The organism is Streptomyces sp. NBC_00726, assembly GCF_045161735.1.
GTDB lineage: Bacteria > Actinomycetota > Actinomycetes > Streptomycetales > Streptomycetaceae > Streptomyces.
The window spans coordinates 6,170,712-6,228,382 of sequence record NZ_CP108983.1; the positions used below are offsets into that span (position 1 = coordinate 6,170,712).

45 protein-coding genes, 1 tRNA gene and 3 riboswitches (2 of these 49 cut by a window edge) are annotated in these 57,671 nt (G+C 71.2%); of the genes, 24 read left to right on the forward strand and 22 right to left on the reverse strand.

Annotated features, from left to right (window positions below; all coding sequences use genetic code 11):
• Both OG338_RS27445 and OG338_RS27450 read left to right on the forward strand, forming a co-directional pair.
• Window positions 1-334, forward strand: the end of a protein-coding gene (locus OG338_RS27445; RefSeq protein WP_405939902.1) for an NAD(P)/FAD-dependent oxidoreductase. 1,109 nt of this gene lie to the left of the window's left edge; the window shows 334 of its 1,443 coding nt (coding positions 1,110-1,443); its start codon lies off the left edge, out of view; the stop codon is at window positions 332-334.
• Window positions 331-1,542: an FAD-dependent oxidoreductase gene (locus OG338_RS27450; RefSeq protein WP_405939903.1), complete on the forward strand. Its 1,212-nt coding sequence runs from the start codon at window positions 331-333 to the stop codon at window positions 1,540-1,542. Before OG338_RS27445 ends, OG338_RS27450 begins: the two co-directional genes overlap by 4 nt.
• Before the next feature lie 12 nt (window positions 1,543-1,554).
• Here OG338_RS27450 and OG338_RS27455 read toward each other — a convergent pair whose 3' ends face one another.
• On the reverse strand, window positions 1,555-1,962 hold the full coding sequence (locus OG338_RS27455) for a hypothetical protein (protein WP_405939904.1): 408 nt from the start codon (window positions 1,960-1,962) through the stop codon (window positions 1,555-1,557).
• A gap of 108 nt (window positions 1,963-2,070) precedes the next feature.
• Complete coding sequence (locus OG338_RS27460) at window positions 2,071-2,565, reverse strand: DUF309 domain-containing protein (protein ID WP_405939905.1); 495 nt, start codon at window positions 2,563-2,565, stop codon at window positions 2,071-2,073.
• Window positions 2,566-2,675: 110 nt separating this feature from the next.
• Between OG338_RS27460 and OG338_RS27465 the strand changes: the two genes are divergently transcribed.
• Both OG338_RS27465 and OG338_RS27470 read left to right on the forward strand, forming a co-directional pair.
• Window positions 2,676-5,309, forward strand: coding sequence for an ATP-binding protein (locus OG338_RS27465; RefSeq protein ID WP_405939906.1), 2,634 nt, complete (start codon window positions 2,676-2,678; stop codon window positions 5,307-5,309).
• Between the two features lie 50 nt (window positions 5,310-5,359).
• Window positions 5,360-5,433: transfer RNA gene (locus OG338_RS27470), tRNA-Pro, on the forward strand.
• Between the two features lie 96 nt (window positions 5,434-5,529).
• Here OG338_RS27470 and OG338_RS27475 read toward each other — a convergent pair.
• Window positions 5,530-6,786 carry a tyrosine-type recombinase/integrase gene (locus tag OG338_RS27475; protein ID WP_405939907.1) on the reverse strand — a complete coding sequence of 419 codons (1,257 nt, stop codon included), beginning with the start codon at window positions 6,784-6,786 and terminating at the stop codon, window positions 5,530-5,532.
• A gap of 1 nt (window position 6,787) precedes the next feature.
• Entirely contained in the window at window positions 6,788-6,970 is a 183-nt protein-coding gene (locus OG338_RS27480) for a hypothetical protein (RefSeq protein ID WP_405939908.1), read from the reverse strand.
• Here OG338_RS27480 and OG338_RS27485 point away from each other — a divergent pair.
• The 3 genes from OG338_RS27485 to OG338_RS27495 all read left to right on the forward strand — a co-directional run bounded on the left by OG338_RS27485 (window position 6,929) and on the right by OG338_RS27495 (window position 9,894).
• Window positions 6,929-8,377: a primase C-terminal domain-containing protein gene (locus tag OG338_RS27485; protein WP_405939909.1), complete on the forward strand. Its 1,449-nt coding sequence runs from the start codon at window positions 6,929-6,931 to the stop codon at window positions 8,375-8,377. The genes OG338_RS27480 and OG338_RS27485 overlap by 42 nt on opposite strands.
• A 288-nt stretch (window positions 8,378-8,665) precedes the next feature.
• Window positions 8,666-9,328 (forward strand): HGGxSTG domain-containing protein, encoded by a 663-nt coding sequence (locus OG338_RS27490; protein ID WP_405939910.1) that lies wholly within the window; start codon window positions 8,666-8,668, stop codon window positions 9,326-9,328.
• A 113-nt stretch (window positions 9,329-9,441) separates the two neighbouring features.
• A complete protein-coding gene (locus OG338_RS27495; protein ID WP_405939911.1) occupies window positions 9,442-9,894 on the forward strand; it encodes a hypothetical protein in 453 nt (150 codons plus the stop codon).
• Between the two features lie 35 nt (window positions 9,895-9,929).
• On the opposite strand, the gene OG338_RS27500 is transcribed toward OG338_RS27495, so the two are convergent.
• Window positions 9,930-11,180, reverse strand: coding sequence for a helix-turn-helix domain-containing protein (locus OG338_RS27500; protein ID WP_405939912.1), 1,251 nt, complete (start codon window positions 11,178-11,180; stop codon window positions 9,930-9,932).
• A 151-nt stretch (window positions 11,181-11,331) separates the two neighbouring features.
• Between OG338_RS27500 and OG338_RS27505 the strand changes: the two genes are divergently transcribed.
• Together OG338_RS27505 and OG338_RS27510 are read left to right on the forward strand one after the other, a co-directional pair.
• Window positions 11,332-11,748: an ATP-binding protein gene (locus tag OG338_RS27505; protein WP_031176764.1), complete on the forward strand. Its 417-nt coding sequence runs from the start codon at window positions 11,332-11,334 to the stop codon at window positions 11,746-11,748.
• Window positions 11,745-11,906 carry a hypothetical protein gene (locus tag OG338_RS27510; RefSeq protein ID WP_405939913.1) on the forward strand — a complete coding sequence of 54 codons (162 nt, stop codon included), beginning with the start codon at window positions 11,745-11,747 and terminating at the stop codon, window positions 11,904-11,906. Before OG338_RS27505 ends, OG338_RS27510 begins: the two co-directional genes overlap by 4 nt.
• 272 nt (window positions 11,907-12,178) lie before the next feature.
• Here OG338_RS27510 and OG338_RS27515 read toward each other — a convergent pair whose 3' ends face one another.
• Genes OG338_RS27515 through OG338_RS27530 form a run of 4 tightly spaced genes read right to left on the reverse strand, consistent with a single transcriptional unit; the run spans window position 12,179 to window position 20,877 of the window.
• Window positions 12,179-14,932, reverse strand: coding sequence for a pPIWI_RE module domain-containing protein (locus OG338_RS27515; protein WP_405939914.1), 2,754 nt, complete (start codon window positions 14,930-14,932; stop codon window positions 12,179-12,181).
• Window positions 14,920-18,339: a hypothetical protein gene (locus OG338_RS27520; protein ID WP_405939915.1), complete on the reverse strand. Its 3,420-nt coding sequence runs from the start codon at window positions 18,337-18,339 to the stop codon at window positions 14,920-14,922. Before OG338_RS27520 ends, OG338_RS27515 begins: the two co-directional genes overlap by 13 nt.
• Entirely contained in the window at window positions 18,332-19,375 is a 1,044-nt protein-coding gene (locus OG338_RS27525; protein ID WP_405939916.1) for a hypothetical protein, read from the reverse strand. The genes OG338_RS27520 and OG338_RS27525 overlap by 8 nt, the downstream gene beginning before the upstream one ends.
• Complete coding sequence (locus OG338_RS27530; protein WP_405939917.1) at window positions 19,372-20,877, reverse strand: PD-(D/E)XK nuclease family protein; 1,506 nt, start codon at window positions 20,875-20,877, stop codon at window positions 19,372-19,374. The genes OG338_RS27525 and OG338_RS27530 overlap by 4 nt, the downstream gene beginning before the upstream one ends.
• A gap of 116 nt (window positions 20,878-20,993) precedes the next feature.
• On the opposite strand from OG338_RS27530, the gene OG338_RS27535 reads away from it, so the two are divergent.
• Entirely contained in the window at window positions 20,994-21,884 is an 891-nt protein-coding gene (locus OG338_RS27535) for a serine/threonine-protein kinase (protein ID WP_405939918.1), read from the forward strand.
• Window positions 21,885-21,899: 15 nt separating this feature from the next.
• Here the strand turns inward: OG338_RS27535 and OG338_RS27540 are convergent, their stop codons facing one another.
• Complete coding sequence (locus tag OG338_RS27540) at window positions 21,900-24,608, reverse strand: ATP-binding protein (protein WP_405939919.1); 2,709 nt, start codon at window positions 24,606-24,608, stop codon at window positions 21,900-21,902.
• A gap of 870 nt (window positions 24,609-25,478) precedes the next feature.
• On the opposite strand from OG338_RS27540, the gene OG338_RS27545 reads away from it, so the two are divergent.
• Window positions 25,479-26,393, forward strand: a complete 915-nt coding sequence (locus OG338_RS27545; protein ID WP_405939920.1) for a helix-turn-helix domain-containing protein — start codon at window positions 25,479-25,481, stop codon at window positions 26,391-26,393.
• 60 nt (window positions 26,394-26,453) lie between these two features.
• On the opposite strand, the gene OG338_RS27550 is transcribed toward OG338_RS27545, so the two are convergent.
• The 6 genes from OG338_RS27550 to OG338_RS27575 form a co-directional block, all read right to left on the reverse strand.
• Window positions 26,454-27,836, reverse strand: coding sequence for a purine-cytosine permease family protein (locus tag OG338_RS27550; protein ID WP_405939921.1), 1,383 nt, complete (start codon window positions 27,834-27,836; stop codon window positions 26,454-26,456).
• A riboswitch (TPP riboswitch) is annotated at window positions 27,827-27,920 on the reverse strand. (Overlaps the previous gene by 10 nt.)
• Window positions 27,921-27,963: 43 nt before the next feature.
• Window positions 27,964-28,458, reverse strand: a complete 495-nt coding sequence (locus OG338_RS27555; protein WP_405939922.1) for an FBP domain-containing protein — start codon at window positions 28,456-28,458, stop codon at window positions 27,964-27,966.
• Between the two features lie 50 nt (window positions 28,459-28,508).
• Window positions 28,509-29,015: an NUDIX hydrolase gene (locus OG338_RS27560; protein ID WP_405939923.1), complete on the reverse strand. Its 507-nt coding sequence runs from the start codon at window positions 29,013-29,015 to the stop codon at window positions 28,509-28,511.
• Window positions 29,016-29,071: 56 nt separating this feature from the next.
• Complete coding sequence (locus OG338_RS27565) at window positions 29,072-29,971, reverse strand: hypothetical protein (protein WP_405939924.1); 900 nt, start codon at window positions 29,969-29,971, stop codon at window positions 29,072-29,074.
• Window positions 29,968-30,975, reverse strand: a complete 1,008-nt coding sequence (locus tag OG338_RS27570; RefSeq protein WP_405939925.1) for an SPFH domain-containing protein — start codon at window positions 30,973-30,975, stop codon at window positions 29,968-29,970. The genes OG338_RS27565 and OG338_RS27570 overlap by 4 nt, the downstream gene beginning before the upstream one ends.
• A gap of 205 nt (window positions 30,976-31,180) precedes the next feature.
• Complete coding sequence (locus OG338_RS27575; protein WP_405939926.1) at window positions 31,181-31,810, reverse strand: TetR/AcrR family transcriptional regulator; 630 nt, start codon at window positions 31,808-31,810, stop codon at window positions 31,181-31,183.
• A 148-nt stretch (window positions 31,811-31,958) separates the two neighbouring features.
• Between OG338_RS27575 and OG338_RS27580 the strand changes: the two genes are divergently transcribed.
• Both OG338_RS27580 and OG338_RS27585 read left to right on the forward strand, forming a co-directional pair.
• Entirely contained in the window at window positions 31,959-32,774 is an 816-nt protein-coding gene (locus OG338_RS27580; RefSeq protein ID WP_405939927.1) for a phosphatase PAP2 family protein, read from the forward strand.
• Window positions 32,771-33,706, forward strand: a complete 936-nt coding sequence (locus OG338_RS27585; RefSeq protein WP_405939928.1) for a hypothetical protein — start codon at window positions 32,771-32,773, stop codon at window positions 33,704-33,706. Before OG338_RS27580 ends, OG338_RS27585 begins: the two co-directional genes overlap by 4 nt.
• 31 nt (window positions 33,707-33,737) lie before the next feature.
• On the opposite strand, the gene OG338_RS27590 is transcribed toward OG338_RS27585, so the two are convergent.
• Together OG338_RS27590 and OG338_RS27595 are read right to left on the reverse strand one after the other, a co-directional pair.
• Complete coding sequence (locus OG338_RS27590) at window positions 33,738-34,274, reverse strand: PadR family transcriptional regulator (protein ID WP_405939929.1); 537 nt, start codon at window positions 34,272-34,274, stop codon at window positions 33,738-33,740.
• Between the two features lie 43 nt (window positions 34,275-34,317).
• A complete protein-coding gene (locus tag OG338_RS27595; RefSeq protein ID WP_405939930.1) occupies window positions 34,318-36,333 on the reverse strand; it encodes an FAD-dependent oxidoreductase in 2,016 nt (671 codons plus the stop codon).
• Between the two features lie 236 nt (window positions 36,334-36,569).
• Between OG338_RS27595 and OG338_RS27600 the strand changes: the two genes are divergently transcribed.
• Window positions 36,570-37,094, forward strand: coding sequence for a DoxX family protein (locus OG338_RS27600; RefSeq protein WP_405939931.1), 525 nt, complete (start codon window positions 36,570-36,572; stop codon window positions 37,092-37,094).
• 10 nt (window positions 37,095-37,104) lie between these two features.
• Here OG338_RS27600 and OG338_RS27605 read toward each other — a convergent pair whose 3' ends face one another.
• Window positions 37,105-38,739: an FAD-dependent oxidoreductase gene (locus tag OG338_RS27605; RefSeq protein WP_405939932.1), complete on the reverse strand. Its 1,635-nt coding sequence runs from the start codon at window positions 38,737-38,739 to the stop codon at window positions 37,105-37,107.
• A gap of 21 nt (window positions 38,740-38,760) precedes the next feature.
• On the reverse strand, window positions 38,761-39,675 hold the full coding sequence (locus OG338_RS27610) for a diiron oxygenase (RefSeq protein WP_405939933.1): 915 nt from the start codon (window positions 39,673-39,675) through the stop codon (window positions 38,761-38,763).
• Window positions 39,676-39,998: 323 nt separating this feature from the next.
• Here OG338_RS27610 and OG338_RS27615 point away from each other — a divergent pair, with 323 nt between their 5' ends.
• The 6 genes from OG338_RS27615 (at window position 39,999) to OG338_RS27640 (ending at window position 48,229) form a co-directional block, all read left to right on the forward strand.
• Complete coding sequence (locus OG338_RS27615) at window positions 39,999-40,424, forward strand: DUF3592 domain-containing protein (RefSeq protein WP_405939934.1); 426 nt, start codon at window positions 39,999-40,001, stop codon at window positions 40,422-40,424.
• A 167-nt stretch (window positions 40,425-40,591) separates the two neighbouring features.
• On the forward strand, window positions 40,592-42,151 hold the full coding sequence (locus tag OG338_RS27620; RefSeq protein WP_405939935.1) for a polysaccharide lyase family 1 protein: 1,560 nt from the start codon (window positions 40,592-40,594) through the stop codon (window positions 42,149-42,151).
• 127 nt (window positions 42,152-42,278) lie between these two features.
• The gene (locus OG338_RS27625) at window positions 42,279-42,524 is read left to right on the forward strand and encodes a DUF6480 family protein (RefSeq protein ID WP_405939936.1); all 246 of its coding nucleotides are present in this window, start codon (window positions 42,279-42,281) and stop codon (window positions 42,522-42,524) included.
• A 159-nt stretch (window positions 42,525-42,683) separates the two neighbouring features.
• Complete coding sequence (locus tag OG338_RS27630) at window positions 42,684-44,342, forward strand: catalase (RefSeq protein WP_405939937.1); 1,659 nt, start codon at window positions 42,684-42,686, stop codon at window positions 44,340-44,342.
• 258 nt (window positions 44,343-44,600) lie between these two features.
• Window positions 44,601-46,067 (forward strand): endo-1,4-beta-xylanase, encoded by a 1,467-nt coding sequence (locus OG338_RS27635; RefSeq protein ID WP_405939938.1) that lies wholly within the window; start codon window positions 44,601-44,603, stop codon window positions 46,065-46,067.
• Between the two features lie 89 nt (window positions 46,068-46,156).
• Window positions 46,157-48,229, forward strand: a complete 2,073-nt coding sequence (locus tag OG338_RS27640) for an alpha-galactosidase (protein ID WP_405939939.1) — start codon at window positions 46,157-46,159, stop codon at window positions 48,227-48,229.
• 7 nt (window positions 48,230-48,236) lie between these two features.
• On the opposite strand, the gene OG338_RS27645 is transcribed toward OG338_RS27640, so the two are convergent.
• Window positions 48,237-49,751: a PucR family transcriptional regulator gene (locus OG338_RS27645; protein ID WP_405939940.1), complete on the reverse strand. Its 1,515-nt coding sequence runs from the start codon at window positions 49,749-49,751 to the stop codon at window positions 48,237-48,239.
• Window positions 49,752-49,975: 224 nt separating this feature from the next.
• Here OG338_RS27645 and OG338_RS27650 point away from each other — a divergent pair, with 224 nt between their 5' ends.
• From OG338_RS27650 to OG338_RS27660, 3 genes are all read left to right on the forward strand, one after another.
• A complete protein-coding gene (locus OG338_RS27650) occupies window positions 49,976-50,812 on the forward strand; it encodes an FAD binding domain-containing protein (RefSeq protein WP_405939941.1) in 837 nt (278 codons plus the stop codon).
• Complete coding sequence (locus OG338_RS27655) at window positions 50,809-53,592, forward strand: molybdopterin-dependent oxidoreductase (RefSeq protein WP_405939942.1); 2,784 nt, start codon at window positions 50,809-50,811, stop codon at window positions 53,590-53,592. The genes OG338_RS27650 and OG338_RS27655 overlap by 4 nt, the downstream gene beginning before the upstream one ends.
• A 147-nt stretch (window positions 53,593-53,739) precedes the next feature.
• Window positions 53,740-54,234 (forward strand): molybdopterin-dependent oxidoreductase, encoded by a 495-nt coding sequence (locus tag OG338_RS27660; protein WP_405939943.1) that lies wholly within the window; start codon window positions 53,740-53,742, stop codon window positions 54,232-54,234.
• 21 nt (window positions 54,235-54,255) lie between these two features.
• On the opposite strand, the gene OG338_RS27665 is transcribed toward OG338_RS27660, so the two are convergent.
• Complete coding sequence (locus OG338_RS27665; protein ID WP_405939944.1) at window positions 54,256-55,668, reverse strand: hypothetical protein; 1,413 nt, start codon at window positions 55,666-55,668, stop codon at window positions 54,256-54,258.
• 122 nt (window positions 55,669-55,790) lie between these two features.
• Window positions 55,791-55,864, reverse strand: a riboswitch (cobalamin riboswitch).
• Between the two features lie 101 nt (window positions 55,865-55,965).
• A riboswitch (cobalamin riboswitch) is annotated at window positions 55,966-56,097 on the forward strand.
• Window positions 56,098-56,267: 170 nt separating this feature from the next.
• On the opposite strand from OG338_RS27665, the gene OG338_RS27670 reads away from it, so the two are divergent.
• A protein-coding gene (locus OG338_RS27670) for a prenyltransferase/squalene oxidase repeat-containing protein (protein WP_405939945.1) crosses the window boundary here: on the forward strand, window positions 56,268-57,671 show its 5' portion. Its footprint extends 1,344 nt past the window's final position; only the first 1,404 of its 2,748 coding nucleotides appear in the window; its start codon is at window positions 56,268-56,270; the stop codon falls past the right edge of the window.

Below are 57,671 nucleotides of genomic sequence, written 5' to 3' on the forward strand. Positions count from 1 at the left end.
CATCGCCGAGCACGTCGTATCCCTGCTCCCCGGCGCCGGACTCGACCCGGGGGAGCCCGCCGAACCGGCCCCCCTCACCCTGCTCGGTCTCGGTGAGACCTCCGACCGCCCCTACCTCGACGCCGGCCTGATCGCACGCGATCCCGCGTACGGCACGGTCGTCTGCCACTGCGAGCGCGTCACCGAGGGCGAGATCCGCGACGCCCTCGCCTCGGTGCTCCCGCCCCGCTCGGCCGCCGGGCTCGCCCGCAGGACCCGGGCCGGCAACGGCCGCTGCCAGGGCTTCCACTGCGGGGCCACGCTCCGCGCCCGGATCGAGGAGGCCCGCCCATGACCCGCCGCGAACGCCTCGTCGACGTGCTGATCGTCGGCGCCGGACCGGCCGGCCTCGCGGCGGCGGCCGGCCTCGCCGCCGCCGGGCTGCGGCGCGTCGAGGTGCTGGAGCGGGACCAGGCACCGGGCGGCATCCCCAGGCACTGCGCCCACGGCGGATTCGGTACGCGCGCGAGCGGCGATCTCACCGGTCCCGCGTACGCCCTGCGCTGCGCGGCCGAGGCCCGCACGGCCGGCGCCACGCTCCGCACCGGCGTCACGGTCACCGGCTGGGCCGGGCCCCGCACCCTCGACGCCACCGGCCCCGGCGGCCTGGAACGCATCACCGCCCGGGCCGTCGTTCTCGCCACCGGCGCCCGCGAACGCCCCCGCGCCGCCCGGCTCGTCCCCGGCACCCGCCCCGCCGGCGTCTACACCACCGGCGAACTCCAGCAGTCCGTCCACCTCCACCACCAGTCCATCGGCACCCGCGCCGTGGTCGTCGGCGACGAACCGGTCAGCCGCGCGGCCGCCGACACCCTGCGCACCGCCGGGGTCCGCCTCGTCGCCCGCGTCACGGAGCACTCGCCCCGCCCCTTCGCGGCCGTCCGCACGGGCGGTGGCGCGCCCCTGCTCACCCGCACCACCGTCACCGCCCTGACCGGCCGCCCCCGCCTCACCGGCGTCCGCGTGCGCCACACGGACGGGCGGACCGCCACCCTGGCCTGCGACACCGTGGTCTTCACCGCCGACTGGATCCCCGACCACGAACTCGCCCGGCGCGGCGGCCTTCCGCTCGACCCCGGCACCAGGGGACCCGCGTACGACCCCGCCCACCGCACCGGACGGCCGGGGGTCTTCGCCGTCGGGAACCTCCTGCACGGCGGGGAGAGCGCGGCCACCGCCGCCCGCGAGGGCCGGGCCGTCACCGGACCCGTGCTGGCCCACCTGGACACCGGCAGCTGGCCGGCGGGCGGGCCGCCCCTCGCCGTCGCCGCACCGCTGGAATGGGCCGCCCCCAACCTCACCGGGCCCGGCGGGCACCGGCTCCTGCTGCGGACCGGCCGGCGGCTGACCGTACCGCTGCTCGTCGTCGGCCAGGACGGGGCGCCGCTGCACCGTGAACGCCTGGCGCGGTCCGTCGCGCCGGGCCACTCCTTCTCCCTCACCGCCCACTGGCTGGGGCGCGTCGACCCGCAGGGCGGCCCGGTGCACATCCGGGTCGCGTGACCCTCGTAGAACTCAGGGAATCAGCAGCCAGTCCGAGCCGATCGCGGCGACCAGACCGACGGCCAGCAGCCAGCTGCCCAGCCGGGTACGCCCGTTCCGGCTCAGCTCGATCACGACCCCGCAGAGGATCAGCGCCAGCCCGTACACCCCGACCACCAGGACGGAGGCGCGGCTCGCGAGCCGCAGCCCGAGCACCACCGCCATCGCCACCATCCCGACCGAGGAGAGCACGATGCGCAGCCGTCTCGCCTGGCGCGGGGTCAGCCGGCGCGCGCCGGTGTCCTCACCCTCCGCGAGACCGCCCGCGAGGTCGTCCGCGAGGTCGTTGGTGACGTCCTCGGCCGGGTCCTCGGCGGTGGTTTCGGCGGTGTCCTCGGCTATCGGGGCGTCCACGGCTCGGTCCTGGTCAGAAGTGCTCATGACGCGGGATCGTAATGGCTCCGCCCCGGCCCGTTCGCCGTTGTCAACCAACACCGTCGAAACCCGGCCGAGTTGTGGTTCCCGGCCGATCCGCGCGCAGCCTCGGCTTCACTGTTGTTCCGCGCGCAGCCCAGGTGCCTCCGCCGCCGCGTCCACCGGCCCCGCGCCCGGACGCTCCACCCGGCCCGCCAGCTCCCGCGCCCAGCCGATGAGCCCCCCGAGCCCCATCCCATGCGCCTCACCCGTTCCGTACGCCTCCAGCGCCGCAGCGCCGCGCCGCAGCAGCCGTGCCCCGCCGGTCGCGTTGCCCCGGGCGGCGTGGGTCAGGCCCACGGCCAGCTGGGCGAGCCCGCGCCACAGCTCCCGCTCCGTCTCCGGGCCCGACTTCCAGGCGTCCTCGAAGACCTCGTGCGCATGGAACGGCATACCCGCGTCCAGCAGCCGCTGCGCCTCCCGGACGGTCTCACCGGCGGTGCGTTCGACCCCCTCCGGCTGCCGTTCCACCCCCGGCGTCCCGTACGGCAGCGGGCGCCCCAGCCCGTCACGGGGGCGCGCGTTCTGCGCCCGTCCCTCGGAATCCCGGTCCCTGCGTGTCTCGTTCACGCCCCCGATTGTGCCCCGCACCTGCGACGAACTGTCCGAACCACTGTCCGTGGGCCCGTGCGCGCGACTAGGCTCGACCACCATGGTCATCACTTTGGGGGAGGGTAGGCATGAAGCCGTCCCGGCCGCTTTATGAGCGCGAACCGGAACTCGCCACTGCCGCACAAGCCATCGACTCGCTCTGCGGGGCACAGGCCACCGGCGGGCTGCTGATCTACAGCGGCGAGGCAGGCATCGGCAAGACCGCGCTCCTGGACGAGATCCGGGCCATGGCGGCGGACCGGTGCACCATCTGGTCGGCACGCGGCGGTGAGACGGTCACCTCGGTGCCGTTCCACGTCGTACGACAGCTGCTCCAGCCCGCCCTTGGCCAGTTCCCGCCCGACGACGTACGGGCCCTGTTCGGCCCCTGGTTCGCCACCGCCGCGCCGGCCCTGGGGCTCGCCGAGCCCTCCGGCCCGCAGCCCGATCCACAGGGTGTCCGCGACGGCCTCGACTACGTCGTGAAACGGCTCGCCTCCCGGCTCAGCCACCGCCCGCTGCTCCTCATCATCGACGACGCCCACTGGGCGGACGGCGAATCCCTGGCCTGGCTCTCCTCGTTCACCGCCCGCCTCGGCGACCTGCGCGTGCTCGTCGTCCAGGCCCACCGCCCCGAGGAGCTGGCAGCCCGCGAGGCCGCGCGCAACGCCGCCGACGGCCACCCCGCGCAGATCCGGGTCGCCCTGCGCGCCCTCACCCCGGACGCCACCGCCGAGCTGGTCCGCGCCACCCTCGGCGAGCACGCCGACGACCCGTTCTGCCGCGAGGTCTGGGCCGTCACCGGCGGCAATCCCTACGAGGCGGTCGAGCTGGTCGCCAAGGTCCAGGACAAGGAGCTGGTCCCGCTGGAGGAGTCCGCCGGGCTCCTGCGCGAACTCGGCGCCTCCGCCCGGGGCAGCGGCCTCGTCGCCCGCCTCGAACGGCTCGGCACCAACGCCAACCGGTTCGCCTGGGCGGCCGCCGTCCTCGGCACCGACATCTCCCAGGACGTCGCCGCGTCCCTGGCCGGGATGAGCTCCGCCGAGGCCGCGGACTGCACGGCCCGGCTGCGTGAGGCCCGTATCGTCACCGGCTTCGACCCGCTGGAGTTCGTGCACCCGCTGATCGCCTCGGCCGTCTACCGCTCCATCCCGCCCGCCACCCGCACCGCCATGCACGGCCGGGCCGCCTGGGCCATCACCAACGCCGGGCACGGCCCCGCCGCGGCCTCCCGCCACCTGCTCGAAGTCCACCCGGACGACGACCAGGAACTCGTCGCACAGCTGCGGGCCGCCGCGAAACAGCACCTCGCCGTCGGCGCCCCCGAGGCCGCCAGGCGCTGCCTGGAACGCGCGCTCGAAGAGCCGCCGCGCCACGACGTACGCGCCACCCTGCTGTACGAGCTGGGCTGCGCGACGCTGCTCAGCTCCCCGGCCACCACCGTGCAGCACCTGCGCGCCGCCCTGGACATGCCCGGCCTCGTGGACGAGCTGCGGGTGGACGCCACGTTCCGGCTCGCCGCCGCGCTGTCCCACAACAACCAGCTCAAGGAGGCGGCCCTGGCCCTCGCGGCCGAGGCCGAACGCACGGCACCCGGCCCCGGCCTGATGCGGCTCCAGGCCGCCCACTTCCTCTGGGAGGGCATGCAGGCCACCGAGGAGGACGGCCCCGGCCGCTCGCGCCGGCTCGCCGCCAACGCCGACCACCTCAAGGGCCGGGACAACGCCGAACGCGCCCTGCTCACGCTCCGCGCCTTCGACGCCATGCTGCGCGGCGAGAACGCCGAGGTCATCGTCGACTTCTGCGAGCGCGCCCTGGTGAACGGCCACCCCGCGCGCGGGCTCGGCTGGACCGACTCGGAGTGGGGCTTCGAGCTCCCCGCCATGGTCGGGATCACCTACGCCTTCACGGACCGGCTCGACCGCGCCGAGGAGCTGTTCGGCGAGGCGGTCCGGGCCTTCGAGATCTCCGGCTGGAGCGGCGCCCACCTGGCCTTCGCGCACACCCTGCTCGGCCTGGTCCACCGCCGCCGGGGCCGCCTCGCCGAGGCGGAGGGCTTCCTCCGCGAGGGGCTGCGCCTCGCGGACCGCGTCGGCAGCGGGCTCCCGGTCCACTGGGACGCGGCCTGCCTGCTCATCGACACCCTGCTCGCCCGGGGCCGGGTCCCCGAGGCCCGCAAGATCGCCGACCAGTACGACTTCGGTCTGCCGTACCCGAGCGCCATGGTGCTCCCGGACGCGCCGTGCGTCCGGGGCCGCCTGCTGCTGGCCGAAGGCCGTACGAGGGAAGCGGTGACCGAGCTCGAAGCGGCCGGGCGCTCGCTGGAACCGCGCGGCAGGTTCAACGGCATCTGGGGCCCCTGGGCCGGCGACCTGGCCCGCGCCCTCGCCGACGAGGACCCCGGCCGCGCCGCCCAGCTCGCCAACACGGCCCGGGTCCACGCCGAGCGCTTCGGCACGGACACCGCCATCGGCGAGGCCCTGCGCTGCGTGGCCCTCTTCGCACGCCCCGAGGAGTCCGTCCACCTCCTCGGCGAGGCGGTCCGCCACCTGGAGGCGTCCCCCTCCGGTTACGAGTTCACCCAGGCACTCGTCGACTACGGCATCGCCACCCGCTCGCCCCGCGAGCTGGCCCGCGCCCACAAACTGGCCACCGCCTGCGGCGCGGAAGGACTGGCCGCCCGCGCCCAGCAGGCACGCGCGTCGATCCGGTCCACCGAGTGAGGTAATGTTTTCCCTGCAACCGCCACCCGGCCAAACCGGGCAAGCGGCAGCGGGACGTGGCGCAGCTTGGTAGCGCACTTGACTGGGGGTCAAGGGGTCGCAGGTTCAAATCCTGTCGTCCCGACGGTGAAGTACAGGGTCAGAGGGGTCCTTCGGGGCCCCTCTTGATCGTTTCCAGGGGCGCCGTCTCACAATTTCTCACAAACGTTGTTGATCAAGGTCAGCCGAGCAGTTCGGCCAGCTTCTCCGAACCCGCCCTGAGCGACTGCGGGTCGGGATGCACGTAGGTCCGCTTCGTGAACCCGAGGTCCGAGTGACCGGCCCACGCGGAGACCACTGTGTCCGGCACCCCGTTGTTCGCCATCCACGACAGGCAGGCGTGCCGCGCGTCGTACAGCCGCACCTTCCGTACGCCCGTGGTGGCCATCAGCTTGTGTGCCTCGCGCCGGAGCTTGTCCGTCTTCCACGGTCGCCCGAGGTCGTCCACGAGCACATAGCCGCTGTCCTCGTACGCTTCCCCGGCGGCCAGCTTCTCCGCCGCCTGAGCGGCGCGGAACGCCTTCAGCGCCCGCAGGACCGGCTTCGGTAGCGGCAGTGTGCGCTTCCCGGCTTCGGTCTTCGCCCCCTTCTCCACGACCTTGTTCCGCTGCCCCCTCTCCTGGGTGCGGTCGTAGACGATCGTCCGCGTGTTGGTGCCGACGGCGATCGTCCCGGCCGTCAGGTCCACGTCCGGGCTCCAGCGGGCGCCGCACACTTCCGCCGGACGCTCCGCGATCAGGGCGAGCAGCATGGGGGCGTAGGACCGGTGTCCCTGAATGCCCTCCAGGAACCGCTTCACCTCTTCCTCGTTCCACGGCTTGTGCGTGGCCGCGTTCTTCTGAGCCTTCTCCTTGGCCTGCTTCGAGATCGTCACGTGCTCCGCCACGTTGCGAACCACCAGGCCGCGCCGCACCGCGAGGTTCAGGGCGGAGCGCAGACGCCCCAGGGTGAGGCGCACCGACCGTATGCCGAGACCCGTTCCAGGCTTGCCGCCGCGCTGCCGCCCCTCGGACACCATCCAGTCGATGAACGCTTCCACGTCCTCTTCGCTCAACTCCTGGACGGGCTTGTGCCCGAGGTACTTCCGCACGGGCCGTAGGGCGTTGTCGTAGTTGCTGGCCGTGGCCTCTTCCACGTCGCGCGTGGCCGACTTCAGCCACAGGTCCAGCAGGGCGCTGACGGTCATCTTCGCGGGGGCCACGTACGTGCCCGCGCTGCGCTGGTGGCGGATGCGGGCCAGTTCGTCCTTCACCGCCGTCTTGGTGTCCTTCGTGATGGTGAGCTGCTTCCGCTTCATCTTCGGCCCGCCGGTAGCCGGGTCGGTGATCACTTCGCCGGTGGCCTTGTCCGTCTGCGGCTCGTAACCGATGTCGATCACGGCGCGATACCTGATCTGGCCCCTTCGGTTGGGCGGCAGCTTCTTGATCGGGTCGGGCACGTCAGTCCTCCAGGTTTTCGGTGTGGCCGCAGTCGTTGCAGGTGCGCGGACCGGGGCCTGTGATCTTGCGAGCGTCGTAGCTGTGGCCGTAGACGGCGCACGGATCGGCTTCGGGGGTGCCCGAGGAGAGCAGGGTCGTGGGATGGACGCCGAAGACGGCCGCGAGGGCTTCCAGGTCGTCCACGGTGATCCGCCGCCCGCCGCTGGCAGCGTGGTAGCTGGCCGGCCGTCGGGGTCTCAGCTCTCCGACCTGCTGTCTCTTCCGGCCGACGACCCGTTCCGCAGCTCGAACGACTGGGTGGCGGCCGTGGCTGGGCACTACGCGGGCGATGCCTGGAAGTTCTCGCCGCCGCGAGGCTTCACCTGGTACTCGGACATGGTGCGCGCCGCCAACGCCACGTCCGCCGAGCCGCACCCGGAAGACCGGCTGGCGAAGACCCTCCGGTCCGTGTGGGAGGCGGAGGCGGCCAAGCACCCGGAGGACGAGGCGGAAGCCGTGGAAGCCCTCGTGCAGAAGCGGCTGCTGGCCCTGCGTGCCGAGCAGGAAGCCCGGTACCGGTTCGCGCAGGAGCGGGAGCAGGCCACGGCCGTGGAGTCCGTGGCGGATGCCCTGGACGCCGTGCTGGCCGGTGAATGGGAGGTCCGGCCGACTGTCGGGGAGTTCGCGGACGCCGACCGGGGCCTGTTCTACGAGGGCTCCGTGAACGGCGTCTACGGCGACGGCTCCGCCGGTAAGTCCGTGCTGATGGTGAGCATCCAGGCGCGAACCCTGAACGCCGGGGGCCTGGTCATCCACTGGGAGTTCGACCAGAACGCGCAGCGGACGCTGGTCCAGCGCCTTCTGTGGGCAGGGGCCAAGCCGGACGCCATCCAGGACCGCTTCGTGGTGCTGCGCACCCGGCAGCAGGGCGAGCAGTTGGCGCCCGACCTGGTGTCGTCGGCGGCCCTGGTGACGTTGGACGCACTCACGCCGTCCATCGGCGCTCTCGGGCAGAAGGTGAACGACTCGGAGGGCGTGGACGCCGCGTTCGCCGCGTACTTCGCGCCGTTCACCGTGCACGGGGCGTGCGGGGTCTACATCGACCACGTAGGCCACGAGAACACCGAGCGGCAGGCCGGATCGAAGCGGAAGTTCCTCGCCACGCAGGGCGCGCTGTACGAGATCAAGTGCCGTACGAAGCTGTCCGTGGAGGAGACCGGCGTCTCCGAACTGTGGCTTCGGAAGGACAACCCGGCCGGTGCCGGGGCGGTCGGCACGGTGGCCGCCTACGTGACGTACGTGCCGCAGGGCGGCGGGAAGCCGGGCCCGGTGGCGACGGCCATTACGCGGGAGCCGAAGGACCCGGCGCTGAAGCTGAAGACGGCGACAGGTGCCACGGAGCGGCTGATCCTGGAGCACATGCAGTCCAACCCCGGGCCGTTCAGCCGGGGCGCGCTCGCCACGGCGCTGCGCAAGAAGCTCGCCACGGTGCGGTTGGCGGTACGGAACCTGCTGGAGTCCGGTGCGATCGCGGAGCTGGAGGGCACGGGGCGGAACCAGCCGAACCTGGTCCTCGCAGAAGGGCAGCAGGCGCTTCCGGAGGGGGCGTGACAGGGCGGTTCACTCCGTCCCGGTGACCAGGATCAGGGACGGGGTACGGGACGGGGTGAAACCGGCGAAGTGTGCAGGTCAGGGCGTTTCGGTGTTCACCCCGTCCCACCCCGTCCCGGACGGAATGGCACCTCCACCCCGTCCCCCCCCGTCCGGGGGGTACGTAGTGCCCCCCGGACGGGGGGGGTAGCCCGACCCCGGGGAACGGGGTCGAACCAGAGACTCGAAGGAGCAAGGACATGAGCGAGGCGAACAACCCCATGCGCGCGCCGTCAGGGCGCGGACCCCGTGCGCGCGTCCAAGTCGGCCACCGGCGGCGGGAACGGCCCGGAGACGCCCGAGGACGGCCGCTGTACGGCCCGTACGCGGTCCGGCGGCCGGTGCCGTGGCATGGCGGTCACCGGGGCGACCGTGTGCCGGATGCACGGTGGCGCAGCACCACAGGTGCGGGCTGCCGCGCAGCGCCGGGAGGCCACGGCCGAGTTCCTGCGCACCTACGGGGACGTGGACGGCCCGCAAGAAGACCCGGCGGTCGTCGTCTCCCGGCTCATCCGGCAGGCGGCGGCCCACGTGGCGTGGCTGCTGGAGCGGGTGCATGAGACCGAGGCGGACGCCCTGGTGTGGGGCATGACCTCCGAAGTGGAGCGCCAAGGCGGGGAGTTCCCCGGCGTGGACACCACGTACAGCGCAGCCATGAATGGCTGGGTGCGGCTGTACGGGGAGGAACGGGACCGGCTGCTGAAGATGTGCGACCTCGCGGCCCGCATGGGCGTGGAAGAGCGCCTGGTGACGCTGGCCGAGGTCCAGACGAAGATCATGTTCGAGGCAATGAACCGGGCGCTGGACGCCCTGGAGCTGACGGCAGCGCAGCGCGCCCGCGTCCCGGAGGTGATGGCCGGTCTCCTGCGGGGCATGGCCGCCGAGGGGCGGCCGGAACTCCCCGCCGCCTGAACACCAGGAAGCCGCAGCCCGTGAGCGCTGCGGCTTCCGCGTGTAAACGGTCAGCCCAGCCTGCTACCACCGATCCACCGTCCCACGCTGCGGGCCCTGGTTACGATCCCCCGATGGAATGGTGGAAAACGATCGCGCCCCTGGTCGGCGTAATCCTGGGCAGTGTTGGCACCTTGCTGGCTCAGAAGCTCTCGGACGGCCGCGCACTCAGACGTGACAAGTTCCTAGCCGAGCAAGAGGCTAAAGCCCGGTACCGCTCAGAGTGGGTGATGCTCCAACGTGAGACCTACATAGACCTTCAACGAGCGCTGGAGGTCTACGCCAACATTCGGCGTCTGCCAAGGGGTACCCGGCTGAGTGACGAGGCTCGCCAAGAAGGAATGACGTCCACGATTCAGATGCACGCTTTGCTCGCTCGGTTGGATGATCGGCAGTTGGCGTCTGATGCCCGGGACTGGCTGGACCGTACCTACGAGAACGAAGACGCCATGGCCGCTGCTCTGCGCTCAGTCCAGGAAAGGTTGGGCGACCGCTTGCGGGCGCTTTATGCGAACGTCCCGGGGTAACCGGACCAAGCGATCGCGGCACATACGATCGGGACCTACGCAAGCAGCAAGTGCCCGTAGTCGGTGAGCACTTTCCGGGCCTCGGGCACGTCCTCGTAATCCTTCAGCCGGTGGAGGACCGTCCGGGCCCGTTCCGCCGTGCGCTCCGAGGAAAGATCGCCGGACGTGTCGATGACGCGGCGGGCCTCTTCAGCAGCCTGCTCGGGCTCGTTCGCGTCCGCCAGCGCCACGGCCAACCATGAGCGGTACAGCGCGACCTCCCGGGCGTGGGTGGCGTCGTAGCGTCCCAGCACGTCCTGGAGTAGCGGCACCGCGCGCAGCGGGCGACGCAGCTCGGTGAACACCCGGGCGTCCATGACCTCCAGCTCCTCGCGGTTCACCCAATAGGCCCACGTCGGCGCGGGAGGGCCGTCCGTGGCATCCAGCGCGGCGTGGGCCTCCCCGAGCGCCCGCAGGGCCGGTTGCGCCTCCCCGGCACGCGTGTGCGCCCAAGCCACGCGGTCCAGGAACAGGGCGCGGGTTGTGGCCGGAGCGTCCGGCCCGGCCTCGGAGACCGCTGCCTTCGCCAGTTCCAGACCCTCCCGTTCCCGGCCGGTGTTCGTCAGGTGGTACGCGAGGCTGCCCGCGAGCTGGGCCACCAGCGGCGCGTCCCCGGCCTGGCGGGCGGCCGAGAGTCCGAGCCGGTAGGCGTGCTCCGCGTCCTCACCCCGACCGGCGTCCGAGGCGATCCATCCGGCGATCTGGCCCAACTCCCCAATCTGCACGAGCAGGCCGCGCCCCGTTTCCTCGGAGTGCTCGGACTCGCGGTACAGACGGACGGCGGCGCGCAGCTCACGGAAGGCGGGGGCGATCAGGTCACCGCCGGACAGCACATCGTCCGCGAGCCGCAGGCCGTGGACGCGAGCCGCCAGGCTGTCCACGGTGGTGGTGCCGATCCGACGGCCACAAGGGGTCGCCAGGGGTTTCAGCGAGTCCCCGTCGGGCAGCAGGTCCGCGAGGGTGGCCGCGACCCCGGGAAGGGTGGCCTGAGCATCCCCCCGCGCGTACGCGGCGGCCTGCTCCAGCTCACGCAGCGGCACGCCTAGCACCTGAGCGAAGGTGGGGAGCCACACGTCCGGGATGCGCTCCCCACGCTCCCACCGGGAGACCTCGTTCCGCGTGATCGACTGGGCGCCCGACACGGCGCACAGCACGGCGGCGAACTGCCGCTGCGAGCGGCCGGAGTGCCGCCGCAGACCGGCGAGGTAGGCGCCGAACTCGCGGCGTCGCTCGGTGGTGTCGCTCATGGTGGCCCCCTTCCGTATCTAGTGTGGCCCCTCCCTGGCCCCCTTGTTGGCTCCTCCGCATGATCACGCACCCCGGTTACCTGAACGCGAAGCGCCCCGGCGACCGCGCGAACGGCCCCGGGGCTGGCCGATCTGAAGGAAGCAGACCGACATGCCGCAACCTACAACCCGGGCCCGCCAGACCGGGCACCCCGGGTACAGCGAGACCCTGCCGAGGCAGCCCGAGAGCGCCGCCACCGCGCGGCGCCTGCTTCGTACCGCCTGTGCCGTCTGGGGGCTGGACGCATTGGCCGAGGACGGGGCGCTGATCGTCTCCGAGCTGGTGGCCAACGCCGTGCAGCACGCCCGGCGGGAATCCATCCGGGTCGTCATCGACCGTCCCGGCGCTGCGCGGGTACGTGTCGGCGTCGCGGATCTCTCCCGGGCGCGGCCGGTGCAGCGCGAAGCCGACGACAGTGAAGAAGGCGGGCGTGGTCTGCGCCTCGTGGCGGCGCTGGCCGCCGACTGGGGCACGGATGAGCGGCGCTGGGGCAAGATCGTGTGGGCGGACCTGGAGGGGCGCGGGTGACCACGGGAGAGACACCCGGCCGCAGCGCGGCGCGCGCCCATCTGTCGCAGTTGATCGAGCTGTTCGGCACGGACGGATGCCTGCGGATCAGTACGGTCCCGGCTGAACCCGAGCCGCCCACCGTCGGCGCAGAGGCCGAGGGCGACGAGCAGAACTGACCGCCCCATGGCGCGGCGAAGCCCCGGCCGGTGAACTCCACCGAACCGGGGCTTCGTCTTCTCACACAGATCTCACGGACTCCGTGGAACGAGCCGGAAAAGCTGGCCCTGACCTGGACGTTTGCGCACTCCCCGGAACTCACAGACCCCTGTGGACGGTGTTTCGTTCACTGGGGGTCAAGGGGTCGCAGGTTCAAATCCTGTCGTCCCGACTCATAGGAGTCGCAGGTCAAAGGCCGGTTTCGGAATCTTCCGAGACCGGCCTTTGAGTGCTATTGCGCCGGTGACGGGCTCCTGGTGTCGCTCTCGCCGCTGGGTGCCGTCGTGGTCTCCGGTGCTGCTTCCGCAAGGGGCAGGAGGTACTGCTCGGCCAGTTTCGCCAGGTGGAGTGGCAGTGGCCGGGACAACGGGTGGTACTCGTCGTGGAAGCGCAACTGGTGCACGGCAGCGGCAAGCAGCGCGGGCCGGTCCGGGAGCTGGTCGGTGCGCCGGGCCTGGGCCGGCACCCGGTCGGAGAGGCAGCCGAGCACAGTGAGTTCGAGTGCCTGGGGGTTCCAGGCAGTGGCGGCGGGGCCATGCGGCCAAGCCATGCTCGGGACGAGTTTCCGCAGGTCGGTGCGAGGGGATCCACCCGTCGGCGGCTTGCCTACAGTGCTGGTGAAGACCCGGTTGTCCGGCTCGGCCCCTTGTGGTGCCCACAGCCCGATGGACACCCCCGGGGTGTCGTCCGGCTGCGCTCCGGGGGCGTACCACTCGGCGGTTTCCTCGCGGCTGTTCGCGTCCCGGAGCAGCACGACGCGCAGGTCGGCCCCGAACAGTGAAATCCGGGCGGGTCGTTCTCCATGGAAGACCAGACTGTCTCTGACCAACTGCCCGTTCCGAAGACCGGGCCAGACCTTACGCAGGTTGCCGCTGTTGGCGAGCAGGAGGGTGGGTCGGTCCCGGACCTGGTACAGCAGTGACCTGATCTGCCGTTCGGCCTCGTGGGTATCCTCCGACGCCGCCGCTGAGGGGTCCGCCTCCTCCTGTGGCACCGGCGTGCCTCCGGAGGCTGCGATGGTGAGCAGCAGACGGGCGTAAGGCACCCAGCTCTTCTCGGCCTCATCCCAGCCCCGTACCGGGTGTACCGGGTCACGGGGGCGGATTCGGAGTGCCACGAGGCGCTGGCCGGGCTGACGGGTGGGGCCGCCGGCATGGTGACGTACGTGCCAGATCGCCAGGTACTGCATGTCGTCGGTCAAAGAGGCGTCCAGGTTCTGCTCCGGAGGGACCATCGCACCGAGTTGGCGCATCCCGTCCGCGATCGCGGAGGCAGCCCGTTGGGCCAGTGGGCCTTCAGCGTCCTCGGGGACGACGATGAACTGACTCACCCGTCCTGCCTCGGCGCATCCGAGACGTAGTGCCGCCTTGGGGTCGGTATCCGTGCGGGGGAATCGATCGCGGCCGAGGATTTCCACCCATGCCAATCCAGTCGCCTCCCGGCGCTCGCCGAGCTTGGCGGAGACTCGTGCCGCACGGTCCCGAACGGCCGTCGCCACCGACTCGGCTCGCGACCTGCCGGCATCTCCGACCCGGAGTGCGCTGCCCAGAGACTCCAGCGGACGGGTGCGGAGCACTACGTGGAGCCCGTCGTTGTGCCACTTGTACACACCATCGACGGGAGCGGCGGCAGACGGGAGGTCGAGCCACTCACGCAGTGCCGTGACGAGTTCGTCGCGGGTTTCCTCGGTCTGCCAGACCACATCCACGTACAACGGCTGTCCGTCCAGTACGGCGCGGATGGCGCCACGCCGGGCCTCGACGCGCCGCCGGGCACGTTCGGCCAGCTTCTTTGGGTCCTTGGTGTGAGAGCCGGCGATCAGCTTGGGGTTCGACCGGCGGTGAACCCGCTCAAGGGCCGGCACCCGACGGAGGAACGGTCGAACACCTTCCTCGACCCACCGGTCGAGGAGCATCCGCTCCAACGGCATCAGGCCGGCACCGACCCCGTGTTTACCGAAGGCGTTGTCATGCAGGATGCCGGCGGCCACCCCGCCCCGGCCGGCCAGCCAGTCGGCCGCCTCGGTGGTCAGCTCGGCGGGCTTGGGATACATGTGCTGGATGTCCAGCTCCGGCAAGAGGTCGAACAGGCTCTGCTTGCCCCACACCGGGGCACCGAGGGTTCGATCGAGAGCGACCGAGTTGACCACGAGGCGGTGACGCGGATCGGACGTGTCGCTCCAGGGCAGCGGTGCGTCGAGCAGGACGGTCGCCCCTCGGCCATTCTGGAGCTTCACCGGAGAGCCGGTGGCCCAGCGCCGTACGCCGTACGAAACGTGTACCCGGAAACGCTGCGCGAAGGGGACGGTCTGCACGGTGACCGTAACCAGCGCCGAGTAGTACCAGATGCGCTTGTACTTGGTGTAGGTGCGGGGTGGCCAGCTGACCAGTTCCACGCCTTGGTCTCGGGTGACCTGACGGAAGCGGAGCTCGACGCCGTTCATGAGGAGTGGCCGGGCGGCGAGCCGCTTGCCGACCAGCTCCGGCAGCAGATGGTAGAGCCGTTGATCGGGTTCGGCTGTGCCGCCTGCGGAGGTGTTCGCGGCGGTGAGGTCAATGGACTCATGACGCCAAGCGGGGGCCACTTCGTCGATCAGGGCGAGGGCCTGGTCGAGCTCGGCCTCATGGCCGGCGGCCCGGGCCGGGTCCTTGTCCGCGCTGGGAGGCAGGCTCGAAACCCAGGTAGCAAGGAGTGGTGCCACCAACTCGGCCGGCTGGTCCTCGGTGGCGTAGAACCATGGCACCGCGGAGCTGGATCCGGCTTGCCGGCCGGTTGCCACCACACCGGGCGCGGTGGCTCTCAGCAGAGCATTGAGTCTGCGGATCGGCAGACCCGGGAGGTTGTTTCCGCGGCGCCACCGGCGGTGATAGAGGCTGAGGAATTTGGCGCGCCACTCCTCGGGGAAATGCATCACCCGAAACTGCTCGGACCACGGCCCGTGCTCGGGATCGGGCTCGTAGGCGGTGTGGTGGATCAACGGGTACATGCGGAACCTCGTTCCTCGGTGCATTCGGTCAAACAGCGTTCGAGCGCGGTCCACAGTGGCCGATACAGGGCTTGGACGATGTGTCGCTCGGCCTTCGGCCTGCCGCCCTCCGGATGGAAGTACGGGGCAAGCACGGCGCGGATGCTGTACAGCAGGCTTGTCTTCGGAGTGTCCGTGGGGCCGGCCGGATCGGCCGCGGCGAGGCAGGGGGCGAATGCCGCATCGACGAAGGCGACCCGGGTGGGAACGGCGCCCCGGACGGATCGGCCGATGACCTGCCAGATCAGTACCAGCATGTCCCAGGTGACCTGGACGCGGTCGTCGTCGCCGAGGTGGCGCCAGGCCATGCTCCTGGCGAGGACGTGATACCACTTCGACCGGGCGGCATCGCGGAACCGACGCGCGCCCAGGCCGAGCGTGGGTGCACCACGCACCAGATCGGTGAACCCGGTGCCGTCCATGAGCCGGACGATCCAGTCGTTGATCGCGTGCACTGCCAGCCCGAGGTCGTCGGGGCGGGGGTTGGGCCGGGCCAGGAAATACACCGAGCCGATCGCAGCCTCTTTGCTGTCGATGGCGAGGATGTTGTGCCCGCGCTCCACCGCCAGCAGAGGCGCCACCAGGATCTCGGCCTCAGTGGCCGCAAGCGTCTCGACATCACCGCGACGCAGCACTGGGGCATGGTGCGCGTCGTCCAGGGGATGGGCCGCGGCATGCGGGTCGTCGTCGGACACCAGCCGCCATACCCTGCCGTGCCAGCGATCGTTGAGCGTGTGCAGGGTGTCCGCCACCAGGGCGGCCTCTTCGTAACTGCCCACCAGGAGGAGAATGTGCCGCCGAGGTTCCGGCAGCCGGTGCAGTTCACGCAGTAGTCGGCCTTGGCCGTGATCGTTGCGTCCCAGTGCGGTGGTCATTCGGCGCAACACGTCCTCGCGCTGGTCGAGGGGCATTCCGGACAGCCGCAGGGCCTCGCTCGGACTGTCGCAGGTGCATCGTGTCGGGCAGTCACAGGCTTCCCGGACGAACTCGAAACGGAACTCGCTCTGATCGGCGATGCGGTCCATTTCCACTGGATCGGGCTCGATCAGCGTGCCAATCCGGACCGGCACGTGGTAGCGGCTGGATTTGTCGGCCCAGCTGCTTCCTGACATCAGCAGTACGTTGGTTCCCGGTCGGCCGTCCACCTTCGGCAGGTTGGGCATCGCGCGCAGGAGTTCCCGTCCCAGCCCGCTGCAACGGAAGAAACGGAGCTCGCCGGTGCGGACGCCGCCCTCGTCCCGTCCCTGCAAGAGAAACTGAAACCCGATCACATTGCCCATGGGGGACTCGGGGACCATCGGTGCGTAGTCGAGGGGGCGACGGTACATCTCGTTGAAGCCGAGACTGAGTGAGTCGGCGACCCGCGGCCACATGGTGTTGATCAGCGCGAGCTTGGGCTCCAGAGCGCTGAGCAGGAGTGTGAACTCGAACCGGTCCAGCAGGTCCTCCTGCCAGCCGTCCGAGCCTGTGTGCGAGGCGAGGTCGAAGAGATCGCCCACCACGTCCCGCAGCCGGCCACGAGTGTGCTCGCGATAGTTGGTGTGGAGCAGCTCTCCGAGCAACCCGATCAGTGGCAAGACGCGGTCCTTGGGCGGCCGGCGGTCGCCGAACGGGTTGTCACGGAAGTCGTCCAGAAGCTCCATCAGGCGCTTCCGAGGCTCCTTGTATGGATCAACGGTCGGACCGGTCTGGACTTCATGGTCTTTCGGCAGAGGAAACCGCTCCTCCAGCAGCCGCAGTTGGAGCGTGCCGGCGCTGAAATATCCGGTCCGTACCCATTTCCTGAGGTCGAAGTCGCGAACCAGCATGGCCACCAGCCGGTCCGCCGCGGCCTGTGTGGTGTTCACCGCCGCCGACCAGTTCTCCACGTCCCGGTCCGAGAGTTGCACTCGCCCGGCGCTGGCCAGCTCCCGGATACGATGCTGATTGACCTCGTCGAGGAACGAGCGAGTGTCGGGTCCACCACCGAGCAGTGGGACGGCGGGGGCAAACATGCGGTCGAGCTGCATCTGCACCCGGTCCGCCTCGTCGACGATTACCAGGTCGCTTCGGCGGCAGGCGAGTTCGAGGTAGCGGATACGCTCCGCGTTCTGCGGGTGGGGAACACGGGAGTCGACCAGGCTGGGCGGTGTGGAGACCCAGACGGCCGCATCGACCAGGGACCGGGGCCCATGATGGCGCGGGCAGTGCGACCAGAACGGACATGCTCTCCGGTACGAGGCCCAGGGATCGTCCGGGTCCGTATCGCGGATCTTGGGTGGCTGGAGCTTGGTGCATGGTGCTTCACCGAAACCCAGGAGGTCGTCGGCGGGGTGGCCGTCGGCATGGCGCAGCGCGTTCAAAGCACAGGAGGTGCTCAGATACCGGAAGCCGGGATCCTGATGGGCGAGAAGATTGAGCTCACCCCGTCCCGCCGTCCTGCGGTGGAGCCGCTCGGCGTGCTGCTGGCGGCCCGTCGCGCCGAGCACGGGTGCGGCGCAACCCGGAACGTGAGTGTTGTAGAGCTCGACCAGCCGGAGCTGCTCCGCCACGTCACCGACAACCACTGTCACCGTCAGGCCCTGCCGGGCGAGGTGTACGGTCAGGACGTCGCGAAGCGTGCTCTTCCCGGCGCCCACGATGCCGAGCAGATGCTCGATGCCGGATACGGAGAAGGCGCGGGCCGGACGGAAGCCTCTGCGGCGGCACGTCGACAGCCGGATCGCCTTGAGCCGGGTGACCCAGCCGCCGGGTTTTCGGGCGTCCATGGCGGCTGCGGTGACCAACAGCTTTTTCCACTTGAAGGTCAACGGTCTGCCCGCGTGGGCCGGCAGCCGTCCTAGGTCGTGTCCTGGGGGAGCGGAGGCTTCGCGTTCCGGGAGGAGCACGGTGCTCAGGTGCCGTCCGATGGGGAACGCGTACCGTCCCGGCCCGGCAAAGGTGGCCGGCTCGCCGGTGAACGGCGGTGCCTGGCTCAACAGATGTTCGTACGACGCCCAACGGTCCTCCGCGACCGACAGCGATGGCCGGCGGCTGGCGGGGGCGTCCAGGTCCGGAACCTCGAAGGCGCGCAACTGCCGGTCCTGCTGTTTGTACTCCTTCAACGCCTCGGACCAGGCGAGCCTGCGCCCCCAGGCCCACAGGGCATAGCGAGCGGTCCGGCGGAGGTACTCCTGTTCCTCCGTGATCTCGTTGCGTTCGTGGGCGAACGGGTAGCCACTGAACAGGGTCCACGCGTCTGCGGCAGGTGCCCCGGGGGTGAGCTGTTCCTGGAGGAAAAGGCCGAGTTCGATCTCACATAGATCGACCAGTTTGCGACGCGGCAGTTTCGTCCCGGTGGAATGCAGCTCTTTCAGTACCTGATGCAGGGCTTTTGCAGTGCTACGCATGGGTTCTCCCGAGCGTGTCGTTCCGATACGAAGCCGTGTACTCGCTGACTGTTCTGAGCCGCACCCGGGCATCCGCGGGGAGGTGGCGGCCGAAGGCGTTGCGGTAGCCCGGTAGCCCGTCGATGGCGTCGGGCATCACCACGTCGAGGGGGGAGCCTTCGAGTGCGGCCAACTCGGCGGCCCTGAGTGCGGCCAGCGCCGGCTGTTCGCGGTCGAGCACCCGCAGTGCATCGCTCGTTCCGTCCCCCCGCACAAGCCGAAGGCCCCCCGTTCCTGTCGGAACCAATGGGGTTCCACCGGGCAGCTTCCCGCGCAGAAGGAGTTCGGTGCGGCCGGGGAGGGCGAGGAACAGCCGGACTGCGTGAGGAAGGGCGATTGGATGCTTCGGATCCTCGACCCTTTCGAGCCCGCGCTGAATGGTGCACCCACCCTCGCACCACGCCCCGTCGCCGGACGTGGGCTTGGCGAACAGCAGACACTCCGTGCACGTGAAGAGCGTGCGACCCGCTGTGAAGCGCTCGGGTGCCGGCTTGTACAAGTCCCGGACCACTCGCCAGGTACGGATGGTGGTTGGCCGCATGAGGCTGGAGGTGTCAGGGTTCGGGATGACGGGATGTGTGATCAGGAAGTCGCGGCATGAGGCGAACCGTTCGGGAGCGCCGCAGGCATCGGCGAGATCGGCCATTACGTCCGACGCAGATTGTTCCCAGGTGCCGAGCCGGCCGTACGAGGCGAGTTCGGCGCAGGTGCGGGTCGGCTCGGCCGAACTCTGACCGATCAGGCGTGCGTCGTCGGTCAGTAACCCGGGTGGGAGTGCCAGCGGCCAGGTGGTGAGGAGGTCCGTGCAGTGCGACATCAGGCCGGGAATACTCAGAGGCGGTGGCCGGTCCTGCTGAAGGTATGTCAGTACGAGGCGGTCGAAGGCGAGTTGAGTGCTTGCCGCATACGGGAGCCGGAGTGCCGCGGGACGGCTCATGCCGCTCAGGTCCAGCACTCCACGCGCTACAGCCGCCAGCAGCTCGAAGCCCGGGTTCATCGCGCCGCCTCCGGGGAGGGATTCCGCGGCGGGCGGGACGAGCACCAGCGTGCCATTTCGCAGTTGTTGCATTCCGCGCTGGGGACCGCCTCGAACAACTGCTCCCGGTGCCAGCCGGCGACCTGGTCGCGCAGCACCGCCTCGGCTGCCGCAGCGGTCTCCGGCGCGAAGGGGTCCAGGTACCGGAGTTCCACACCATCGGGACGCAGCAACTCGAGCTCCACCCGATCGGCGGCCAGCATGCCCATGGCTATGATCCGTACCGCGAGCGCCAGCTGGGGATAGGCCGTGAGCACATCACGCGGCATTCTCCTGCTTCGAGTGGTCTTGGTCTCACGCCACACCCAGGAGCCGCGCTCCCGGTACAGCAGATCGGGCTCCGTCAGTACCAGGAGATCGGCCGCCGGGTCATCGAACACGAGGAGGGGTTCCGGTGTTCTGCCGGACTCCGAATCGGCGATGCCGAGAGGGCACACCTCGGCGTGATGGCGCAGGAGACGGGCACCGAGAAGGCGTTCGGACGGCGGCAGCCGGTAGCCATCGGGGACCCAGTCGGCTGGTACGTCGGGGGCGCAGGGTGTCCTTTCCCCCTGAGCATGCCGGGCGGAGAGGAAGGCATGGACGGCGCGCCCGCGCTCGGCCGCGGCGCCGCGCTCGATGGAAGTGTCCACGGGAAGCCGCAGGCCACGGAGGTAGCCGCGCGCCGGGCACGAGCTGTGCCCGCGGCCTGTGGTCGGGGACCAGCTCCGGCGTGGCCGGGTGCGATCGGCGATCCCCAGCAACCCCGGGGCCCTCGGCAGTGCCGGGCACACAGGCGCCGCCCGGCAGGATGCGCAGGCCGACCCGGGCCGGTACTCCGGCCGGTCCAGGAGTGCTCGGATCGCGGGTGCGCCCTTCTCCCGGTACAGGGCCAGCGCTTCGCCCCGCGTACCGTTGAACAGCTCCTGAACCCGACCGTCCGTGAGCGCGAACTGCACCACCCGGACATGCTCGACCCGGTCGTCCGTGTCGCCCTCCGCCGCGACCAGTGCTGCTACCGCCCGTTCGGCATCCGTGCGCCCACGCAGGCGATTCACAGGAAGCCGCAGTTCCCGCAGCCGACCGTCCACCGATTCGAAGCATCGCGCCCAGGCGCTGATCCGGTACTCCGGGCTCACGACCTCATCACTTCGCGAGGCGCGGTGCCGGTAGCGCCAGTGCAGCGGAGCCGGTTGGAGTTCCGTGCTGTCGGCGAAAGCCATCTCGTACATCTGGAGGGCATGCCGGGTCCATCTGCTCACCCCCTCGTGTGCGGGTTTGCTGGACCGGCGTGGCTCCGCTCCGTCGGCCGGCAGCTCCAGCCGGTCCAGCGCGGCCATGAACGGTCCGTTCGTAAACGTCTCCAATGCCTCCGGCTTCCACGCGGCCCGCTGGGCCGGACGCATCCCCTGGGCTTTGAACGCATCCGATGCCGGGCACCGGTAGCGCTCCGGCCCGAACATTCCCAGCCGGATGTCGACCACGGAGGAACTCCCGATCATCCCTTCGGGGGGCTGACTTCCTGCCATACTGTGCCTCACCTGGTTTTCATTGTTCTGCGAACCGGACTACCCGGCAGATTCGTCTTGGAGCTTGCGCCTTGCGTCCTGGCACCCTTCTGAATAACCGATTTCGCATCCTGCGGGAACTCGGCCAAGGCGGGGAGGGTGAACTCTTTGTCGCTCGTGATGAATACGACTGCCGGGACGTTGCTGTCAAGGCGCAGTTTCGGCGCTTCGGTCAATCCCTGACCGAGTACGCCGAGGATGCCGGGCCTATCGATGAGGAACTGGAGCGCCTTCGGTACATGGACGCGGTCCCCGGAATTCCGCGCGTGCTCGATGAAGGCTGGCACAGCGGCTGGGGCAAGCGGCGATACATCGTGATGGAGCTGATCGACGGCTTCACCCTTCGGTACTGGATGGGGCGGCACCAACCAGTTCCGGCCACCCACGCCGCGTGCGTGGTGGCGCAACTCTGCGAGATCCTGACGCTGGTGCACGAACGCTACGTTCACCGGGACGTGACACCGAACAACGTGATGATCCAGCCTGACGGGCGCATTCGGCTTCTTGATGTGGGTAACTCCACGGATTTCTCGACGCCGAACTATGACCCCCGCGGGACACCGAACTACGCCGCACCCGAACAATATGTCCAGGGCTCCGAGTCCACTGCGAAGTCCGATGTTTTCGCCCTCGGCGTCTTGCTCTTCGAGATGATTACCTCGCAGCTGCCCTACAGCCACGTCGACGGCCCACCCAGCGAGGCGGAGCCCGCCTTCCCGAACGGACTTGAAGTACCCATGCCCGAACGGCTGCGGAGCCTGGGTCTCGCCATGGTTGCCGTCGAACCGCGGGAACGTCCCGGTGTTTCGGAGATCCGCGACTACCTCGAGTGCTGTGTGCCGAAGCCTGGATCCGACCGGGGACCGAAAGCCGTGCGCCCCGACCCGTCAGCCTGCTTCCGGCTGCGGGAGCGTGCCCGATGATCCCACGGCCGGACGTCACGAGAGTTGCCGCTGACGCTCCACTGCGGCATCGAGGTCCTTCTCACCGAGCCTCGCCAGAAGCGCACGGGCCTCATCGGTCGTCTGCTGGGCTTCTGCTGCACGGCCCAGTGCGGAGAGCGAGTCGGCCAACCGGACCAGCGCCCTGGCCTCTCGGCTGATGTACGCCATGGAGCGGTAGAGCGTCAGCGCGGTGCGGTAGGCCGCTACCCCGGCCTCGTGCTCGCCGATCGCGGCCTGGACGCGGCCCATCGTGAACAAAGCGTGAGCATGACCGTTGAGGTCCGCTGTGCCTCCCAACAGAGCCAACGACTTGGTGCAGTGGGTGAGGGCTGAGATGTGGTCACCGGCCCGGTGGTGGGCGTTGGCGATTCCGTCGAGCGCGGCCCCCTGCCCGAGTCGGTCGTCCTGGGCCTCGAAGCCGGCAAGCGCGGCACTGAGCTCAATCAGCGCCTCGTCGGTGTTGCCGAGTTCGTGCAGCATGATTCCCAGGCTGTAGCGGGCCAGGGTCGCACCCTTGAGATCACCGTGGTCCTGGCTCACGCGGACCGCGACGCGTAGTTCTGATACGGCCCGCGCATGGTCGCCCAGACCGCGGTGGGTTCCGGCAAGGAGGCGTCGGATCGTGGCCACGTCTCCCGGGCCGGCGCACCGTTCTGCTGCCGCGAGAGCGTTGGAGAGGTGACCGAGGGCGTCCAGATACCGATTGGATCGCCACTGGTAGGTCAGCACGGTGAGTGCCAGAAGCCAGGTGTACCGATCGAGCCGCAGGCTCTCGGCCAGTCGGAGAGCAGCGCTCAGGGTGGCGTACTCGGCATCGAACCAGGCCGTCGCGGCGGCATGGTTCGCGGGTGAAACCACAGCGAAGTCCGCGTTTGCGGTGATCGGCAGCCGACGATCCGGATCAAGCACCTGATCACAGGACCAGGCGTTCTGCAGGAGAAACTCACATACGCGGTATCGGCATTCGTCGCGATCCCCGGGCTTCTGCTGATCGGACAACTCTGCCGCGTAGATGCGGACGAGGTCGTGCATGGAGTAGCGCTCGAAGGCGGCCTCGGCCACCAGGTTCATGGCTGCGAGTTCGTTCAATGACTGTCCGACCGTGAGAGGGTCGTGCCCCAGGGCCTGGACCGCACGCCAACTGATCGTCGGGCCGGGATGCAGGGCAAGTTGCCACAGTAGGGTCGTGGCGGGGGCGGACAGGAGCCGGCAGGAGTTCTCAAGCATGGTGCTGAGGTTCAACTCATCGGTGCCCAGGTCGAGGAGGCGAAGCCCGGGACTTTCCTTGAGGAGCCTGCGGACAACGCGCGGCAGGTCCTGGGGCGGGCGGCGGGTGATCTGAGCGGACACGATACGCAGAGCCATCGGCAAACCCGAGCAGTAGCCGAGCAGGTCCTCGGCAAATGGGCGGGCCAAACCCGCATGCTCATGGCCCAGTGAAAAGTTCAGCAACTCGGCGGCCTCTGAGGGGCCGAGGGGAGTGAGGTTGATGGGTTTCGCCCCCTCTCTGACGATGAGTCCCTCCAGCCGCCGACGGCTGGTGACGATCGCGGCGCTTTGCCCCGGACCGGGCAGCAGCGGCCGGACCTGTGCCTCGTCCCGTGCGTTGTCCAGGACGACCAGTACACGTCGGCCCGCCAGTGCCGAGCGGTAGGCGGATACCAGGCCGTCGCGATTCACGGTGGCCGGGGTTGTCCGCAAGTCGTTCAGGAACCGGACCAGGACAGAGGCGACGTTCTCCGGTTCCAGGGCGGAGAACCCGCGCAGGTCGACGTAGAGGACGCCATCCGGGAAGTCCGGTTCAAGCTGCTGGGCTGCGGCCACCGCGAGGAAAGTCTTCCCGACGCCCGCTGGGCCCGAGACGACGGCGATGGCTCCTGATCCAGGTGCCCTGCTCAGCACCGTGTTGGTGAGGCGTTCGAGCTCCGAGCGCCGTCCGATGATCCGAGCCGGCCGGAGGGGCAATTGGCTCGGGACCAGGGGGCGGGGCGTGACGTCGTGGACGGTTGCGTGACCCGTGCCGGCCCTGGTGGCAAGAAGCAAGTGGGCGGTCGGCCGGTTGAACCTGCGCTCCCATTGAGCGAGCACCGGTTCGATCTCGTGATGGCGGCCCAGCGCGCTGAGCGCCCGGACCTTGAGGCCGAGCAGAGCGTCGCTGTCAGGCCATTCCTCCTGCGCATGGTCGACCCGTTGGAGCGCGTTGTGGAGTTCGGAGCAGTCCAAGTCGGCGCGCACACACTCGACGGTCGCGTCGTGCAGCTCGCGAAGGATCCGGGTCCGCTCCTGGGCGAAGGCTTCGCCCAGGAGAAGGCTCAAAGGGGTGGCACCGTGCCACTCGGCCAGCGAAGCCAAGAGTGCGGAGCGTCGACGCTGTGGGCTTTCCAGGCGGAGCGCAGCGGCGTACTGGCTTCGGAAGCGAAACAGGTCCACGCCGGCGGGGTCGGCCTGAATGTGGGAACAGCCACCGGTGTTTCCGACCTTCAGTTTCAGCGCATTGCGCACCTTCAGGCAGTACTGCCTGATGTACGCGGGCTTCACGTCCATGCCCGGCCAGAGGAATCGAAAAATAGTTCGATGTGGCACTGGTTCGCCGGGAGTCAGCAGGAGGAGGGCCAGTAGTTCGCAGGTCTTCCCTGAGGGGACATCGATCGATCGTCCCTCGTCGTCGAGTGCGGCCAGCCGCCCTAGTAAGCGGAACTCCATGCCGGTCTCCCCTTTCGAGGTGTGATGAGCCTTCTTGGTCTCGCCCTGGACAGGATCGCACGGCCTGTGGAGCGCCCTTTAACGTTTGGTTAACGCCTTGAAGTTGATGCTCCGCCGGAATGTCTGCCACGCTGCTGCGTCATCAGCCCCTGCCTTGCGATGGTTCGCCCAGTCGGCCATCGGGGCACGGGCCCTCCTGGCCGATGACCGGAAAGCCTTCGGTAATTCGGCCAGGAATCGTCGGCATCAACCAATCACTGGAGAGGCGACTATGACTTCGATTTCGCGTAAGCGCCGGCAGCGTAGTGCCCGACCGGCCGGCACCCGCCGGCCCAAGGCCACTGTTCCGCCCCGCCGGAAGCGCCGGCCCCGTCCGAAGCCGGTTTCGGCACCCCAGCAGGGTGCGGGCGCGGCGTACCACGGCTGGCTGAGGCCGGTCCGTCCGACGGCCCAGCGGGCCTACGAGGTTGAGCTGTTCGGCGACCTCGAGTAGAGGTGCACAGGGGCCGGGGCCCCGAGGGCGGAACACGCCGTCGAGGCGGCTGGGAAGTTCCAGCCGAATCGTCGGCGTGTCCGTTCCCCCGCGGACCACCTGGTCATTCCCTGGGCCGTTGCCCGAGGAGTGAGGGCGCCAATGGCCCGTGGAGACATTGGCATCGCGTGCACGGTTTCTTGGTAATCCGCGCAGACGTTCGCGGGCGCACGGAAGAACTCGGCGGCCGGCGGGACAGGCAGGGCTGTGTCCGCGCCGCGCCACGCGCTTGAGCGGCTTCGGAGCCGTCATGAACCCGATCTATTGTGTCCCTCGCGCCGCGTCGGTCCGGGGGAGGAAACGACGCGTGGGGCGCACATGACGAGGGGGGCTCTTGCATGTCGAACGCGAAGTCGGATCGGAAGAACCCGGCACCGGATGCCACGGACGCGGCCCGCGCACAACTGGGCGCGGAGATGCGGAGGATCAAGGAGGGGGCGCAGCTCAGCTTCGGCGGGCTGGCCGGACGTACGCACTACAGCCGCTCCTCGTGGGAGAGGTTTCTCAACGGCAAGCAGCTGCCGACCCCCGTGGCGGTCGAGCAGTTGGCGGCCGTGGCGGGCACCCCGCCGGAACCGCTGCTCGACCTGCTGGCCAGAGCCGGCGCCCCGGTCGCGGTCGGCCGGGACCGGGCCGCGGACGTGCACACCGCCGCCGGTGACCCGGCCGCCGAGGGGCGGATGCCGGGTGAGCGGCCCGGGGGCTCGTGGCGGCGGCGCTGCGCGGTGATCGGGTACATCGCGGCCGGTGCCCTGATGGGCTCGGTGGCGACCGGGCTGCTCTCGCCGTATCTCGCGGGAGCGGACCAGGGCCCGGACGCCGCCAGGACCCGCACCGAGAGCAGGAAGGCGAGCGGACAGGGCGCGGACCTCGTGCCCGGCGCGGGCGACATCAAGGTCAAGTGCACGTCGGACACCTGCTGGCGCAACGACCCCCAGGCCATGGAGTGCCAGTGGGACGCCAAGACCGCCAAGAGCACCTATCTGCGCGGCATGCAGATCGAGCTTCGCTACAGCGCCGCCTGCCAGGCGGTCTGGGGCCGGATCGAGGGCGGCGCCGTCGGCGACAAGGTGATCATCAAGGACGCCCGGGGGATGGAGCTGGACGCCTTCATCCGCTTCGAGCACGACTCGTACACCAAGATGCTCGGGGTCTCCGAGGACGCGCCGCTCGACTCCATGAGCGTGTGTGGGGAGATCCCCTCGGAGAAGCAGATGCAGTGCGCGCCGACGGGAACGGCCAGGATGCCCTGACGGCCGGGGCCGGCACCGTCGGTCCCGGCCCCGCCCCTCCCCGCCCCGGCGAAGGGTGAGTCAGCGCGCCCCGCGCAGCCGCAGCGGGGCGTACACCCCGAGCGCCACGAGGAACGCCACCCCGTACGCCAGGTCCGCCCCGTGCAGCGCCTCGGCCACCGGGCCCACGTACAGGCCGGTGCTCATGAACGGCACCGCCGCCGCGAAGGCCACGGCGAACGCGGCGAGCGAGGGCCACCACGGGCGCGGGCGGGCGTGTTCGGCCGCGAGGTCGACGGGGGCGCCGCGCCGGGACCGGGCGCGGGCCAGCCAGTCCACGGACACGATCGCCACGAAGCCGGGGATCCAGTAGCCGACGAGGAGCAGCACGTTCTGGAAGCGGGCGGTCGTGTCCGCCGCGTGCATCCACAGCACCAGCGGGAACCCCAGGGCGGCGGCGAGCGCCGCGGCCACCGGGCGCGGCACACGTACGCCCATGGTCTGCAACGCCAGCGAACCGCTGTAGTCGTTCATCGCGTTGCTGCACAGCGCGGCCAGCGCCACCGCGAGCAGCCCGAACGCGCCGAGCGCGCCCCCGCCGAGCAGCGAGTCGATGCCGCGCGCGGTCTGGTCCGTGAAGACCGACGCGCCCCACAGCCCGATCGTCTGGACCGCCACGAAGGAGGCGCTGATCCCGCCCAGCGTGCACCAGAACATGCGCGTCCGAGATGTCTCGCGCGGCAGATAGCGGCTGAAGTCGCTCGCGTACGGCGCCCAGGACAGTGCCAGGCTCAGGGCGATGGTGCAGGTCAGGACGAACGCGCCGGCCCGGTCCGCGCCGTGCACGGCCGAGGTGGTCACCGGGTCCACCCCGCGCAGGAGCTTCGCGGCGAGCACGGCGAATGCGGCGGCCAGGGCGAACGTCATCACGGTCTGGAGCCGGTGGATGACCTCGTAACCCAGCACCCCGAGCGCACCCTGTGCGGCCATCATGACCAGGACGCCCAGCCAGAACGGCCAGCCGCACAGCTGCGCCAGCGCGTCCCCGCCGAACAGGCCGATCAGGGCGTCCCAGGCGATGGACGACAGCCACTGCAAGGCGCCCGGCAGTACGACCCCCGGACCGAACGCCAGGCGGGCGAGCGGTAGTTGACCGGACCCGGTGCGGCTGCCCCAGGTGCCCAGATACGCGGTCGGCGCGGCGCCGACGAGGGTGCCGAGTACGACGGCGGCGAGCGCGGTCGCGAAGTCCAGGCCGAGCGCGATGCCGACGGTGCCGGTGAAGACGCCGGTCATGGTCAGGTTGGGCGCGAACCAGACGGTGAACAGCCGGCCCGCCCGGCCGTAGCGGCGGTCCTCGGGGACCGGGGCTATCCCGTTCGCCTCGATGCGCAGATCGCCGGGGGCGGTGGGCATGCGCCCGCCGAAGGCGGCGCGCTCGTCCCGGGCATACGGCAACGACATGAAGACATCCCTCCGCCAGTGCTAACTGGTTCAGGTTCGACGGGTGTGATCTCAGCCCCGTGCGGGGCACCCCGTGTCCGGTGTGGCGGCCAGAATAGCGCCGGCCCGTTCGATGGCGTCGCAGGGGTCAGCTGAAGAGCTTCGTCACGAACGCGTGGAGGTTGTCGACCGTGCGCGCGATCTGCTCCTCCGTGGTCAGGCTCTCCTTGAACCGGGCCCCGGAATCCACCTTCTTCCTGCCGCGCACGTACAGCGAGCAGGCCAGGTCGGTGCACATGTACAGGCCGACCGAATTGCCGTCACGCCCGGCGGGGCCGGTCTTGCGGGCGGTCATCAGGGAGACCCCGCTGCCCGGGTGCGTGGTCAGGCAGAGCGAGCACATGCTGCGGTGCAGGAAGCCGCGCTGCTGCGACGGGAAGCGCAGCGAGATCCCGGCGGTCCTGCCCTCGTGCTCGGTGACGATGTAGCTGCGTCCCGGCGCGGACAGGTCGCGCCAGCCGAGGAAGTCGAGGTCGTCCCACGGCAGTTCCTCGAAATCGCGGGGGAGCGGCAGACGCTTGGCCTCCCCCTTGGAGCAATTCACGAACGATGAGCGGATGTCCTGCTCGGTCAGGGCCTTCATGACCACGAAGCTAACCCTGCCTATGGGTCCTAGGCAAACCATTAATTCACTTAGGGGCCCACCTGGGGCTTCTCGGTCGCGAGGGGGAGCCGGTGCACGGGCGGATGCGGGATGCCGAGGTCCGGGCGCCAGGTCGCGAGGATCTGCGCCGACGGGTCGAAGAGCGGCGACGGGAGCGCGTCGAGCGGGGTCCACTCCCAGACGCTGATCAGATGCGGCTCGGTCACCCGGGCCGCGCCGGTGTCCACCCGCACCAGGGCGGCCATCGTCACACGGTTGATCCCGCCGAGGGCGTCGTGCAGCATCGCGAAGACGGTGACCTCGTCCTCGGGGACCGTCAGCCCGGTCTCCTCGCGCAGCTCCCGCACGGCGGCCGCCGCGACGGACTCCGGCACCGGGTCGACCTTGCCGCCGGGCAGCTCCCAGGTGCCGCTGTGGTGCCGGCCGAGCAGGATCCGGCCCTGCGCGTCCTGCACGATCACCCCGACCCCCAGCGCGGCCTGGGCCTTGGGCGGCCGGGTGTTACGGGACGGGGCGAGGGGGTTATCGGTGGTCATGGTGCTCCTTCGAAGGGGGTGCCGAGCCTACGGGGATGCCGCGTCCGCCCCCGCGTTCACACCGCCAGCCGCAGCGAGGTCTCCGAGACGCCGAGCCGTACGCTCTGCCCCCACGTCAGCTCCAGCGCGTCCGCCTCCATCCCGTCGCCGAACACCACCACCCGGTCCGACTCCACGGTGAGCCGCAGCCCCTGCCCGGGCCCCAGCTCGCCCGCGACGAACGACGTGCCGGTCGACGGCGAGGGCCACGCCTCCCGGACGAACCAGAGCAGCCGGGGGTCGGCGGGCCCGGGCAGCGGCAGGGTGCTGTGGCGCTCCTGCCAGAGCGAGCGCAGCCAGCCGGTCGCCCCGGTGCCGGTGCCGACCAGGACGCCGGAGGACGCCTGCGGCTCGGCGGGGGCGTCCGCCGTGTCGGGGCCCAGCCGGTAGCGGGCCGTCTGGTGGCCGGGCGGGCCCAGGTAGACCTCGTTCAGGGCGAGCAGCCGCTGGGTGTCGTCGGCCACCGCCTCCACCATCGTCAGCGCGTCGGCCCGGCCGCCCGGCGCCACGGCCGCCCGCATCAGCGCCGCCGCGTCGGCCGGCCGGTGGCGCACCAGGACGCCGGGGTTGCGGCCCGGATCGGTGTCGATGCCGATGACCGGCTGGCCGGAGAGGTACTTCGCGGCGTTGGCGACCAGGCCGTCCTGCCCGACGACCACCACCACGTCCTCGGGCGCGAACAGGAACCGGTCCAGGTCGGCCCGCTCCACCCGGCAGTGTCGCCAGGTGAGCGGAACGGCCGCCGCCACATCCGCCAGGGCCTGCCGGGTCCGCTCGTGCCGCCGGGCCACCTCATCGATGGACCGGCCCCGCGCGGCCAGGAGGAACGCGGCCTGGCCGTGCGTGCCGTGGCGGGCCAGCAGCTCCTCGTACTCCGTGGTGCGGTGGACGAGGACCGCCCGCGGGGCGAGGCTCATGCCCCGGCCGCCGGCCGGCCCAGCTTGCTGAGCAGGCCCGTGAGCACGTCGGGCGACAGGGTGAGGCTGTCGATGTGCGGCAGGTTCTCGGCGAGCCGGGTGGCCGCCAGCGCGTGCAGTGTCGCGGCCTCCACCTCGCCGTGTGCCCGCAGCCAGGCCGCCTGGGCCTCGGCGCGCGCCGCGCCCACCTGCCGGGCCGCCTCCGCCTCGGCCCCCGCGAGCCGCACCGTGCGGGCGGCCTCCGCCTCGGCGCGCACCCCGTCGGCGGCGGCGCTCTCCTCGGCCTCGCGGCGGGCGTTGGTGCCGCGCTGCTCGACCAGCTGTTCCTCGCGCCGGGCCAGCTCGATCTGACTGGCCAGCTCGTTCTCGGCGATGGTCCGCTCGCGCTCGACGGCCACGGCGCGCCGTTCGTACGTGGCCCGGTCGGCCTCCTGCTGGATCTGCTCGCGGGCGGGGGTGCGCAGGGCGCGCTCCACCTCGGCCTCGGGGCGGATGGCGACGACGCGGACGGCGACCACGTCGATGCCGGTGGCGGGGAGCCTCGGCTCGTCGGCGAGACCGGCGGCGACCCGTTCGCGGACGGCGGCGACCCCGTCGACCAGGGCGCCGGCCAGCGGGGTGCGGGCCAGCACGTCCAGGGTGTGCTGCTGGGCGGTCTCGGTGAGCAGGGTGGCGATCTGTTCGAGGGGGGCGCCGCGCCAGGCGCCGGTGTCCGGGTCGACGGAGAAGTCGAGGCGGGCGGCCGCCTCGGCCGGGTCGCTGATCCGGTAGGTGACGGTGGCCTGGACCGTGACGTCCTGGAAGTCCGAGGTGCGTGCGTGGAAGGCCATGGCCAGCTCGCGGTCGTTGACCGGCACCTCGGAGAGCGCGGCGCTCAGCGAGCGGTACCAGAAGCTCAGTCCGGCCCCGTCGTGGGCGAGCTCGCCGCGCTTGTGGTGGCGGATGTGCGCGGTGGGCGCCGAGCGGAGATGGCGCCAGCCGAAGCGGCGGGTGATGTCGGCCATGGGAACCCCCTGAAGTCGTTTTCGTCATGGCGACGATAAGCGGAATCCCGCCTTATCGTCAAGAGGACGAATAAAGGAGTCCCGGATACGCGAACGGCCGGTGACTTCTCGGAAGTCACCGGCCGGCCGGGTGCGCGCCGCCCCCGTCCCCACGGTGCGGCGCGAGCGGGCCGCCGTCATCCGCTCGGACGACGGCCCACGTCTGTCAGGACCCGGACGCCGGGGCGCCCAGGCCGAGTGCGGGAAGGATCGCGGCCGCCACGAAGCGGACCAGGTAGCTCTCGTCCGCGTGGGCCCCCGCCAGCATCGGACGGGCCCGCATCACACCGAGCAGCTGCGCGGAGACGAACTCCACCGCCCGGTTGTCCGGCGCCACCTCGCCGCGCTCCACCCCGCGCCGTACCAGCGCGTCGATCGCGGCCAGCTCCGGCAGGATCAGCGACTCGCGCAACGCGCACAGCAGCTCCGGGCTCTGGAGCGCCGCATGGCTCAGCGCCAGCATCAGGGGCGTGTCGCGGCCCGCGCCCTCGCCGATCGCCCGCGCCGCCTCCAGCAGGTCGCCCGCCAGTGAACCGGTGTCGATCTTCCGCAGGGCGCCGCGCCGGGTGCCGTGCAGGGCTGCCACCACCAGCTCGGGCTTCGAGCCCCACTGGCGGTAGAGCGTGGACTTGCCGCACCGGGACCGGGCGGCGACCCCCTCCATCGTCAGCGACTCGTAGCCGTTCTCCCGCAGCATGTCGAGCACGGCGGTGTACAGCTCCTGCGCCCGCTCCGGCGTGATCTTCGAGCGGCGCTGCGCGGGGGTCTGCTCCTGCCCGGTCGGCTGCGGCGACATGTGCCTTCCCTCTCTGCGACTCTGCGACGAGGTCCATCGATACGCCAGTGTACCGATACGCACGTGTACCGATACGCCGCCGTATCGGTACACTGGCGTATCGATAAGGGCGGACGTCCGCCGAAGCGCATCAGCAAAGGGGCACCGGGTGAAGTACACCGGCACCACGCCCGCCGATCGGAAGCCGGACACCTTCGCCCGCCCGCCCCTGGTCCGCGAGCTTCTTCTCGTCGTCGGGCTCTTTCTCGTCTACAAGCTCGGCCGCCAGGCCGCGAACGGCCATGTGGACGAGGCGTTCCGCAACGCGGGCCGTGTCTGGGACGTCGAACGCGCCGTGCACCTGCCCGGCGAGGGCGCGGTCCAGGGCCTGCTGCTGCACGACGAGACACTGATCCACCTGGCGAACACCTACTACGCGACCGTGCACTTCCCGGCCACGCTGCTCTTCCTGGTCTGGCTGTACTGGCGCAGCCCCCGCCACTACGTCTGGGCGCGCCGCGTCCTCGCCGCGCTCACCGGCGCCGCGCTCGCCCTGCACCTGCTCTTCCCGCTCGCCCCGCCGCGCCTGCTCGCCGCCACCCACCTCGTGGACACCGGCCAGGTGTACGGACCTTCGGTGTACGGAGCCCAGCCGGCCACGGACTCCATGGCCAACCAGTTCGCCGCGATGCCCTCGCTGCACTTCGGCTGGGCCGTCATGGTCGGCGTCGGCCTGGTCGTCGCCACCCGGTCCCGGTGGCGCCTGCTGTGGCTGCTGCACCCGGCGATCACCCTGTTCGTCATCGTCGGAACCGCCAATCACTACTGGCTCGACTCGATCGTGGTCGCCGCGCTGCTCGCCGTATCGCTCGCCGCGCTCCGCCTCCCGCGCGCCGAACCGGTCCGCCCGCCGCAGCCGTGGCCGTCCGTCGTACGGCAGCGGGAGCACGGAGCCGTGTACGCCACCTCCGGGGCGCACCGGTGAACGCCACCCTGGCCGCCGTCGCGCTCTCCCTGGTCTCCGCAGCCGCCTACGCCACCGCGGCGGTCGCCCAGGCCCGGCTGGCCGGCCGCACCTCGCCCGGCACCGGCACGCTCCGGCTCCTCGGGCGCGGCGCCTGGTGGTGCGCGGTCGGCCTGAACGCGGGCGGCGCGCTGCTGCACGTGGCCGCCCTGAAGTACGGCCCGCTCACCCTGGTCCAGCCGCTCGGCGCGCTGACCCTGGTCGCGGCCGTCCCGCTCGGCGCCCGGGCGGCCGGCCGCCGGGTCACGGTCACCGAGTGGCGCGGCACGCTGCTCACCCTGCTCGGCCTCGGCGCCCTGCTCCTGACGGCGGGCGGCGCCGCCCCGCACGAGACCCTGACCATGACCGAGGCGCTGGCCGTGGGCGCCGGAACCATGGCGCTGGTCGCCGGCCTCAGCCGCCCGGGCGCCCGCCCCGGGCTGCGGCACGCGGCGGCCTCCGGCATCACGTCCGGCGTCGCGTCGGCGCTCACCCAGACCCTGACCGTCGCGGTGACCGACCACACCGGACCGCTGCTCAGCGCGCGCCTGGTGGTCGTCGCCGTGCTGGTCTCCGCCTTCGCGATGGGCGGGCTGCTGCTCTCCCAGACCGCCTACCGGGGCGGGCTCGGGGCCCCGCTCGCCGTCGTCACCCTCGCCAACCCGGTCGCCGCCGCGGCGATCGGCCTGGCGCTGCTGGGGGAGCGGTTCCAGGGCGGACCGGCCGGTCTGCTCCCGGCGCTGCTCGGCACGGTGGCGGCGGTCCGGGGTGTGATCCTGCTGACCCGCGCCCAGGCACAGACCGCGCCCGCGGTGGCCGGTGCCGCGCCGGCCGCCCCGTCGCGGGTGGTCATCAGCAGCCCCCGCGTCGCCCGCCGCGAGCAGCGCCGCCGGGTCGGCGCGGGACGCCGCTGAATCCGTACGCCGTACGCGGCACGGGGCGCGCTCATGTCGGCTGCGGGTAGTCCTCCAGCGCCCGGGTGATCCACCCGATCCAGAAGTTCTCCAGGTCGATGCCGCCCCGCAGTACCAGATGCCGCAGCCGGTCCCCGGGGGTGTCGCGCTCCGGCGGGAAGTCCCGGACCTCGATCTCCCGGTACTCCGCGAGCTGCCGCCGGTGCAGTTCCAGATGGCGGCGCAGCTCCGCGTCGAGGCCGGGCGCCCCGACGACCGCCGCCGCCCGCATCCGCAGCAGCAGCGGATCGCGGACCTGCTTGGGGTCCTCCCGCCGGGCCACCCAGACGGCCAGCGCCTCGCGGCCCGCCGGCAGCACCTCGTACTCCTTCTTCTGCCCCCGGGCCGGCTGCGCGGGCTCCAGCGCCCTGATCTGCCCGGCCTGTTCCAGCTTGCCCAGCTCGCGATAGATCTGCTGGTGCGTCGCCGACCAGAAGTAACCGATCGACCGGTCGAACCTGCGGGTCAGCTCAAGGCCCGACGAGGGTTTCTCCAGCAGGGCGGTGAGAATCGCGTGCGGCAGTGACATGGGGTGCATCCTAGGGACGGCCGGGGCGACCCGGCCGTCCGGTTCAGAGGGCGGCGGCCAGCTCCGTGCCCTGCCGGATCGCGCGCTTGGCGTCCAGCTCGGCCGCGACGTCGGCGCCCCCGATCAGGTGCGCTTCGCGGCCCGCGGCGAGCAGTTCCTCGTACAGGTCCCGGCGCGGGTCCTGCCCCGCGCACAGCACGATCGTGTCCACCGGCAGTACGTGCCGCTCCTCGCCCACCGTGATGTGCAGGCCCTCGTCGTCGATCCGGTCGTAGCCGACGCCCGCCGTCATCGAGACGCCGCGGTGCCGGAGCTCGGTGCGGTGGATCCAGCCGGTCGTCCTGCCGAGGCCCGCGCCGACCTTGCTCGTCTTGCGCTGGAGCAGATGGACGGTGCGCGCGGTCTTCGGGCGCTCCGGGGCCGTGAGGCCGCCGCGGCCGCGGTACTCGGTGTCGACGCCCCACTGCCGGAAGAAGACCTCCGGGTCCAGGCTCGCCTCCTCGCCGCCGTCCGTCAGGAACTCCGCCACGTCGAAGCCGATCCCGCCCGCCCCGACGAGCGCGACCCGGTCGCCGACCGGCGCGCCGTGGCGCAGCACGTCCAGATAGCTGACGACGCTGGGGTGGTCGACGCCGGGGATCGCGGGCGTGCGCGGCGTGACCCCGGTGGCCAGCACGACCTCGTCGTAGCCGTCGAGATCCCCGGCGCCGACCGGAGTACCGAGCCGCAGGGCGACCTCCTCCTCCGCGAGCCGGGTGCGGAAGTAGCGCAGCGTCTCGTCGAACTCCTCCTTGCCGGGCACCCGGCGGGCCACGTTCAGCTGGCCGCCGATCTCCTCGGCCGCGTCGAAGAGCGTCACCTCATGGCCGCGCTCGGCGGCCGTGACCGCGCAGGCCAGACCGGCGGGACCGGCGCCGACGACGGCGACGCGCTTGCGGGTGCGGGTCGGCGACAGGACGAGTTCCGTCTCGTGGCAGGCGCGCGGGTTGACCAGACAGGAGGTGACCTTGCCGCTGAAGATGTGGTCCAGGCACGCCTGGTTGCAGCCGATACAGGTGTTGATCGCGTCCGCGCGGCCGGCCGCCGCCTTCGCGACGAAGTCCGGGTCGGCGAGGAACGGCCGGGCCATCGACACCATGTCCGCACGGCCCGACGCGAGCACCTGCTCCGCCACCTCGGGGGTGTTGATGCGGTTGCTCGTCACCAGCGGTACGGAGACCGCCCCGCGCACCTTCTCGGTGACCCAGGTGAACGCGGCCCGGGGCACCGAGGTCGCGATGGTGGGGATACGGGCCTCGTGCCAGCCGATGCCCGTGTTGATGATCGTCGCACCGGCCGCCTCGATCTCCCGGGCCAGCCGCACGACCTCGTCCAGCGACGAGCCGCCGGGCACCAGGTCCAGCATCGACAGCCGGTAGATGATGATGAAGTCGTCGCCGACCCGCTCGCGGACCCGGCGCACGATCTCGACGGGGAAGCGGATGCGGTTCTCGTACGAGCCGCCCCAGCGGTCCTCGCGGTGATTGGTCGCCGAGGCGATGAACTCGTTGATCAGATAGCCCTCGGAGCCCATGATCTCGACGCCGTCGTACCCCGCGCTCCGGGCCAGCGCCGCCGCCGTCGCGAAGTCCTCGATCGTCGCCTCGACCTCGTCGTCGGTCAGGGCGTGCGGGGTGAACGCGCTGATCGGCGCCTGGAGCGCGCTCGGCGCCACCAGGTCCGGGTGGTGCGCGTACCGGCCGAAATGCAGGATCTGCATGGCGATCCGGCCGCCCGCCTCGTGCACCGCCGAGGTCACCCGGGCGTGCTCGGCCGCCTCCGCCTCGGTGGTCATCTTCGCCCCGCCGGGGAAGGTGCAGCCGCGCTCGTTGGGTGCGATGCCGCCGGTGACCATGAGGCCGACGCCGCCCCGGGCGCGCTCGGCGTAGAAGGCCGCCATGCGCTCGAAGCCGTTCTCGACCTCCTCAAGGCCGACGTGCATCGACCCCATCAGGACCCTGTTCGGCAGGGTGGTGAACCCGAGGTCGAGCGGGCTCAGAAGGTGCGGATACGGGCTCATGCGGCGGCTCCTCGCTGTGGCGTCGCCCCAGTTCTAGACCACCGCCACGCCATTGTGCAACAAGTTGCACAATGGCGTTCGTCGCACTGTGTCACGACTCACGCCCCGGGGTGGGTCGCCCGGATGGAGTAACACCACGGACCCGGCGCTCCGTGCGGCGCGGAGAGTTGGTGGCGTACGGAAACGAGGGGTCCGCGCCGTCCGGGGCGGGGCCCCGGAACCCACCGGAGACCCCCATGGGCTGCGTCAACCGTCACGACCTCGGTCTGTTCGTCCTGCGCGCCGGCACCGGCGCGGTGCTCGCCGCGCACGGAGCGCAGAAGCTCCTCGGCTGGTTCGGCGGCGGGGGCATCGAGGGGACCACCGCCGCGATGGAGGCGATGGGCTTCCATCCGCCGAAGCACAGTGCGCTCGCCGCCGGGCTCGGCGAGGCGGGCGGCGGCGCGCTGCTCGCCCTGGGCCTCGCCACGCCCGCCGCCGGTGCGGCGGCGGCCGGGGCGATGGCGGGCGCGGTGGCCGTCCACGCCCCCGCGGGCTTCTTCGCGCAGGGCGGCGGCTACGAATACCCGGCGTTCCTCGGCTTCACCGCCGCCGCGATCGGCCTGACCGGCCCCGGCCGCTACTCCGTCGACCATGCGACGGGCCATGCGTTCAACCAGCCGTGGATGGTCGCCCTGGCCTTCGCGGGCAGCGCGGCGGCGGCCGCGGCGGTGGTCGGCCGGCGGGCGCGGGCACGGGTGCCGGAGCCGGAGGAGTTCTGAGGGGTGCCCCTCAGCGGCGTCCCTTCGATGCCGCGACCAGTTCCGGGACCGTGCCGAACTTCACCCTGGGGCGGCCGCCGTCCCGGCCCCGGGCCCGTTCGGCGCGGTCGATCGCGGCCAGGCCGCGGGCGTCGACCACCTGGCGGCTGCGGGCCCGGACCAGGCGGGCGAACGCCCTGGCGGGGAGCGCGCCGGAGGGAAGCGCGCCGGCGACCGCGTCCGCGAGCAGCGTGCCGACCGTCTCGGCGGCGCAGGTGCGGTTGGCGCCGATGCCCCCGGAGGGCCCCCGCTTGATCCAGCCGACGACATACGTGCCGGGCCGGCCCGCCACCCGGCCGCCCTCGTGCGGCACCGTGCCGGTCGCCTCGTCGAAGGGCAGCCCGGGCACCGGCAGCCCCCGGTAGCCGATGGCCCGCAGGAACAGCCGCGCCGGGATCGCGGACTCGCCCCCGTCCGCCGTGACCCGGACACCGTCCACGTCGTCCCGGCCGGTGATCTCCACGGGCGCCGAGTGGAAGCGGAGCACGATGCGCCGCCCCTCCGCAGGCGGCCGCGTCCAGTCCACGGACTCCCGGCGCACCCCGCGCAGCACAGCGGCCGGTCCACCCGGCGCGGCGTCCTCGATCGCGGGGCCGATACGCGGATCGTGGTCGTCCACCACCAGCTCCACCCCCGGAAGATGCTTGAGCGCGAGCAGTTCGGACGACGTACAGGCGGCGTCCTCCGGGCCGCGCCGCCCGAGCAGCACGACCTCGCGCACCCCGGAGCCCCGCAGGGCGGCCAGCGCGTGGTCGGCGATGTCGGTGCCCGCGAGCCCCGCCGGGTCCGTCACGAGGATGCGCGCCACGTCGAGCGCCACGTTGCCGTTCCCGGCGACGACCACCCGCTCGGCCCGCGACAGGTCCACCGCGTCCGGTGCCACCTCCGGGTGCGCGTTGTACCAGGAGACGAACGAGGTCGCCGCGATGCTCGACGGCAGGTCCTCGCCCGGGATCGAGAGCCGGCGGTCGGCACCCGCCCCGACCGCGTAGATCACCGCGTCGTGGTGCGCGGCCAGCTCCGCGGCGGCGATGTGCGTACCGACCTCGACGCCGAGGTGCATCCGCACCCTGGGGTGGGCGTGGAACCGTGCGAACGTCTCGCCGACCCCCTTCGTCCCCGGGTGGTCGGGCGCGACGCCGTACCGGACGAGCCCACCGGCCACCGGAAGCCGGTCGATCAGGGTCACCTCGGCGTTGGTGTGCAGCAGCAGATCCTCGGCCGCGTACATCCCGGCGGGCCCGGTGCCGACGACCGCGACCCGGATCGGCGCGAAGTCCGACGGCAGGCTCCGCTCGAAGGAAGGCGCGCCCCAGGCATGGAAGTTGGGCCCGGCGACGGGCTCCGGCTCCCGGCCCGCGTAGTAGGCCGCGTTGATGCCGGCGTACTCCTTGCGCGCCCCGAAGAGGCTGTCCACCGGGAAGATCGCGTCCACCGGGCAGGCGTCGGCGCACGCCCCGCAGTCGATGCAGGTCTGCGGATCGACGTACAGCATCTCCGTACGGCCGAAGTCCGGTTCCTCCGGCGTCGGGTGGATGCAGTTGACGGGGCACACGGCGACACAGGTGGCGTCGTTGCAGCAGGTCTGGGTGATGGCGTAGGTCATGGCTCGGGCTCTCGGCTCGGGTCAGATCAGGTCGGCGCGCTTGTAGAAGAACAGGGCCGGCTTCGTCAGCAGACGGGCCGAGGCCAGGAACTCCATCAGCCCCGAACAGCTCGACCGCATCAGGGACTTGTGGTGCTCGTTGGTCTTCGCCTCGGCCCGCGCCCGGGCGGCGTCCAGGCCGGCGTTCGCGTACACGTCCCGGTTCACCATGCTGGTGACGATGTAGTACGAGGCGATGGCGACGACGAGCGCGTTGACATGGCGGCGCACCGGGCCCGCGGCACGCAGGCGCTTGCGGGTCTCGTCGCGGGCGAACTTCATGTGGCGGGACTCCTCCACCACATGGATGTTGTTGATCGTGCGGACGAACGGCGCGACGCGCTCGTCGCGCATCCAGTCGCGCTGCATCACGTCGAGCACCTCCTCGGCCACGAGGATCGCCGCGTACGCCGCCTCGCCGAAGGCAAGGGTCTTGAAGGCGCGGCCCAGTTCGACCACCGGGCGGCGCGGCCGGTACGCCGGTGCGCCCAGCTTCGCCGCGCCCCTGGCGAACATGATCGAGTGCCGGCACTCGTCGGCGACCTCGGTCAGCGCCCACTGGAAGCGCGGGTCGGTCGGGTCCTTGGCGTACATGTCGCGCAACACCATCTGCTGGAGGATCATCTCGAACCAGATGCCGGTGCTGGCGACCGACGCGGCCTCCTGGCGGGTCAGCGCCTTGCGCTGAGCCTCCGTCAGTTCACCCCAGTACGCGGTGGCGTAGAGGGTGCTCCACTCGGGGCTCGCCCCGTGGTGGTCCGTGTCGAGGGGGGTGTCCCAGTCCACTTCGGTGACCGGGTCGTACGAGAGCTTCGCGGACGAATCGAGCAGGCGCCGGGCGACGTCCTGCTCGGCGGCCCGGTCCTGGTCCTCCGGCCGAACGGTGCTGCTTGCCATGCTGCTGCTCCTTGGTTCGAGAGATCGGCCCCGGCGCCGTCCGGCCCTCATCGGGTACGGGCCGATGGGATCGCCGGCCGCCGGACGCCGCACGCTTGTTAGACGCGACGTCTAGCAAGCTGTTAGACGGAAGGTATAGCAAGAGGTGCGCGCTCACTACCCCCGCGTAGGAAATTCGTACGTTCTCTCCACGGCGGGCCGCTGTACGTGGCGTTGGCGCGGGGTCACGGGGGCCCTTGTCCGCGGATCGGGGCCGGGGGATCATGGCGGTCTGCCATGGCCCGGCGGTGCCGGCCCCGGGCAGGCCGACCCGGGGGAGCGTCATGGTCATCGCCGCCGTCTACTTCGTCATCGCCGTGTCCGCAGCCGTGAGCCTCGCGCGGAGCCTCGATCGGCAGATGGAGGGCCCCAGGCTGCGGGCCGCCTGGGCCGGGCGTACCGCCGAGGCGCGCTGCACGGGCGTCCGCACGGAGGAGGCCCAGGATGCCGAAGGGGTCCTTGTCACCCAGTCCCACCCCACCCTGGAATTCCGTACGGAGACCGGCCGGACCGTCGCCTTCGAGGAGCGCCGACGCCGACTGGACGTGGTGGAGGGCGACTTCGTGACCGTGTACTACGCGGAGGACGCCCCCGAGGGTGCCACCGCGCAGGCCCCGTCCTTCGGGACCCGGCGCGCCCGCGAGGTGGTGGCCGGGGTGGGGTGCGTCTTCGCGCTGGTGACGGCCGCGATCCTCGCCGGGGTGCTCTGAGTAAATCCTTCGAGCTGAGTAAATCCTTCGAGGACCCACTGTTGACGTGCCCAAATCAAGAAAGCGCCATCTTTTCGCGTTCACATACTTGTACGACAGGTCCTGCCGCCTCTATCCTCACCAACCAGAAAGCGCTTTCCATCTCTCTTCGACGAATGGGAACGAACATGAGGCGACCAGTCGCACTGAGACTTTCTGCGGCGCTGTCCACGATGGCCCTGGCGGCCGCGGCCGGAGCGGTCCTGACGATGCCCGCGGCATCCGCCGCCGTCGCGGGCGGTGCCACCGGCTACGCGAGCCAGAACGGCGGCACCACGGGCGGCGCGGGCGGGCAGACCGTACGGGCCACCACCGGGACCCAGATCCACCAGGCCCTGTGCGGCCGGGCCAGCAGCAGCACCCCGATCATCATCGAGGTGGAAGGCACCATCAACCACGCCAACACCGCCAAGGTGTCCGGCGACAGCTGTAACACGGCGGCCGGTGTCATCGAGCTCAAGCAGATCAGCAACGTCACCCTCGTCGGCGTCGGCAGCGGGGCCGTCTTCGACCAACTGGGCATCCACATCCGCCAGTCCAGCAACATCATCATCCAGAATGTGACCGTCAAGAACGTCAAGAAGTCCGGCTCGCCCACCTCCAACGGCGGCGACGCCATCGGCATGGAGAGCAACGTCCGCAACGTCTGGGTCGACCACGCCACGCTGGAGGCGTCCGGCGGCGAGGACGACGGCTTCGACGGCCTCTTCGACATGAAGGCCAACACCCAGTACGTGACGCTGTCGTACAGCACCCTGCGCAACTCCGGCCGGGGCGGCCTCATCGGCTCCAGCGAGACCCAGCTCGACAACGGCTACATCACGTTCCACCACAACCTGTACGAGAACGTCGACTCCCGCACCCCGCTGCTGCGCGGTGGCATCGCCCACATCTACAACAACTACTACGTGAAACTGAACAAGTCCGGGATCAACTCCCGGGCCGGCGCCCACGCCAAGGTGGACAACAACTACTTCAAGGACTCCAAGGACGTCCTGGGCACCTTCTACACCGACACCACCGGATACTGGCAGGTCAGCGGCAACACCTTCGACAACATCACCTGGTCCTCGCCCGGCAGCGAGAACCACCCGGCCGGCCCGGACCCGCAGTCCAACACCACGGTCAGCATCCCCTACGCGTACACCCTCGACGCGTCCTCCTGCGTGCCCGCGATCGTGACCAGCACGGCGGGCGCCAACAAGGGGCTCAAGGTCTCGGACGGCAACTGCTCCACGACGAACCCGACCGACCCCACCGACCCGACGGACCCCACCGACCCGACCGATCCCACGGACCCGACCGACCCCACCACCCCCGCCGGCACCAACCTCAGCCTCGGCGCCGGCTCCGACGGCTCCAGCAAGGCGAGCGGCACCAGCTACGGCAATGTGCGCGACGGTGACCTGAACACCTACTGGTCCCCGGTCGGCACGACCGGCTCCATCTCCGTCAAATGGCCCTCCGCCACCACCGTCTCCGCGGTCACCATCCGCGAGGCCGCGGGCGCCCAGGGCGTGACCGGCTCCTGGCGACTGCTGGACGCCGACTCCGGCGCGGTCCTCAAGACCGGCAGCGGCGCGGGCACCATCACCATCCCGGCCACCTCCCTGCGCAAGATCACCTTCGAGATCACCTCGGCCAGTGGCACACCGAGGATCGCCGAGTTCGAGACGTACGCGGGATAGCCGCCCCCGTCCGCAGAGCCGGGCCGGTCCGGGGAGCCTCACCCTCCCCGGACCGGCCCTTCGCGCACGTACCGGGGACCGGCCCGTGCGCGGGCGAACCCGGCGGTCTTCGGGGAACGTGGGTCACATGACTCCTTCGCAGACCCCGGACCCGGACCGGGAACCCCGCGAGACCACAGGACCGCAGCCCGCCGGCGGAGTGCCGCCCGGGGAGACCCCGCCCCCCGAGAGCGGCCTGTCGGGGGGCGGGCCCCGGGACATCACGTACAACCCGCCGAAGGGCTGGGCGAAAGCCCCGATGGCGCTGATCATCGGCATCACGCTGCTCATCGCGGCGTTCTTCCTGGTGTACGCGATCATCCTGCTGCTCTGACGCGGGAGAGCGGCGACCGGAACCCGAACGGCCGATCCGCCCGGAGCGGGAAGGCCGTGTCCGCGCGCCCGCACGGGCGGCCCGCCCTGCCGGGTGCGTAAACCTCGCATAGCTTGAGGAAACGGCGCATACGCACACGTTCCGAAGGAGTCGACGCACGTGACGGACGTATCGAGCAGGGGGCCCGCCGCCGGCGACGAGCGCGAGACGCTCACCAACCGGCAGGGCCACCCCGTGTACGACAACCAGAACCAGCGCACCGTCGGGGCCCGCGGCCCGGCGACGCTGGAGAACTACCAGTTCCTGGAGAAGATCAGCCACTTCGACCGCGAGCGGATTCCCGAGCGCGTCGTGCACGCCCGGGGCGTCACCGCGTACGGCTACTTCGAGGCGTACGGTGCCCTCGGCGACGAGCCCGTCGCCCGCTTCACCCGCGCCAAGCTCTTCCAGGAGCGCGGAAAGCGCACGGACGTCGCGGTGCGCTTCTCGACCGTCATCGGTGGCCGGGACTCCTCCGAGGCGGCGCGCGACCCGCGCGGTTTCGCGGTGAAGTTCTACACCGAGGACGGCAACTGGGACCTCGTCGGCAACAACCTGGCGGTCTTCTTCATCCGGGACGCGATCAAGTTCCCCGACGTCATCCACGCGCTCAAGCCGGACCCCGTCACGTTCGAGCAGCAGCCCAGGCGCATCTTCGACTTCATGTCGCAGACGCCCGAGGCGATGCACATGCTGGTCAACCTGTTCAGCCCGCGCGGCATCCCGGTGGACTACCGCCATATGCAGGGCTTCGGCGTCAACACATACAAGTGGGTCAACGAGGCCGGTGAGTCCTTCCTCGTGAAGTACCACTGGGTGCCCAAGGCGGGCGTGCGCAGCATGACCGAGGAGGACGCGGCCAACGTGCAGGCCGACAGCCTCGGTCACGCCACGAAGGACCTGTACGAGGCGGTGGGGCGCGGCGCCCACCCGGAGTGGGAACTCCTCGTCCAGCTGATGGACGACCACGACCACCCGGAGCTGGACTTCGACCCGCTGGACGACACCAAGACCTGGCCCGAGCAGGACTTCCCGCCCCGGGCGGTGGGCCGGATGGTGCTCGACCGGATGCCGGACAACTACTTCGCGGAGAACGACCAGATCTCCTTCGGCACCGGTGTGCTGGTGGACGGGCTCGACTTCTCCGACGACAAGATGCTGGTGGGCCGCACCTTCTCGTACAGCGACACCCAGCGCTACCGAGTCGGGCCCAACTACCTCCAACTGCCGGTCAACCAGGCCAAGAACGCCGCGGTGCACACCAACCAGCGCGACGGCCTGATGACGTATCACGTGGACGGCGGCGGCGGGAACCCGATCGTCAACTACGAGCCGTCCATCACGGGCGGTCTGCGCGAGGCGCACTTCCCCACACATGACGAGGTGGGCCCCGAGGTGCGCGGCCGGCTCACCCGCAAACGCATCCCCCGGACCAACGACTACCTCCAGGCCGGGCAGCGCTATGTCCTGATGGAGCAGTGGGAGCGCGACGACCTCGTGCACAACCTCGTCAACCTGCTCTCGCAGTGCGACCGGCCGGTGCAGGAGCGGATGGTCTGGCACTTCCTGCTGGTGGAGAACGAACTGGGCCTCAAGATCGGTGAAGGGCTCCGCATCACCCCCGCGGACGTCAAGGGCCTGGAGCCGCTGCCCGGCCAGACCCTCACCGACGAGGACCGGCAGCGCCTCTCCCGGCTCGGCGACAACCCGCCGCGTGATGTCACCGGCCTGACGATGACCCACTGCGTCCCCGACGAACGCCACGCCGTCACCCGCTGAAACGGGCGGCCCCCGACCCTCTCGAAATATTTCGAGAGGGTCTTTGCCTGTGTCGCCACGCTTGGGAAGTGTGCGTGTTCGCAGTGGGGTAAATTGCCATACTTCACCCGGAATCAGGTGAGCGAACTGATTTGGATATCGAAATATTTCGAAGATTTAACAGAAACTTTTTCTGCGCGAAGTGTTGACGGTGGCCTGTCAAGCCCTCGATCATCCGTGTCCGAGGCACCGTGATTCCCCTACTGAGGAGGCACCGTCATGGGCTCCTACGCCCCTCCGAGACCCGCTCTCAGCCGGCCGCTCCGCGCACTGCTGCCGGCGCTGCTCGTCGGCGTCCTGGGCGCGTCCGCCGCACTCGTCGCACCGTCGGACGCGCACGCCGCCGAGACCACCCTCGGTGCCGCCGCGGCGCAGAGCGGGCGCTACTTCGGCACCGCCATCGCCTCGGGCAAGCTCGGTGACTCGGCGTACACCTCCATCGCCGCGCGCGAGTTCAACATGGTGACCGCCGAGAACGAGATGAAGATCGACGCGACCGAGCCGCAGCAGGGACAGTTCAGCTTCACCGCGGCCGACCGCGTCTACGACTGGGCGGTGCAGAACGGCAAGAAGGTACGCGGCCACACCCTGGCCTGGCACTCCCAGCAGCCCGGCTGGATGCAGAACCTCAGCGGCAGCACGCTGCGCCAGGCGATGATCGACCACATCAATGGCGTGATGGGCCACTACAAGGGCAAAATCACCCAGTGGGACGTCGTGAACGAGGCGTTCGCCGACGGCGGTTCGGGTGCCCGCCGCGACTCCAACCTGCAACGCACCGGCAACGACTGGATCGAGGCCGCCTTCCGTGCCGCGCGCGCCGCCGACCCGGCCGCCAAGCTCTGCTACAACGACTACAACATCGAAAACTGGACCTGGGCGAAGACCCAGGCGGTGTACAGCATGGTCAAGGACTTCAAGCAGCGCGGTGTGCCGATCGACTGCGTCGGCTTCCAGTCGCACTTCAACAGCGGCAGCCCGTACGACAGCAACTTCCGCACCACCCTCCAGAACTTCGCCGCCCTCGGTGTGGACGTGGCCATCACCGAACTCGACATCCAGGGCGCATCGGCCTCGACCTACGCCTCCGTCGTCAACGACTGCCTGGCCGTCTCGCGCTGTCTCGGCCTCACCGTATGGGGCGTACGCGACAGCGACTCCTGGCGGTCCGGGGACACCCCGCTGCTGTTCAACAACGACGGCAGCAAGAAGGCGGCGTACACCTCCGTCCTCAACGCCCTCAACGGCGGCTCGTCCACCGACCCCGGCGACGGTGACGGTGACGGCGGCGAGGACGGCGGGCAGAGCGGACAGCTCAAGGGCGTCGGCTCCGGCCGCTGTGTGGAGGTGCCCAACTCCGCCACGGCGGACGGCACCGCGGTCCAGCTGTACGACTGCGGCGGCGCCGCCAACCAGAAGTGGGAGCGCACCGCAGCCGGTGAGCTGCGGGTCTACGGCAACAAGTGCCTGGACGCCGGGGGCAGCGGCAACGGCGCCCGCATCCAGATCTACAGCTGCTGGGGCGGCGACAACCAGAAGTGGCGCATAAACTCCGACGGGACCATCGTCGGCGTCCAGTCCGGACTGTGCCTCGACGCCGTCGGGACCGGCACGGCCAACGGCACCAAGATCCAGCTCTACTCCTGCGGCAACGGCAGCAACCAGCGCTGGACCCTGACCTCCTGACACACCGCACACCGCACACCGCACACCGCCGGCCTCCTCCCTGCCCGGGAGGAGGCCGGATATACAGTCGGGGCCGGAAAGGACCGCGCATGCCCGTTCACCTGACCGCCGCCGGGGTCAGCCTGGTCGCCGACGAGACGGACGGGCGGGTCCTGCACTGGGGGAGAGGACTCTCCGATGCCACCGCCCGGACCCTGGGCGACACGGTCGCCGGCACCTCGCTCCTCCCGCTGAACGCCCAGGTCCACCAGGGCCGCCCCGGTCTCATGGGCCACCGGGCGGGCACGGCCTGGTCGCCGTCGTTCACCCATACCCGCACCGTCCACGCCGACGATGCCCGGCTCACCGTCCACGCCGAGGACCCGCACAGCCGGCTGGCATGGCGGGCGGAGCTGGAACTGACGCCTTCCGGACTGCTGCGGCTGCGCCACGGACTGCGCAACACCGGTGCCGACACCTACCAGTTGGACGAGCTGACACCGGTGCTGCCGATTCCCTCGCGGGCGATGGAGGCCATGGACTTCACCGGGCGGTGGGCCAAGGAGCGCCAGCCCCAGCGCCACCCGCTGAACCACGGCACCCATCTGCGGGAGAGCCGCCGGGGCCGCCCCGGCCACGACAGCCCCTATCTGCTGTCCGCCGGCACCCCCGGCTTCGGCTGGGACGACGGCGAGATCTGGTCGGTGCACCTCGCATGGAGCGGCAACCAGCGCTATTACGCGGAACGCATGCCGTCCAACGGCTGCGTGATCGGCACCGGCGAACTGCTCCTGCCCGGCGAGTGCGCCCTCGCACCCGGGGAGGAATACATGACGCCCTGGCTCTGTGCCGCGTACTCCGGGACCGGACTCAACGGCATCACGCCCCGGTTCCACGACTGGCTGCGCGCCCGCGCCCACCACCCCGACCCCGGTGCCCGGCCGCGCCCCGTCGTCCTCAACAACTGGGAGGCCACCTACTTCGACCATGATCCGCGGCGCCTCATGCCGCTGGTCGAGCGCGCGGCCGAGGTGGGTGTCGAGCGCTTCGTCCTGGACGACGGCTGGTTCCTCGGCCGGCGCGACGACACCGCGGGTCTCGGCGACTGGTATGTCGACCCGGACGTGTGGCCGGACGGGCTCGACCCGTTGATCCGTCAGGTGCGGGCACACGGCATGGAGTTCGGGCTGTGGTGCGAACCGGAGATGGTGAACCCCGAATCCCGGCTCCTGCGGGAGCACCCCGACTGGGCGCTGCACGCCGCCGACCGGCTCCCGCCGGACTGGCGCAACCAGCAGGTGCTGGACCTGTGCAGGCCGGAAGCGTACGCCTATCTGCTGGAGCGGTTCGACACCCTGCTCTCCACCTACGACATCGCCTACCTCAAATGGGACCACAACCGCGACCTGGTCGAGCCGGGCCACGAGGGCCGTGCCGCCGTCCGGGCCCAGACCACCGCCGCGTACCGGCTCCTGGCCGAGCTGCGCGGGCGCCACCCCGGTGTGGAGATCGAGAGCTGCGCGTCCGGCGGCGGCCGCGTGGACCTGGGCATCCTGGAGCACACCGACCGGGTGTGGACCTCCGACTGCAACGACGCCCTGGAGCGGCAGGAGATCCAGCGCGGCACCAACCTGCTGCTGCCGCTGGAACTGACCGGCGCCCACGTCGGACCGACCACCTGCCACAGCACCGGCCGCACGCACACCCTCGCCTTCCGCGCCGCGACCGCGCTGTTCGGCCACTTCGGCATCGAGTGGGACATCACCACCCTCACCGACGCCGAGCGCGCCGAACTCGCCGCCTGGGTCGCGGAGTACAAACGCCACCGCACCCTGCTGCACACCGGACGCCTCTACCGCCACGACAGCCCCGACGACGACGCCGTCTCACTCACCGCCGTCGTCGCCCCCGACCGGGGCGAGGCGCTGCTGTCGTACGTCCAGCTCACCGCCGGCCGCGCGGAGACCCCGGCCCGGGCCCGCTTCACCGGCCTCGACCCCGACGGGCTCTACCGCCTCACACCGGTCGGCCCACCGGCCGTCGCGGACGGGCCGCGCCCGGCGCCTCGCCCGTCCCCGGAACAGGCCGAGGCCACCGGCGAGTTCCTGGCCCACATCGGCCTCCAGCTGCCGCTCCCGCACCCGGAGTCCGCGCTGGTCCTGCACGCCGTCCGCGTCCGTTGACGGTACGTCAGCACAGCAGCGCCGTGCGCAGGTCGAGGCGGTTGTCCAGACGGGACAGATCGCGGCCGGTGAGGAGTTCGATGCGCTGAACGCGATAGTGGACCGTGTTGACGTGGATGTGCAGGGCCTCCGCGGTGCGCGCCCAGGAGCAGTCGTGGTCCAGGAACGCCCGCAAGGTCTCCAGGAGCATGGGGCCCGACTTCGGCCCTGCCGCCAGGAGCGGGCCGAGGACCGTCTTCCGGTACACCTTCCGTACGTCGGCGGGCACCCCGGCCAACAGCAGGGCCAGACCGCCGAGTTCGCCCTGTACGACGACCGGCGGGCCGCCCGGCACCGGGGAGCGGGCCGCCGCCAGGGCGTAACGGGCCTGCGTCAGCGCCGTGTGCAGCCCGGCGGCGGCGACCGGTTCGCTGACACCGGCCCGCCAGGTGCTCTGCGGGCGGCAGTCCTGGATCAGGGGCCCGATCCCGCGCAGCCCCTCCCCGACCCCGGCCGCCGCGTCCCCGGTGTGCGCGACGACCGCCGTCGCCTCGTCACCGGCGCCCCGGGCCACGGCGCACACCACCCCCGGCAGATGGGCCAGCGCCTCGCCGAGGGCGGCGGTGCCGTCGTCCCCGTGGTCCAGCACCGCCGTCACCACGGTGTACGAGGACAGGCCGGCCAGCTCGCACGCCTCCAGGGCGCCCCGCAGGCCGTCCGGATCGGGGCGCAGGGCGCCGACGGCGGCCACGAGCCGGGCGGCGGCGGTGTCGCGCGCCGCCCGGTGCTGGTCGCGGCGGCGCCGGAATCTGCCGAGCAGCCCGGATATCTCCTCCAGGACGCGCGGCGGCACCTGCTCGCCCTCGGGGAGGTGGAGGTACCAGGTGTCGAAGGCCGTGCTCTCGGACTCGACGCGCACGGTCGTGCCCCGGCCGCCGCGCAGGGTTTCCGCCGCCCGGGGCGCGGGCAGGCCCGGCGCACCGCCGGTGCGGGCCACGGTCCGGCCGCTGCTGGTGAGCAGATGGCAGACCGGCGCCCCGAGGTGGGCGAACGCGCGGTCGAGCAGCTCCCCGGCCGCCGCGCCGCCCTCCAGCGCGTGGTCCAGGTCCCGGCGTACGTTCTCCGGCAGGGCGTGATGGTCGCCGGGGCGGCCGCTGAGGTCGCCCCACTGGCGCAGATAGACGGCCTCGGTCACGGCCCGGAAACTGGTCTGCGGCGGTACGGCGATGAGCGCCACGCGGAACTTCCGGCAGGCGTCCACGAGCTGGCGCGGCACCTCGCCGTGCGTCTCCTCACCGGCCAGCAGCGCCACGGCCCCCGCCTCCCGCAGCGCCGAAACGAACCGGTTCGTCCGCCCCGGCCCGCCCTCCGGGCTCCACCACACGAGACCGCTGAGCACCACCTCTCCCGGCTGGAGGAAACGGGCCGGGTCCTCCAGATCCGTCGCGGTGACTCCGGCGATCTCCTGACCGAGCAGGGTCTCGTCGCCCCAGACGAGGGACAGATCCAGCCGGTCCATCCGGAGGAGGTGGTCGACGTGCATACGGACTCCTAGCGCGGTCACGGGACTGGCCCGCACTCGCATTCACGAGGCGAATACGAGTAATCGCATCGTAGATGCAAAGCCTCAGGCGGAAAATGGCTCTTGTTTGATCCTCCAGGCGCAAGGGTCCCGAGGTGGATGTTTTCCGGGTTCGCGTCCAGTCGTGTCCGGACATTCCGGGGGCTTCACTGGCTCGAAGACATCGGTTGGAGGGCTGGGGCGGGATGGATCTGAACACGATCACCGACGTACGGGACGCGCGGCTGCGCGAGCCGTGGCGGGCCGGAGACGCCTGGCTGGGAGGAGGGACCTATCTGTTCTCGGAGCCGCAGCCGCACCTGCGCCGCCTGGTCGACCTGAGCCGGATGGGCTGGGAACCCCTGACGCGCCAACCCGACGGCTCGCTGGAGATCGCCGCTACCTGCACGATCGCCCAGCTGTCCCGCTACGGCCGGCGCTCGCTGCACGCGCCCGCCGCCCCGCTCTTCGAGAAGTGCTGCCGCGCCTTCCTCGCCTCGTTCAAGATCTGGAACATGGCGACCGTCGGCGGGAACCTGTGCAACGGCCTGCCGGCCGGGCCGATGATCTCGCTGACGGCCGCGCTCGACGGCAGCTGCCTGCTCCGGGCCCAGGACGGCTCCGTACGCGAGGTCAAGGTGGCCGACTTCATCCGGGGCGCGGGCCGCAAGGACCTCGCGGAGGGCGAACTGCTGCGATCTGTGACCCTGCCCGGCCGGGCACTGGAGTGCCGTACGGCCTTCCGGCAGGCGTCCCTGTACGGCCTGGGCCGGTCCGGCGCACTCGTCATCGGCACGCTCGACCCGGTGGACGGCTCCCTCGCCGTGACCGTCACCGCCGCCACCACCAGGCCCTTCCGGTTCTGGTTCCCGCTGCCGCCGACCGCCGGGCGGCTGCGGTCCGCGATCGAATCGGCGGTGTCCGGCACCGAATGGTTCGACGACATCCACGGACTGCCCGAGTGGCGCCGTCACATGGGGCTGCGCCTCGCCGAAGAGGTCCGCCGCGAGCTGACCGAAACACCCGGAAGGGACGACCGATGAGCTACGAACTCCACGTCAACGGACGGACGTCCGATGAGGAGCCCCGCGCCGGCCAGTGCCTGCGGACCTATCTCCGCGAACGCGGCTGGTTCGGGGTGAAGAAGGGCTGCGACGCCGGCGACTGCGGCGCCTGCACCGTCCACGTCGACGGCGAGCCGGTGCACAGCTGCCTCTACCCTGCGGCGCGCGCCGCAGGCCGTACGGTGACGACCGTCGAGGGCCTGGCCGCGACGGACGGCGAACTCCACCCCGTACAACGCAAGTTCCTTGACGCACAGGGCTACCAGTGCGGGTTCTGCACCGCCGGGTTCCTGATGACCACGGCGGCCCTGGAGGCGGAGCGCGGCACCGAGCACGACGACGGCAAACTGGACGACCTGCCGCGCGCGTTCAAGGGCAACCTCTGCCGCTGCACCGGCTACCGGGCGATCGAGGACGCGGTACAAGGGGTGCGGCACACCGAACGCCCGTGCGCGGGGCAGGCGGTGGGGCGGAACGTCGGCGCACCGGCCGGGCCCCAGGTCGTCACCGGCACCGCCCGCTACACCTTCGACACCGAGGTCCCCGGCCTGCTCCACATGAAGCTGCTCCGCTCACCGCACCCGCACGCCCGCATCCTCGCGATCGACACGGCCGCCGCACTGCGCGTGCCCGGGGTCGTCGCCGTACTCACCCACGAGGACGCACCCGACACGCTCTACTCGTCCGCCCGCCACGAGCACCCCACCGAGGACCCCGACGACACCCGGGTCCTGGACGACGTCGTCCGCTACGTCGGCCAGCGCGTCGCGGCCGTCGTCGCGGACGGCGAACAGGCCGCCGAGGAGGGGTGCCGGCGCGTCGAGGTCACATATGAGGTGCTGCCGCATGTCACCGACGCGGAGGAGGCGATGCGTCCCGGCGCGCCCGTCATCCACGCGGGGAAGGGGCCCGAGGTGCGCATCGCCCGGGTCGCGGACAACGTGGCGGGCGAGGTGCACGGCGAAATCGGCTCCGTCGAGGACGGCTTCGCCGAGGCGGACATCGTCCACGAGGAGACCTTCCGGACCCAGCGGGTGCAACACGCCAGCCTGGAGACCCACGGCTGTGTCGCGTACTTCGAGCCGAAGGAGGACGGCACGGGGGAGCGGCTGACCGTGCGCTCCTCCACCCAGACCCCGTTCCTGACCCGCCGGGCGCTCTGCGCGCTGTACGGACTGCCCGAGGACGAGGTACGGGTGGTCGCGGGCCGGGTCGGCGGCGGCTTCGGCGGCAAACAGGAGATGCTCACCGAGGACATCGTCACCCTCGCCGCGCTCAGGCTGCGGCGGCCGGTGAAGCTGGAATACACCCGCGCCGAGCAGTTCTACGGTGCCACCACCCGCCACCCCTTCATCATCGGCGTCAAGGCCGGGGCCCGCAGGGACGGCACACTCACCGCCTTGCGGATGCGGGTGGTGTCGAACACCGGCGCGTACGGCAACCACGGTCCGGCGGTGATGTTCCACAGCGTCGGCGAGTCGTTCGCGGTGTACCGGGCCGCGCACAAGAAGGTCGACGCCTACTCCGTGTACACCAACGTCGTCCCGGCCGGTGCCTTCCGGGGCTACGGCCTCGGCCAGGTCACCTTCGCCGTCGAGTCCGTCATGGACGAGCTCGCCCGGCGCCTCGGCATGGACCCGCTGGTGTTCCGCGAGAAGAACATCATCGGCCCCGGCGAGGCCATGATCAGCCCGATCGGGGAGGAGGAGGACCTGCACATCGCGTCCTACGGCCTGGACCAGTGCCTGTCCGTCGTACGCAAGGCCATCGCCGAGGACCGCAGCGCCGACGACGTCCCCGAGGGGTGGCTGACCGGCCAGGGCACCGGCATGGCGATGATCGCCACCGGTCCGCCCGGCGGCCACTACGCCGACGCCCGGGTCTCGCTGCTGCCCGACGGAACGTACGACATCGCCGTCGGCACCGCGGAGTTCGGCAACGGCACCACCACCGTGCACAAACAGCTCACCGCCGGGGCCCTCAACACCACCGAGGACCGGATCGCGATCCGCCAGTCCGACACGGACGTCGTCCGCCACGACACCGGCGCCTTCGGCTCCGCCGGCACGGTCGTCGCCGGCAAGGCGGTGCTCCTCGCCGCGACCTCCCTGGAACAGCGGCTGCGGACCCTGGCCGCCCGCCACACCGGAGTCGCCCGCCATCTGTGCGTGCTCGGCGCGGAGTCCGTCGACTGCGCCGGCCGGCTCGTCACACTCAAGGAGCTGTACGAGGCGGGGCACGCCCTCGGTGCGGCGGACGAGCTCGCGGCCGACGGGCACTGGGGCGGGTCGCCGCGCTCGGTCGCCTTCAACGCGCAGTGGTTCCGGATCGCCGTCGACCCCGGCACCGGCGAGATCCGCATCCTGCGCAGCGTCCACGCCGCCGACGCCGGCAAGGTCATGAACCCGATGCAGTGCCGTGGCCAGGTCGAGGGCGGCGTCGCCCAGGCGCTGGGCGCGACCCTCTTCGAGACCGTCCGGGTCGACGGCCGGGGCGAGGTCACCACCGCCGCGTTCCGCCGCTACCGGCTGCCCCAGTACGCCGATGTGCCCAGGACCGAGGTGCACTTCACGGAGACCTCCGACTCGATCGGCCCGCTCGGCGCCAAGTCCATGAGCGAGAGCCCCTTCAACCCGGTCGCGCCCGCCTTCGCCAACGCCCTGCGCGACGCCACGGGCATCCGCTTCACCGAACTGCCGGTGACCCGTGACCGGGTCTGGATCGCACTGGACCGGCGGGCGGAGGGCGTCGGCCGATAGACCGGACACCTGCCAGGCCGGTACTCGTGCAAAGCTCAGAAATGCGAGCCGAAGAGGCGAACCGGCATGGCAATCGCGGTTCATCCCCCAGGCGGTCGGGTATCACTGCGCGCAGCCGCCGCACCGACCGCCGCGAGGGGACCGACCATGAGCCGACCGAGCACCGTCACGCGTCCCGCACCCACGGGCACCTTCGCGCTCTGGGGCGACCTGGCCGATCCGGTCACCCTGTCCGTCGCCCGGCTGCGGCGGGACTGGGAGCAGCACCGGGCCGAGGTCGTCTTCGACTGCGCGACCTCCGGCCCGCAGCGCCACACGTTCGCCGGTCCGCTGCTGCGCGAGGTGGTGGCCGCCACACTGCCCCGGTTCGCCCCGCTCCGCCGCAAGGAGCGCTCGCGCTTCCTGCTCGCGGTGAGCGGCGGCGACGGCCACCACACCGTCCTGTCCTGGGCGGAGATCGACGCGGACTTCGGCAACGCGCCGGTCCTGCTCGCCACCCGCATGGACGACCACGACCTGGACGAGGCCGGTACGCAGCTCGTCGTCCCGTCCGACCGGTGCGGCGCACGCTATGTCAGCGCCGTCACCGGCATCTGGCTCGGCCGCCACACCCGCGAGGGGGTCCACCCCGCGGGTGTGTGACCGGCCGGCGGCGGTGTGCCGTCAGGCGCCCCACCGCAGGGCGATGGTGTCCCCGACACCGATGGACCGGTTGCGTGCGGCCGTGGTGAACGCCGAGCCGTCGACGCTCGCCTTCCAGGTGTCCGAGCCGCTGTTGGCCTTGCCGTTGAGCGAGGTGAGCTGTCCGGTCCCGGAGGACGGGGTGACACCGCTGACACAGCCGGACGGGGTCGCCGCACTCGTGGCCGCGTCCAGGACCGCTCCGAGCGTGGTCGTGGACCCGGTCGGCGTGAGTGCCACGGAGCACACCTTCAGGCTGCCCGTGCCGTCGTCCACGGTCAGCGCGAAGGAGGTCGCGGTGCCCGAGGTCAGGGCGGTCTGGCCCACCCACTGGGGTGCGCCCGAGGTGACCGGCGCCGGCGGGGCCGCCGTGAAGCCGCCGCCCGCGACCGCGCGCAGTCCGTCGATCGAGGCGTACGCCTGCGGACCGGTATCGGACGGGAGGTACTTGAACCCGCCACCGGGGTTGAACTGCTGGCTGATCAGGAAGTCGACCGGGGTCTTGCCCTTGCTGGTGAGGAAGTCACCGGTCTGGGGGTTGATCCCGCAGGCGTTGAGACCGGAGACGGCCCAGCCGTTGGAGTCCGTGTTGACGCCGAACATGGCGTCGAACGCACCGGTGTTGGCGATCAGCTTGCCCTTGAGGAACGTCTTCGCCTGGACGATGTCCGGGTCGGTGTTCGCGACGCCCGACACACAGAGCGCGGCCATCGCGGCCCCGGTCATGTCGATGTCGCTGTCGGCGGCCAGCGCGCCCGGATCGCCCTCGGCCTTGCTGTAGTTCCAGCCGCCGTCGTCGTGCTGGTTGGCCCGGATGCGGCTGATCACCGCGTCGCGCAGCGCCTGCGGGACGCGTATCTGGCCGGTCGTGGTCTTGGCGCCGTTCAGGGCGAGCGCCGCGAACACCGTGCCGTTGAAGTTCGCGGAGGGGCCGAAGTAGCCGGGCTCGGCGGTCTGCCAGTACCCGTACATGTCCGCGACGAGGTTGCGCGCCGCCGAGACGCGTGCCGGGTCGATGCCCGCCGCGTAGGCGTTGAGGGCGGCCCGCTCGTAGTCGGTGACGACCGGGGACGCGGAGGGCCAGGCGCTGGTGGCCAGAAGGTTTCTGTACACCGTCCGCGCGTTCTTGGTCGCGTCGCCGCCGGGGGTGACGTCCACCGAGGCGGTGCCCGCCGCCGCGAGCGCGCTGAACGCCCACTCGTTGGACAGACCGGTGCCCGCGTACGAACCGTCCGGCTGCTGGAGCGACTTGAGGTATGTCACACCGTTCGTCGTGGACGTGGCGATCTGCGCGGGCGTGGCGGTCGCGGCGGCCGGCAGTGTGGTGAGCGCGAAGGCGCCCAGCGCGGCGACCGCCGTGAGGGCGGAGCGGTGGAGGAGGGCGGAACGGGGCATGGAGTGCTCCAGGGTGAAGGGACGCCGCCCCGCCCGGTGACCGGCCCTGTTCGAGCGCACGCAACGGACTTGGCCGTCGTCCGTGAACGCGGGGACCGACTTCCAGATAGCCATCGCCGCTTGGGCATTCGGGCTCGGAGGCGGTCGATGCCCCCACACCGCTGCGCGTCAGCCCCGGATTCCCACCGGGTTCCCCCACTCGGCAGTGCGGGACAGTACCCGACGCCGGGCGGGGTCCGCCACAGCGCCTCGGTGTGCCTCGGCTTCACGTCCGGGACGGCCTTGACGGACCGTACGAACACATGCTCCACTCGCTCCGATACGCAAGCTGTTCCAGGGGAAGCCGGTCGAAGTCCGGCGCTGACCCGCAACCGTAGACCCGGCCTCGCCGGGTGAGCCGGAGTACCTGGAGCTTGTTCCACAGCAACAGACGCCGTCGCGGACTACGGCGTGGTGCGACCCGTAACGACGCGCGGTTCCCTGCGGAATCCGGGCGGCGTACTGCTGCCACGTCTTCGTACCCCCGCATCGGCCACACCCGAGGGGGACCGGTGGGGACCATGCAGCGCCCGGACACAGGTGCACGAAGACGGCACGGCATGTTCACGGCCGCGCTCTGCGCACTCGGCCTCCTGGCCGCGGTCTGCTTCGCCTTCCTGCCCGGCGCCCAGCGCGCCGCCGCGGCCCCGGCCGACGACTGCACGGCCACCAAGGGCGCCATCGTCGCCGTCGACTTCGGGCCCTTCGGCGGCACCGTCGAGCGTGGCTGTGACACGACCCCCACCACCGGTTACGAGCTGCTGCACGAAGGTGGTTTCAGCACCGCCGGCACCCAGCACGACGGACCGGCCTTCATCTGCCGCATCGGATACGGCGCCTTCAACTCCGGTACCCAGTACCCCACTCCGGACAAGGAAGCCTGCGTCCTCACCCCGCAGGCCACCGCGTACTGGTCCTACTGGGTCGCCTCCCCCGGACAGGACGACTGGTCCTACAGCCAGTACGGGGCCATGGGCCGCAAGCTCAAGGACGGCGACGTCGACGCCTGGGTCTACGGCGGCACCGACATCGGCGGCACCACGGGCCGCCCCGCCTTCAGCCCCGACGACGTACGCGCCGGAGGCGGCTCGACCCCCGACCCGGGCGGTGAGCCGACCGGCGCACCGGGCCGGGTGGACGTCGCCGCGGCCGCGGCCTGGCTGAAGGACGGCCTCACCGACGGCGAACGCATCGTGGACGAGGGCGCCGAGGCCCCCAACTACCTGCTGACGACGGAGACCGCCTACGCGCTGGCCGCCGCCGACGGCAGGAGCGACACCCTGGACAAGGTCACCTCGTTCCTCGCCGCCCACGTCGACGACTACGTCGCACCCAACGGCCAGAACCAGCCGCCCGCGACCGCGGCCGCCGCCCGGCTCGCCCTGCTCGCGGAGTCCACCGAGGGCGACGCGCACTCCTTCGGCGGCCGGGACCTGGCCGCCGACCTCAGCGGCAACGTGTGCACGGAACGGGCCCCCGGCGACGGCTGCACCGCACCGGGCGACATCCGGAACATCACGTACGCCGACGAGCAGGCCCGCGCCGTCCTCGCCCTCCTGCGGGCCGGCGAGCAGCCCGACCCGGCCTCGGTCGAGCGGCTGACCCAGGTCCAGTGCAAGGACGGCGGCATCACCAGCATCCTCATCCAGCCGGGCGAGCGCTGCGAGGGCGACGCCGGCACCACCGGGCTGATCGCACTCGTCCTGCACACGGCGGGCGGACACGACGACGCCGTCACCAAGGCCCACGACTACCTCGCGAAGCAACAGCTCGACACCGGGGCCTTCCCGGGCTACGCCGGGTCCACCACCGGTGACGTGATCGCCACCGCCTACGCCGCCCAGACGCTGCGGGCGGTCGGCGACACCAAGCGGGCCGACGCCGCCGAGGGCTGGCTCTCCCGCGTCCAGCTCAAGGACGGCGGCTTCGGGTTCGACCAGGACGCCGTCGACCCCACCCTGTAC

Excerpts from the sequence above, each read along its gene's own strand:
- OG338_RS27450 (WP_405939903.1), top strand. The coding sequence starts at position 331 with ATGACCCGCCGCGAACGCCTCGTCGACGTGCTGATCGTCGGCGCCGGA.
- OG338_RS27455 (WP_405939904.1), bottom strand. The coding sequence starts at position 1,962 with ATGAGCACTTCTGACCAGGACCGAGCCGTGGACGCCCCGATAGCCGAG.
- OG338_RS27465 (WP_405939906.1), top strand. The coding sequence starts at position 2,676 with ATGAAGCCGTCCCGGCCGCTTTATGAGCGCGAACCGGAACTCGCCACT.
- OG338_RS27485 (WP_405939909.1), top strand. The coding sequence starts at position 6,929 with ATGGACGCCGAAGACGGCCGCGAGGGCTTCCAGGTCGTCCACGGTGAT.
- OG338_RS27495 (WP_405939911.1), top strand. The coding sequence starts at position 9,442 with ATGGAATGGTGGAAAACGATCGCGCCCCTGGTCGGCGTAATCCTGGGC.
- OG338_RS27500 (WP_405939912.1), bottom strand. The coding sequence starts at position 11,180 with ATGAGCGACACCACCGAGCGACGCCGCGAGTTCGGCGCCTACCTCGCC.
- OG338_RS27505 (WP_031176764.1), top strand. The coding sequence starts at position 11,332 with ATGCCGCAACCTACAACCCGGGCCCGCCAGACCGGGCACCCCGGGTAC.
- OG338_RS27515 (WP_405939914.1), bottom strand. The coding sequence starts at position 14,932 with ATGTACCCGTTGATCCACCACACCGCCTACGAGCCCGATCCCGAGCAC.
- OG338_RS27520 (WP_405939915.1), bottom strand. The coding sequence starts at position 18,339 with ATGCGTAGCACTGCAAAAGCCCTGCATCAGGTACTGAAAGAGCTGCAT.
- OG338_RS27525 (WP_405939916.1), bottom strand. The coding sequence starts at position 19,375 with ATGAACCCGGGCTTCGAGCTGCTGGCGGCTGTAGCGCGTGGAGTGCTG.
- OG338_RS27540 (WP_405939919.1), bottom strand. The coding sequence starts at position 24,608 with ATGGAGTTCCGCTTACTAGGGCGGCTGGCCGCACTCGACGACGAGGGA.
- OG338_RS27545 (WP_405939920.1), top strand. The coding sequence starts at position 25,479 with ATGTCGAACGCGAAGTCGGATCGGAAGAACCCGGCACCGGATGCCACG.
- OG338_RS27550 (WP_405939921.1), bottom strand. The coding sequence starts at position 27,836 with ATGTCGTTGCCGTATGCCCGGGACGAGCGCGCCGCCTTCGGCGGGCGC.
- OG338_RS27555 (WP_405939922.1), bottom strand. The coding sequence starts at position 28,458 with ATGAAGGCCCTGACCGAGCAGGACATCCGCTCATCGTTCGTGAATTGC.
- OG338_RS27560 (WP_405939923.1), bottom strand. The coding sequence starts at position 29,015 with ATGACCACCGATAACCCCCTCGCCCCGTCCCGTAACACCCGGCCGCCC.
- OG338_RS27565 (WP_405939924.1), bottom strand. The coding sequence starts at position 29,971 with ATGAGCCTCGCCCCGCGGGCGGTCCTCGTCCACCGCACCACGGAGTAC.
- OG338_RS27570 (WP_405939925.1), bottom strand. The coding sequence starts at position 30,975 with ATGGCCGACATCACCCGCCGCTTCGGCTGGCGCCATCTCCGCTCGGCG.
- OG338_RS27575 (WP_405939926.1), bottom strand. The coding sequence starts at position 31,810 with ATGTCGCCGCAGCCGACCGGGCAGGAGCAGACCCCCGCGCAGCGCCGC.
- OG338_RS27590 (WP_405939929.1), bottom strand. The coding sequence starts at position 34,274 with ATGTCACTGCCGCACGCGATTCTCACCGCCCTGCTGGAGAAACCCTCG.
- OG338_RS27595 (WP_405939930.1), bottom strand. The coding sequence starts at position 36,333 with ATGAGCCCGTATCCGCACCTTCTGAGCCCGCTCGACCTCGGGTTCACC.
- OG338_RS27600 (WP_405939931.1), top strand. The coding sequence starts at position 36,570 with ATGGGCTGCGTCAACCGTCACGACCTCGGTCTGTTCGTCCTGCGCGCC.
- OG338_RS27605 (WP_405939932.1), bottom strand. The coding sequence starts at position 38,739 with ATGACCTACGCCATCACCCAGACCTGCTGCAACGACGCCACCTGTGTC.
- OG338_RS27610 (WP_405939933.1), bottom strand. The coding sequence starts at position 39,675 with ATGGCAAGCAGCACCGTTCGGCCGGAGGACCAGGACCGGGCCGCCGAG.
- OG338_RS27615 (WP_405939934.1), top strand. The coding sequence starts at position 39,999 with ATGGTCATCGCCGCCGTCTACTTCGTCATCGCCGTGTCCGCAGCCGTG.
- OG338_RS27620 (WP_405939935.1), top strand. The coding sequence starts at position 40,592 with ATGAGGCGACCAGTCGCACTGAGACTTTCTGCGGCGCTGTCCACGATG.
- OG338_RS27625 (WP_405939936.1), top strand. The coding sequence starts at position 42,279 with ATGACTCCTTCGCAGACCCCGGACCCGGACCGGGAACCCCGCGAGACC.
- OG338_RS27635 (WP_405939938.1), top strand. The coding sequence starts at position 44,601 with ATGGGCTCCTACGCCCCTCCGAGACCCGCTCTCAGCCGGCCGCTCCGC.
- OG338_RS27640 (WP_405939939.1), top strand. The coding sequence starts at position 46,157 with ATGCCCGTTCACCTGACCGCCGCCGGGGTCAGCCTGGTCGCCGACGAG.
- OG338_RS27645 (WP_405939940.1), bottom strand. The coding sequence starts at position 49,751 with ATGCACGTCGACCACCTCCTCCGGATGGACCGGCTGGATCTGTCCCTC.
- OG338_RS27650 (WP_405939941.1), top strand. The coding sequence starts at position 49,976 with ATGGATCTGAACACGATCACCGACGTACGGGACGCGCGGCTGCGCGAG.
- OG338_RS27655 (WP_405939942.1), top strand. The coding sequence starts at position 50,809 with ATGAGCTACGAACTCCACGTCAACGGACGGACGTCCGATGAGGAGCCC.
- OG338_RS27660 (WP_405939943.1), top strand. The coding sequence starts at position 53,740 with ATGAGCCGACCGAGCACCGTCACGCGTCCCGCACCCACGGGCACCTTC.
- OG338_RS27665 (WP_405939944.1), bottom strand. The coding sequence starts at position 55,668 with ATGCCCCGTTCCGCCCTCCTCCACCGCTCCGCCCTCACGGCGGTCGCC.